The sequence below is a fragment of the Macrococcoides caseolyticum genome, assembly GCF_002902665.1.
GTDB lineage: Bacteria > Bacillota > Bacilli > Staphylococcales > Staphylococcaceae > Macrococcoides > Macrococcoides caseolyticum.
The window spans coordinates 46,220-88,622 of record NZ_PPRM01000048.1; the positions used below are offsets into that span (position 1 = coordinate 46,220).

47 protein-coding genes and 1 riboswitch are annotated in these 42,403 nt (G+C 35.0%); of the genes, 26 read left to right on the plus strand and 21 right to left on the minus strand.

The window, feature by feature from the left end:
- Window positions 1-4 precede the first annotated feature (4 nt).
- The 6 genes from CD152_RS07560 to CD152_RS07585 form a co-directional block, all read right to left on the minus strand.
- Complete coding sequence (locus CD152_RS07560; protein ID WP_157820934.1) at window positions 5-493, minus strand: CHAP domain-containing protein; 489 nt, start codon at window positions 491-493, stop codon at window positions 5-7.
- 33 nt (window positions 494-526) lie between these two features.
- Window positions 527-2,014 carry a catalase gene (locus CD152_RS07565; RefSeq protein ID WP_101141246.1) on the minus strand — a complete coding sequence of 496 codons (1,488 nt, stop codon included), beginning with the start codon at window positions 2,012-2,014 and terminating at the stop codon, window positions 527-529.
- Window positions 2,015-2,230: 216 nt separating this feature from the next.
- The gene (locus CD152_RS07570) at window positions 2,231-3,181 is read right to left on the minus strand and encodes a 2-hydroxyacid dehydrogenase family protein (protein WP_101141244.1); all 951 of its coding nucleotides are present in this window, start codon (window positions 3,179-3,181) and stop codon (window positions 2,231-2,233) included.
- 79 nt (window positions 3,182-3,260) lie between these two features.
- Window positions 3,261-4,034 (minus strand): homoserine O-acetyltransferase/O-succinyltransferase family protein, encoded by a 774-nt coding sequence (locus CD152_RS07575; RefSeq protein ID WP_101141242.1) that lies wholly within the window; start codon window positions 4,032-4,034, stop codon window positions 3,261-3,263.
- A 1-nt stretch (window position 4,035) separates the two neighbouring features.
- Window positions 4,036-5,313 carry an O-acetylhomoserine aminocarboxypropyltransferase/cysteine synthase family protein gene (locus tag CD152_RS07580; protein WP_103214589.1) on the minus strand — a complete coding sequence of 426 codons (1,278 nt, stop codon included), beginning with the start codon at window positions 5,311-5,313 and terminating at the stop codon, window positions 4,036-4,038.
- Window positions 5,314-5,376: 63 nt separating this feature from the next.
- Window positions 5,377-5,472, minus strand: a riboswitch (SAM riboswitch).
- Window positions 5,473-5,546: 74 nt separating this feature from the next.
- Window positions 5,547-6,329, minus strand: coding sequence for a catalase family protein (locus CD152_RS07585; RefSeq protein WP_103214590.1), 783 nt, complete (start codon window positions 6,327-6,329; stop codon window positions 5,547-5,549).
- A gap of 162 nt (window positions 6,330-6,491) precedes the next feature.
- Here CD152_RS07585 and CD152_RS07590 point away from each other — a divergent pair, with 162 nt between their 5' ends.
- Entirely contained in the window at window positions 6,492-6,884 is a 393-nt protein-coding gene (locus tag CD152_RS07590) for a hypothetical protein (RefSeq protein WP_103214591.1), read from the plus strand.
- Window positions 6,885-7,117: 233 nt separating this feature from the next.
- Here the strand turns inward: CD152_RS07590 and CD152_RS07595 are convergent, their stop codons facing one another.
- Window positions 7,118-7,435, minus strand: coding sequence for a thioredoxin family protein (locus CD152_RS07595; RefSeq protein WP_103214592.1), 318 nt, complete (start codon window positions 7,433-7,435; stop codon window positions 7,118-7,120).
- Window positions 7,436-7,461: 26 nt separating this feature from the next.
- On the minus strand, window positions 7,462-7,950 hold the full coding sequence (locus CD152_RS07600; RefSeq protein WP_099483266.1) for a GNAT family N-acetyltransferase: 489 nt from the start codon (window positions 7,948-7,950) through the stop codon (window positions 7,462-7,464).
- Between the two features lie 132 nt (window positions 7,951-8,082).
- On the opposite strand from CD152_RS07600, the gene CD152_RS07605 reads away from it, so the two are divergent.
- Entirely contained in the window at window positions 8,083-8,610 is a 528-nt protein-coding gene (locus CD152_RS07605) for a hypothetical protein (protein WP_101141653.1), read from the plus strand.
- Between the two features lie 33 nt (window positions 8,611-8,643).
- Window positions 8,644-9,816, plus strand: coding sequence for an amidohydrolase (locus CD152_RS07610; protein ID WP_101141655.1), 1,173 nt, complete (start codon window positions 8,644-8,646; stop codon window positions 9,814-9,816).
- 146 nt (window positions 9,817-9,962) lie between these two features.
- Here the strand turns inward: CD152_RS07610 and CD152_RS07615 are convergent, their stop codons facing one another.
- The 3 genes from CD152_RS07615 to CD152_RS07625 form a co-directional block, all read right to left on the minus strand.
- Window positions 9,963-10,340 (minus strand): DUF1722 domain-containing protein, encoded by a 378-nt coding sequence (locus CD152_RS07615; RefSeq protein WP_101141657.1) that lies wholly within the window; start codon window positions 10,338-10,340, stop codon window positions 9,963-9,965.
- On the minus strand, window positions 10,337-11,227 hold the full coding sequence (locus CD152_RS07620; protein WP_012655979.1) for a TIGR01777 family oxidoreductase: 891 nt from the start codon (window positions 11,225-11,227) through the stop codon (window positions 10,337-10,339). The genes CD152_RS07615 and CD152_RS07620 overlap by 4 nt, the downstream gene beginning before the upstream one ends.
- 109 nt (window positions 11,228-11,336) lie before the next feature.
- Window positions 11,337-12,260 carry a VOC family protein gene (locus CD152_RS07625; protein WP_101141659.1) on the minus strand — a complete coding sequence of 308 codons (924 nt, stop codon included), beginning with the start codon at window positions 12,258-12,260 and terminating at the stop codon, window positions 11,337-11,339.
- 304 nt (window positions 12,261-12,564) lie between these two features.
- Between CD152_RS07625 and CD152_RS07630 the strand changes: the two genes are divergently transcribed.
- On the plus strand, window positions 12,565-13,524 hold the full coding sequence (locus CD152_RS07630) for a ring-cleaving dioxygenase (protein ID WP_101141661.1): 960 nt from the start codon (window positions 12,565-12,567) through the stop codon (window positions 13,522-13,524).
- A 305-nt stretch (window positions 13,525-13,829) separates the two neighbouring features.
- Here the strand turns inward: CD152_RS07630 and CD152_RS07640 are convergent, their stop codons facing one another.
- The gene (locus CD152_RS07640) at window positions 13,830-14,822 is read right to left on the minus strand and encodes a D-2-hydroxyacid dehydrogenase (RefSeq protein WP_103214593.1); all 993 of its coding nucleotides are present in this window, start codon (window positions 14,820-14,822) and stop codon (window positions 13,830-13,832) included.
- Window positions 14,823-15,049: 227 nt separating this feature from the next.
- Here CD152_RS07640 and CD152_RS07645 point away from each other — a divergent pair, with 227 nt between their 5' ends.
- The 8 genes from CD152_RS07645 (at window position 15,050) to CD152_RS07670 (ending at window position 18,078) form a co-directional block, all read left to right on the plus strand.
- Complete coding sequence (locus tag CD152_RS07645) at window positions 15,050-15,244, plus strand: hypothetical protein (protein ID WP_101141665.1); 195 nt, start codon at window positions 15,050-15,052, stop codon at window positions 15,242-15,244.
- 64 nt (window positions 15,245-15,308) lie between these two features.
- Window positions 15,309-15,656 (plus strand): DoxX family protein, encoded by a 348-nt coding sequence (locus CD152_RS07650; RefSeq protein ID WP_103214594.1) that lies wholly within the window; start codon window positions 15,309-15,311, stop codon window positions 15,654-15,656.
- A gap of 72 nt (window positions 15,657-15,728) precedes the next feature.
- Window positions 15,729-15,863 (plus strand): hypothetical protein, encoded by a 135-nt coding sequence (locus CD152_RS12185; RefSeq protein ID WP_269669115.1) that lies wholly within the window; start codon window positions 15,729-15,731, stop codon window positions 15,861-15,863.
- A gap of 171 nt (window positions 15,864-16,034) precedes the next feature.
- Complete coding sequence (locus CD152_RS07655; RefSeq protein WP_165980786.1) at window positions 16,035-16,631, plus strand: alpha/beta hydrolase; 597 nt, start codon at window positions 16,035-16,037, stop codon at window positions 16,629-16,631.
- Window positions 16,632-16,644: 13 nt separating this feature from the next.
- The gene (locus CD152_RS11870; protein ID WP_165980783.1) at window positions 16,645-16,794 is read left to right on the plus strand and encodes a hypothetical protein; all 150 of its coding nucleotides are present in this window, start codon (window positions 16,645-16,647) and stop codon (window positions 16,792-16,794) included.
- A gap of 120 nt (window positions 16,795-16,914) precedes the next feature.
- A complete protein-coding gene (locus tag CD152_RS07660) occupies window positions 16,915-17,205 on the plus strand; it encodes a hypothetical protein (protein WP_103214595.1) in 291 nt (96 codons plus the stop codon).
- A 19-nt stretch (window positions 17,206-17,224) separates the two neighbouring features.
- Entirely contained in the window at window positions 17,225-17,518 is a 294-nt protein-coding gene (locus CD152_RS07665; RefSeq protein WP_101141669.1) for a HesB/YadR/YfhF family protein, read from the plus strand.
- Window positions 17,519-17,538: 20 nt separating this feature from the next.
- Entirely contained in the window at window positions 17,539-18,078 is a 540-nt protein-coding gene (locus CD152_RS07670) for a hypothetical protein (protein WP_103214596.1), read from the plus strand.
- Window positions 18,079-18,124: 46 nt separating this feature from the next.
- On the opposite strand, the gene CD152_RS07675 is transcribed toward CD152_RS07670, so the two are convergent.
- Entirely contained in the window at window positions 18,125-18,709 is a 585-nt protein-coding gene (locus CD152_RS07675) for a TetR/AcrR family transcriptional regulator (RefSeq protein ID WP_012655986.1), read from the minus strand.
- A gap of 156 nt (window positions 18,710-18,865) precedes the next feature.
- On the opposite strand from CD152_RS07675, the gene CD152_RS07680 reads away from it, so the two are divergent.
- Together CD152_RS07680 and CD152_RS07685 are read left to right on the plus strand one after the other, a co-directional pair.
- Window positions 18,866-20,635, plus strand: a complete 1,770-nt coding sequence (locus CD152_RS07680; protein ID WP_101141671.1) for an oleate hydratase — start codon at window positions 18,866-18,868, stop codon at window positions 20,633-20,635.
- A gap of 271 nt (window positions 20,636-20,906) precedes the next feature.
- Window positions 20,907-22,244: a sodium-dependent transporter gene (locus CD152_RS07685; RefSeq protein WP_101143185.1), complete on the plus strand. Its 1,338-nt coding sequence runs from the start codon at window positions 20,907-20,909 to the stop codon at window positions 22,242-22,244.
- A 17-nt stretch (window positions 22,245-22,261) separates the two neighbouring features.
- On the opposite strand, the gene CD152_RS07690 is transcribed toward CD152_RS07685, so the two are convergent.
- Complete coding sequence (locus CD152_RS07690) at window positions 22,262-22,981, minus strand: alpha/beta hydrolase (protein ID WP_101141675.1); 720 nt, start codon at window positions 22,979-22,981, stop codon at window positions 22,262-22,264.
- A 453-nt stretch (window positions 22,982-23,434) separates the two neighbouring features.
- Between CD152_RS07690 and CD152_RS07695 the strand changes: the two genes are divergently transcribed.
- A complete protein-coding gene (locus CD152_RS07695; RefSeq protein WP_012655990.1) occupies window positions 23,435-24,829 on the plus strand; it encodes an amino acid permease in 1,395 nt (464 codons plus the stop codon).
- Between the two features lie 136 nt (window positions 24,830-24,965).
- Window positions 24,966-26,966 (plus strand): catalase, encoded by a 2,001-nt coding sequence (locus CD152_RS07700; RefSeq protein WP_101140769.1) that lies wholly within the window; start codon window positions 24,966-24,968, stop codon window positions 26,964-26,966.
- 79 nt (window positions 26,967-27,045) lie between these two features.
- Here CD152_RS07700 and CD152_RS07705 read toward each other — a convergent pair whose 3' ends face one another.
- Window positions 27,046-27,528 carry a pyridoxamine 5'-phosphate oxidase family protein gene (locus CD152_RS07705; RefSeq protein ID WP_157827321.1) on the minus strand — a complete coding sequence of 161 codons (483 nt, stop codon included), beginning with the start codon at window positions 27,526-27,528 and terminating at the stop codon, window positions 27,046-27,048.
- Between the two features lie 75 nt (window positions 27,529-27,603).
- Between CD152_RS07705 and CD152_RS11875 the strand changes: the two genes are divergently transcribed.
- From CD152_RS11875 to CD152_RS07720, 4 genes are all read left to right on the plus strand, one after another.
- Window positions 27,604-27,774: a hypothetical protein gene (locus tag CD152_RS11875; protein WP_157820928.1), complete on the plus strand. Its 171-nt coding sequence runs from the start codon at window positions 27,604-27,606 to the stop codon at window positions 27,772-27,774.
- Between the two features lie 100 nt (window positions 27,775-27,874).
- A complete protein-coding gene (locus CD152_RS07710; RefSeq protein ID WP_012655993.1) occupies window positions 27,875-29,440 on the plus strand; it encodes an alanine/glycine:cation symporter family protein in 1,566 nt (521 codons plus the stop codon).
- A 132-nt stretch (window positions 29,441-29,572) separates the two neighbouring features.
- On the plus strand, window positions 29,573-29,884 hold the full coding sequence (locus CD152_RS07715) for a DUF485 domain-containing protein (RefSeq protein ID WP_101140767.1): 312 nt from the start codon (window positions 29,573-29,575) through the stop codon (window positions 29,882-29,884).
- Window positions 29,881-31,428, plus strand: coding sequence for a solute symporter family protein (locus tag CD152_RS07720; RefSeq protein ID WP_103214597.1), 1,548 nt, complete (start codon window positions 29,881-29,883; stop codon window positions 31,426-31,428). Before CD152_RS07715 ends, CD152_RS07720 begins: the two co-directional genes overlap by 4 nt.
- A 38-nt stretch (window positions 31,429-31,466) precedes the next feature.
- On the opposite strand, the gene CD152_RS07725 is transcribed toward CD152_RS07720, so the two are convergent.
- Complete coding sequence (locus CD152_RS07725; protein WP_407943914.1) at window positions 31,467-32,138, minus strand: ABC transporter ATP-binding protein; 672 nt, start codon at window positions 32,136-32,138, stop codon at window positions 31,467-31,469.
- Window positions 32,139-32,140: 2 nt separating this feature from the next.
- Window positions 32,141-33,163, minus strand: a complete 1,023-nt coding sequence (locus CD152_RS07730) for an ABC transporter permease (protein ID WP_165980781.1) — start codon at window positions 33,161-33,163, stop codon at window positions 32,141-32,143.
- Window positions 33,164-33,241: 78 nt separating this feature from the next.
- On the opposite strand from CD152_RS07730, the gene CD152_RS07735 reads away from it, so the two are divergent.
- The 5 genes from CD152_RS07735 (at window position 33,242) to CD152_RS07755 (ending at window position 38,229) form a co-directional block, all read left to right on the plus strand.
- Window positions 33,242-33,913 (plus strand): response regulator transcription factor, encoded by a 672-nt coding sequence (locus tag CD152_RS07735; RefSeq protein ID WP_103214599.1) that lies wholly within the window; start codon window positions 33,242-33,244, stop codon window positions 33,911-33,913.
- Window positions 33,906-35,243: a sensor histidine kinase gene (locus CD152_RS07740; protein ID WP_103214600.1), complete on the plus strand. Its 1,338-nt coding sequence runs from the start codon at window positions 33,906-33,908 to the stop codon at window positions 35,241-35,243. The genes CD152_RS07735 and CD152_RS07740 overlap by 8 nt, the downstream gene beginning before the upstream one ends.
- A 125-nt stretch (window positions 35,244-35,368) precedes the next feature.
- Window positions 35,369-36,244 (plus strand): SDR family oxidoreductase, encoded by an 876-nt coding sequence (locus tag CD152_RS07745; protein WP_101140762.1) that lies wholly within the window; start codon window positions 35,369-35,371, stop codon window positions 36,242-36,244.
- Window positions 36,245-36,355: 111 nt separating this feature from the next.
- Window positions 36,356-37,465, plus strand: a complete 1,110-nt coding sequence (locus tag CD152_RS07750) for a YibE/F family protein (protein ID WP_103214601.1) — start codon at window positions 36,356-36,358, stop codon at window positions 37,463-37,465.
- On the plus strand, window positions 37,462-38,229 hold the full coding sequence (locus CD152_RS07755) for a YibE/F family protein (protein ID WP_103214602.1): 768 nt from the start codon (window positions 37,462-37,464) through the stop codon (window positions 38,227-38,229). The genes CD152_RS07750 and CD152_RS07755 overlap by 4 nt, the downstream gene beginning before the upstream one ends.
- Window positions 38,230-38,244: 15 nt before the next feature.
- Here the strand turns inward: CD152_RS07755 and CD152_RS07760 are convergent, their stop codons facing one another.
- From CD152_RS07760 to CD152_RS07770, 3 genes are read right to left on the minus strand one after another with little or no spacing between them, the layout of a single operon-like run.
- Complete coding sequence (locus CD152_RS07760) at window positions 38,245-39,168, minus strand: metal ABC transporter solute-binding protein, Zn/Mn family (RefSeq protein WP_101140759.1); 924 nt, start codon at window positions 39,166-39,168, stop codon at window positions 38,245-38,247.
- A gap of 5 nt (window positions 39,169-39,173) precedes the next feature.
- The gene (locus CD152_RS07765) at window positions 39,174-40,001 is read right to left on the minus strand and encodes a metal ABC transporter permease (protein WP_101140758.1); all 828 of its coding nucleotides are present in this window, start codon (window positions 39,999-40,001) and stop codon (window positions 39,174-39,176) included.
- Window positions 40,002-40,703, minus strand: coding sequence for a metal ABC transporter ATP-binding protein (locus CD152_RS07770; RefSeq protein WP_103214603.1), 702 nt, complete (start codon window positions 40,701-40,703; stop codon window positions 40,002-40,004).
- Window positions 40,704-40,831: 128 nt separating this feature from the next.
- On the opposite strand from CD152_RS07770, the gene CD152_RS07775 reads away from it, so the two are divergent.
- Window positions 40,832-41,470, plus strand: a complete 639-nt coding sequence (locus CD152_RS07775) for a metal-dependent transcriptional regulator (RefSeq protein ID WP_101140756.1) — start codon at window positions 40,832-40,834, stop codon at window positions 41,468-41,470.
- A gap of 33 nt (window positions 41,471-41,503) precedes the next feature.
- On the opposite strand, the gene CD152_RS07780 is transcribed toward CD152_RS07775, so the two are convergent.
- Window positions 41,504-42,328, minus strand: a complete 825-nt coding sequence (locus CD152_RS07780; protein ID WP_101140755.1) for a formate/nitrite transporter family protein — start codon at window positions 42,326-42,328, stop codon at window positions 41,504-41,506.
- Window positions 42,329-42,403 lie beyond the last annotated feature (75 nt).

Sequence of the window (42,403 nt, forward strand, 5' to 3'; positions counted from 1 at the left end):
AAATTTAGGAAGCTTCTTTTTGTTTAGGATTAACTTTAGGATGAATAATATTATAACGTGTCACATCTTGTGGAGTTAATATTCTACTCGTAATTTTGAAAGGCTCTGAGTAATTCATTTCTGATATCTTAAAATTACCGTTTTTATATACATGCTCAATATATGCGACATGGCCCAATGACCCTCTTGAAGATTGTAATATGGAACCTTCTTTAGGTGTTTTGTTGACCAGATAACCATCTTTTTGTGCTGCTTTAGCCCAATATTTTGCGTCATGCCAATCACGTTCAATCATTGTTTCATTCTCTTTCACTTTATCGAATGCATAGGCAGTGCATTGTCCATCCGTGTAAGTATTTAAAGCCATTGGATCTGGCAAGAGGGAAAGCGTAATCTCGTCAAATTTATTAGCCAGTGCATGTTTGTTTAACAACGTATATAGACCAGTACTTAAAATTATGATTACGAATATCATTGTTATGAATCTTTTCATTACAAACTCCATTATGTGGATTTAAATTAATGATTATTTATCTTCAGCTTCTAAATCTACATCGTTGATATTAATGCCCATTGCTTGAGCAACACCTTGTCCATATAACGGATCTGCTTTATAACAATGTCTGATGTGACGATGTTTAATATGTTCTGATACTGGTGCCATTTCATTTGCAGTATTTTCGAATAAACGCTGTTGTTCTTCAGGTGATAATAGGTTGAACAGACGTCCTGGTTGTTCAAAATAATTATTATCATCTTCACGGAAGTTCCATTCGTAAGCTGCACCATCAAGTTCTAATGCAGGTTTTTTATAACGTGAATCATCTTGGTGATCACCATACTGATTTGGATAGTAGTTAGTATGACCTCCTAGATTACCATCGACACGCATTTGTCCATCACGAGAGAATGGGCATCCTCCTCCTGTTAGGCCTTTTGGCTGGTTTACTGGTATCTGGAAGTGATTAACCCCTAGACGATAACGTTGTGTATCTCCATATGAGAATAAACGCCCTTGTAACATCTTGTCAGGAGAGAAGTCAAGTCCAGGTATAATATTAGTAGGTGCAAATGCAGCTTGTTCCACTTCAGCAAAATAGTTTTCTGGATTACGATTTAATTCGAATTCTCCTACTGGAATCAATGGATATTCACCTTTGTACCATACTTTCGTTAAATCGAATGGATTATCTTTATGTTTTTTTGCTTGTTCATCTGTCATGACTTGGATGTACATTTTCCATTTTGGGAAATTACCTTCTTCAATTGCATTGAATAAGTCGCGCTGACTTGATTCTCTGTCGCTTGCAATAATCGCATTTGCTTCATCTGAAGTTAAGTTCTCAATGCCTTGTTCCGTTCTAAAGTGGAACTTCACCCATACGCGTTCGCCAGCATCGTTATACATGCTGTATGTATGAGAACCAAATCCATGCATATGTCGGAAGCCATTTGGAATGCCACGATCACTCATTAGAATAGTTACTTGATGTAACGCTTCAGGAAGTGAAGTCCAGAAATCCCAGTTACTTTCAGGGTTATGCATATTAGTCTTTGGATCGCGCTTCACAACGTGATTTAAGCTTGCGAATAATTTAGGGTCACGGAAGAAGAATACAGGTGTATTGTTACCTACTAAATCCCAGTTTCCATCTTCTGTATAAAATTTAAGAGCAAATCCTCTGATATCACGTTCAGCATCAGCTGCGCCACGTTCACCAGCTACAGTAGAAAAACGTGCAAACATTTCAGTTTGTTTACCGATTTCTGAGAAAATCTTGGCATTTGTATATTGTGTAATGTCATGTGTAACCGTAAAAGTCCCGAATGCACCGGAGCCTTTGGCATGCATTCTTCTTTCAGGAATGACTTCACGGTCAAAGTGAGCCATTTGTTCCAAGAAGTAGATATCTTGCATTAGTAATGGACCACGGGGACCTGCAGTCATCGAATTTTCTCTATCTCCAACAGGTGCACCAAATAAACCACGTAATTTTTTGTTGTTATCTTCCATAGTTACCTCCCGAATTATAATAATTATTTCTTGATAATTATTATAATTTACAAAAAAGATAAATGCAACTATAACGATGAATATATTATTAAATAGATAATAACAATTGGTAGAAAGAGTTGCCACTTATAATTACGAAAAATTAAAGAACGTACAGTAAGTAAAGTTTTACAGAACTGCACGTTTTTTGGTGTGATAAGAAATATTACAGATATTTTAATTGACGATATAGTCAGGTGTATCACCATTTAGTTTTTTATATACATTTTGTGTTACGATATCAGCCATCATATCACGAGCTTCAAATGTTGCATTACCAATATGTGGTGTAATTACAACGTTATCTAGTGTTTTGAGCTTATCGTTGATTTCAGGTTCAAATTCAAAGACATCAAGTGCCGCACCTTCAATGACTTTATTTTCTAAAGCATCTGCTAAAGCAACTTCATGTACGACGGGACCACGCGAAGCATTAATTAAATATGCAGTAGGCTTCATTATTTCAAGCTGTTCTTTATCAATCATATGCTCCATAGATGGATTATATGCCGCATTTATAGTTATAAAGTCAGCTTGTTTAAGTAGTTCTTCTAAAGAAACATACGTTGCTTCAAGTCCCTTTTCACGTTCTTCATGGCGATTTGGGCCTGTATATAAAATATTCATATCGAAACCTTTCGCACGTCTTGCTACTGCTTGTCCGATTTCACCTAATCCGATAATTCCTAACGTTTTTCCGGATACTTCTCGTCCACGGAAGAACAAAGGCGCCCAGCCATTAAATCCTGTTGTACGACATAAAGTGTCTCCTTCCACAACACGACGCGCACTTGCTAAGAGTAGAGCCATCGTTAAATCGGCTGTCGCATTTGTTGAAGCTTTTGGTGTATTAGTGACATCGATACCTTTTTCACGTGCGTACTCATATTCAATATTATTAAATCCTGCACCATAGTTAGCGATGATTTGAAGCTTTGGTGCTGCATCAATCACTGCTTTATCAATGTTTGTAGATAATAGGCTTACGAGTGCATCTTTATCTTTAATACGATCAATGAGCTCTTCTTTTGTAATGAGTTGTTCTCCTTCAAACAAATCAACTTCAAAATGCTCTTTTAAAAAGGATAAGCCTTTTTCTGGAATTTCACCTGCTACTAATACTTTCATAAATGATCCCTCCGTTATTGTTAATATATCTATATATTAACAAATTAGAACGGTGCTTCATATTATATGGGGTTCGTTGTCATGAGGAACCTATTTTGTTTGATGCATAATTATAAATATTCTCTGCATCTTGATACCATCTAGGTTGTGAAGGATACGTTGTTCCATCGATAAAATAATTTTCAGGGGCAGGAATATTACTATTTATTTTTAAATCACGTTCATATTCTTTGGCTAAAGTATATTGATCATATTCTAAATGTCCGGCAAAGTAATAATCAGTATGTTTTTTATTCGTTAGTATATCGATATCATTTCCTCTATACGATATTAAGTTCAAATCATTGATTACGTTTATTTCGGGGTTAAATTGCATGTACCTAGACTGAGGTGAATAATAGTATGGTATATCTTTATAAAGGGGATGGGATGCATTGATGTTATAAAGATATACTCCCGACAGCTTAGTCTTATTTTTTATAGGTTTGATACCGTAATTCTTATAGAGGGCGTACTGTGCTGCCCAACAAATGAAAATTCTTTTTTTTATATGTTCTTTCGACCACTCCAGAATTTCATTGAGTTCATCAATATAGGTAATTTCATTAAATTCCAGGTGCTCTAGCGCTGCACCAGTAATGATCATGACATCATAATAAGTATTCTTAATATCACTCAAACACTTATAATGCTGCTTTAAGTAGGAGATGCTCGTATTTTTGTAATGGTGTGAAGCTAGGTAGACATATTCTGTCTTAGTATCAAAACCTAATGCATCTGTTATCCTTTTAAAGTGTTTTTCTGTTGCTTGTTTATCAGGCATGAGATTGACGTTGAGAAGACGTACTGTCATATTATATTGCAGAGAGTCCTTTCTCTAAATCAGCTATAATATCATCAATATGCTCAATGCCAATAGATAAACGGATGGTTTCTGGTCGAACACCGGCTTCAAGTTGCTCGCTGCCAGTTAATTGTGCATGCGTAGTACTTGCAGGGTGTATCACTAGTGATTTAGCATCACCGACATTTGCAAGCAATGAAAATAATTCTAGGGCTTCAATGAACTTCTTACCAGCTTCATAACCCCCAGTAACCCCAAATGTAAAAATAGATCCAGCACCATTAGGTAAATACTTTTGTTTTAAGGCAAAGTATTTACTTGAAGATAATCCGGCATATTTCACCCATGCCACTTTTGGATGTGATTCAAGATACTCTGCTACTTTCTGAGCATTTTTTACATGTCTTTCTACGCGTAAAGAGAGCGTTTCAAGTCCTTGGATTAGTAAGAAAGCATTAAATGGTGAGAGCGCTGCCCCCGTATCTCGTAATAAAGTAGTACGAATCTTAGCAGCATATGCAGCGTCTTTAAAGGCTTCTGTAAATACTAAGTTATGATATGATGCATCAGGTGCAGAAAGCCCTTCGAATTTGCCGTTATCCCAATTAAAGTTCCCACCATCTACTATAATTCCGCCGATAGAATTACCATGTCCACCAATAAATTTAGTGGCTGAATGCACAACGATATGAGCACCGTGTTCAATTGGGCGGAATAAATAAGGAGAGGCAAATGTGTTATCTACAATCAGCGGAATATCTGCTGACTTTGCGATGGCCGACAGTTCTTCAAAGTCTTCGATATTACCTTCAGGATTACCAATCGTTTCAATAAAGATAGCTTTAGTATTACCTTTAATAGCATTTCTAATATTGTCGATATTTGAAGTGTCTACGATATCAACCTCAATACCATATTTCGGTAAAGTGTGACTGAATAATGTATGTGTCCCGCCATATAGTGATGCAGATGAAACGATATGATCTCCACTTGATGCAAGTGCTAAGATTGCATACGTAATTGCGGCCATGCCCGAAGATACTACCACAGCAGCAACGCCTCCTTCAAGCTGGGCAACACGTTCTTCTAAGACTGCGTTTGTAGGATTAGTCAATCTTGAATAAATATTACCTGCTTCTTTCAAACCGAATAAATTAGCAGCATGCTCCGTGTCATCAAACACGAAAGAAGAAGTTTGGTAGATAGGCACAGCACGTGAATGAGATGCACTATCAACTGAATGGCCGGCGTGAACTTGAATGGTTTCAAAATGGAATGAATTTGTCATATGATGACCTCCTTGTAAATTAATATAAAAAAAGAGTCTACCTAAAAGATAGACTCTTGAAATACCTTATCTTTCAGGATATACCTGCTGGAATTAGCACCTAACTGAATAGGTTGCCGGGTTTCATAGGGCCAGTCCCTCCACCACTCTGGATAAGCGTATGAAATTGTTATTTAGTATCATATAATACATAATCAGAATTGTCAAATTATAATTTGAATTTTCTAAATATTTCATTCCAAGGTTATGCCTTCTTCGTTTCTATGTTTATTAGAAATTTTATACATTTCTGAACGTAAATTTAATATTTCGTCATAGACTGCCTCCAGTGACCCTGTTTGCAACGGATCGAACGTAGTATATGTTTCGCTTGTTTCAGATATAAGTTCAATATGGGCAATTTCTTCGATAACAGCATCTTTCCGTAATTCTGAAATCGGTTTAATCTCATCATAAATTTCGGTATATAATGTTATTTGATTGTTCTTCTTACGTGCATGAAATCTTATAAATTGTTCATTGTATTTAAAATAATGTAAGTTATGAAATGTTTGATTCATGGTTGTCTTAATCGGTTGATGAAGAATAAACTTCATAAGATGCTTATTGAAATCTTCAATTTTTAATAAATGTCTTAATAAATTGATTTTTAATAATTTACTTTCACTTTGATGAATGGCATGTATGTATTGAGCGATTTTCACTATAGAGGCCTCTTTCGTCCAGGGGAAGTACGGAAATGTTACCATCACAAGATTAATATGTACCTGTTTAATATGCAACGCAAGTCCTTTAAGTGGTACTAGATTAGAAGGTACATTTCTATTGGGAGGTGCATCTGAAAGTCTAACAATCACATCTAGGTTTGTATCATCTAAATTGAATATACGTTTTCCCATATCATTTAACTGTAGTTTCCCTATATATTGATTTCCTTTAGCATGTGCTCTTTTAGCACCTCGTGTTGTAGTTGCATAGCGTTCAATTGTATCAACAATAAAAGTAGCGTTATCCATAAAGTCACCTGCTTGTTATTTTTAATATGTTTACCCATATTTTAAAATATATAATACTACATACAAAATTTTATTCCTCAAACATATTTGAAAACGCTTACTTTATCTCTTCTTTTTCGATATAATTGTATTAAGAGATGTTAAATGTTAGGGGGAATCTATATGAATAACCATCAAAAAGTATTGGTGTTTGGATGTTTACTAGCAATTATTTTATTTTCACTGATTGTATGGCAGAAATTACCGCATGATCCAGCGCAACACGAAGTGAAGACGAAAGAAATTGAGGCAATAGAAAAAGGCGCTTACAATTCTATGGAAGAAGCGCAAAAGGCATTAGTGAACGATGTGATTAAAAGTGATGATCTTGTATCAGCAATCTATACGCCGAATAAAAAATGGAAGACACCATTTTATGTTATACAAGTTTCATACAAAGAAAATAAGCAGACATACTCAGGGTTTGCTTTTGCTGTACTAGAAAATGGGAAGTATAAACTAGAGCTTGCCGATATTAAAATAAAAACATATGATGGGATGCAACCGATTAATTAAGGACAGTATAAAAATAGGTGAGAATAAAGTGGATATTTATGTAGGCACACCACTTGATAATCCATTTGCCGATAGTATCAGACATTCTTTTGTCGATGATAGTATAGAAGTGGCGTTCCAAGTAGAATAGAGTGCGATTAGAAGAAAGGTATATACGCTATTAAATAACCTGAGCAATGCAGAAAAATATTATTTCTGCATCGCTCATTCTATGATAGATAGGGTGAAGATAATTAATATTCTTGAAGTAGCTGACTGATACGTAGCTTTAACATATCAAAATCAAGAATACGAGCTTGTCGATGATACTCTTTCTCATGATTAAATAGAATTACGACAGGAGAAGAAAATAAGCTGAGCTGGCCCGCAGCTTCAGGGATTTTATCTGCAAGTAGATATATAGAAGGTATATGAGTATTTGCTACGATATCCTTAACTTTTGGATAATCTGCATGACATACTGTACAACCAGTAGTCATGACATATATAAGAGCCTTTTCATTTTTTTGTAAAAAGTTTTGTAATTCATCATATGTATGAATCTGTTTCATGTGAAACCTCCTTGCTATTTTATTATTTATTTCAAGAGTAACTGATAGAAATCAAGATCAAGCCATTTATTAAACTTATAACCAACGTCCTTTAAAGTGCCTGTATATTTAAAATTAAATTTTTTGTGTAGATAAATACTACCTTTATTTTCTGAATCGATACCCGCTACCATTGTTTTGTAACCTTCTTTGCGTGCACTATCGATAATATGACTCAGCAGTTTTTCTCCAATACCCATATGTCTGAAGTAAGGTGAAACATATACGGAATGTTCAACGGTAAATTGGTAGGCTGGAAAGTTTCTGAAAGGACCATATGTTGCAAAGCCAGCTACACGACCATCAATTTCAAAGACAAACACTGGATACCCTTGCTTTTCTTTTCCCATTAACCACTGTTTACGTTCCAGCAAACTCGTTTTTTCATAAGTATATATTGCTGTTGTATTTAAAATGGCATGATTATAAATGTCCAATATTTTCGGTAAGTCATTCTGAGTTGCATGTCTAATCATTATAAACCTCCACAATTTTTTAATATTAAAAGCATAACGTATTTATAATATTACGTATAATAATATGATTTAAAATATATTTCTAAAATAAGGGAATGATAGTGTAAACTAATGTTAAAGGAGTGGATGCATATGAACAACCAAAAAAAGCTAATAAGTTTTATAACCCTAATTGTAATCACAGCAGCGATTATTATTTTGTGGCAATGGAATTATCAATACCCTGAATTGAGTAAAGCAGATATTAAGAAAATTGAAGGTAAGCATTATAAAGATACCGATGAATTGACTCGTCAGATTACCGAATTGGACAACAAACAAATTGCTTCCAGTGCTACTACAAGCATTGTTGTAGAGGAGAAGGAACTCCCACTCGTCATTTTAAGTTCATTTTCTGGTGAAAGAAGTGATGCGACTTATAGAACATTTATTTATTTAATACCAGAGGGTGAAGGGTATAAAGCAGATGTACGAAAAAATGGTATAAGATTTAGTTCAGATATGAAACCTGTACTTGATGAGTTTAAATTTAACAACCATATTATCAAATCATATTTAGGACCAAAGTCGGATAACTTGATTGGAGAAGGTCAGTTAATTATGGATGACGGAAAAGATTTAGAATTTGTCGTTTATCCTGAAAAGGTTATTGGCAAGTAATGGTGTAATGTCGTGAATGAAGGAGAGAGTATCGTGCATACGCGTTTAATCGAAAAGCTCGAACATAAAGAACAAAGAATGATAGAAATCAGAAGATATTTGCACGAAAATCCAGAGCTTTCATATAAAGAATATAATACAGCGGAATATATTACAAATTTTTATGAAGATATGGATGTTTCAGTTGAAACAAATATTGGTGGTTTAGGTATAAAGGTAACGATTGATAGTGGAATTCCGGGACGAACGATTGGTATTCGGGCAGACTTTGATGCACTCGCCATTCAAGAAGAAACTGGGCTGCCTTTCGCTTCGAATAATCCCGGCGTAATGCATGCATGTGGCCACGATGCCCATACGGCATATTTATTAGTACTAGCAGAAACATTATATGAACTTAAAGATACATTGAAAGGCAAGATTGTTATTATTCATCAACCAGCAGAAGAAGTTCCGCCTGGTGGTGCGTTAGCGATGATTAATGACAATATACTTGATGAGATAGACCATATGATTGGCCTACACGTCATTTCAGATTTAGAAGCGGGTAAAGTATATTATCGTCCAGGGTATACACAAACAGGCAGTGCAGCCTTTAAACTCACAATTCAAGGGCGTGGCGGCCATGGCTCTTCGCCACATACAGCGAATGATGCGATTGTTGCTGCAAGTTACTATGTTAATACATTACAAACAATTGTATCAAGAAGATTGAGTCCTTTTGAAACGGGTGTTATAACTATTGGTTCATTTGAAGGTCAAGGACAGTTTAATGTCATCAAAGATCGTGTCATGATAGAAGGTGATGTCAGAGGACTGACAGATAATACGAAGAAAAAAATAGAAGAAGAAATTAAAAGAATTACATATGGACTAGAAGTCATGTACGGAGTGCAGTGTCATTTAGATTACTTGGATGATTACCCTGCATTATACAATGATCCGGAACTTACTGAAGCGGTAGCTAGAAGTATTAGAAAACACTTGAAGAATATCCCTATAGAGTTAACTGAACCACAGCCTTCTAGTGAAGACTTTGCGTATTATGCAAAAGAAAGGCCATCAGCATTTATTTATGTTGGAGCAGCACCAGTAAATGGTGAAGTTTATCCTCATCATCATCCAAAATTTAATATCGATGAAAGCGCACTACTAATAGCTGCAAAAGCGGTCGGTGTAGCTGTCCTTGATTATTTAAGAGCTTAAACTGCAATAAATATTCTGTAGACAAAAGTATTGTCCCTTGAAAAGTCAATTTATTAATATACTCCCTATAAAGTAAACACTTAAAAGTGAGCACCTTATAGGGAGTATATAATTAACTATATAGATTAACGAAGAAATATGAAACGTTAATCCGCTTGCTTAAGAATAGAGCTTTGTAATAAATATATGACATTATACTGAGTTGCGAGTAACAATAAATAATCTTTGATGCGCCTATCGTTACGTGTAACATCAGTGAGAAGGTTGAAAAAATATGTTTTTTCTTCTTCGGCAGCAATCTTTTTGAAATACCCCCACATATGTTCAAAACTATTACGCATTGAACCTTCACTCGGCTGCATAGTGTAAGTCTCAGCAATAATGTCCTCTAATACTTTTGGTTCATCTAATCCATTATTTAGTTCTTGACGAATCAATAGATATTGTCTTTGACTATAATACATTACTTTATATTTCTCTTGCTTCCATAATTGTTCTACTTGTTTGCGTGATTCTTTATTCATGATTGCCTCAACAGATCTGATAGTGCAATTTTGACATTCGGATATGAAAATTTAAAACCGTGAGCTAATAATTTTTCTGGTAATACTTTTTGACCCTTTGTAACCATAATCGACTGTTCGCCTAATAGAAGCTCGATTAATTTGGTTGGGGTAACAAAGTAATGTGGACGATGAATCGTTTCAGCAATCACTTTTCCAAGCTGCTGCTGCGTTACAGGGTAGGGTGCAGTTAGATTATATATACCTGTTAAACGATGTTTATATATATAAAGTATGGCATCGACTAAATCATCCAGATGAATCCATGAATAAGGTTGTGTGCCTTTACCTATAGGTCCTCCTGCAAATAATTGATAAGGCTTAATCATAAGTGGTAGAGCACCTCCTTTATCAGAGAATATAACACCGAAACGTACATAAGCAACATCAGTTCCATTCTGCTCTATTTTTTTGGCCTCTTTTTCCCATAGATGTACGGTTTCAGATAAGAAATCAAAGGGTGAGATCGTATCTTGTTCAGAGTATACCGCTTCATTTGAAGGCGGATAATAACCAACCGCACTTGCAGAAATGAGTAGAGGTACACTTTGCATGTTATCGATTATAGGCAACAATTTCCTAGTAGACTCGATTCTGCTGATTTGTATCGCTTCTTTATGTTCTTTCGTCCATCGTTGATTAAGAGAAGCTCCTGCTAAGTTGATGACGAGATCGACATCAGGAACATATTGCTCATAATTTTCTTTGTCCCAATTGATGTACGTAATATTGTCATGATTTTCTTTATCCGAACGTGTAAGGATATACACTTCATCTTCAGAAGAAAACTTTTGTTGTAAAGCTTTTCCGACAAGGCCGGTTCCACCAGTCATTAATATTTTAGTCATAACAGCACTCCTTTTCAAATTGTAATTATTATACATATACCCACTTTATTGATGCTATAAAGGAGAGACTTAAAATATTACAGTTTAACTATATTGTATTTTCTATAGTTTATTCTATAGGTTTTAAATGTTTCATAATTTCTGCTCTATCTTTTTCCAGGAATTTCGGTAAATTGAGCTTTTTACCTAAATCTTCTTTCTTGGTATCGATCATAACTCCTGGCTCTGAAGTTGCAAACTCGAACATAATACCATTTTGACGATAATATACTGATTTAAAGAACCAGCGATTAATGATGTCAGTATGCTTACCGCGAAGTTGATCTAGCTTTTCAATGAGTGCTTCTAAATCTTTTACCTCTGGCATGTCCACTGCAATATGGTGAACATATCCGCGCCCGGGTATCACTGTATGCCCGTCTTGCTCTACGACGACAAAGTCACTGTATAATCCACTTACATCTAATGTAAAGATATTGCTATCAGTACGTCTCGTATATCCTAGTGTTTCCATTAAAAATTGAGCTGACTTCTCAATGTCTCTCACGCGAATTTCGACAGGCCCCATCCCTAAGACTTGAAAAGCTTCAGGAATATCAGAATAGTGATTTTTCTTCCATATATTTGGGTAATACATATCATTGTTTGGTAACAAGACGATTTCTAAAGCATCACGATCTTCAAACGATATACCATCATGACCAGCATACTGAATTGGGTGCGTCTCTATCCCATTTTGATTCAGGCGTTGTTCAAAATATTCAAGTGCCTCGTAATTCGGAACGAGTAAAGAAAGTCTATGAATACTGTTTGTTCCCTTTTTAGTCACACTGGCATTAGGAATTTCAAAGAAGCTGAGTAATGTCCCAGGTGATCCTTCTTCATCACCGTAGAAGAGATGATACATTGTTGGGTTATCCTGATTGACCGAAATTTCCACGAGTCTAAGGCCAAGAACATTCGTATAAAAATCTTTGTTTTGTTTTATATCTTTTGTGTACATTGAAACATGGTGATGTCCGTTAATTTTCATTATGTTCTTCCTTCTTTCTTTTTAAGTAGATGTTCTATCTTCTGGCATTTATTTTCTAGGCAGTCTGGCAATACGAGTGGTATATCATAAAACTGAAGAACGCACTTTAAATATCAGTCGTTCTATAGCATTCGTTCCAAATTGTTTGTCTGAACAATCTTCAATTTGTAATGCAAGCTTGTATTAATACTATAAGCATATTTATACTCATTTCGTAAATAAACCTTATCACTTTCAAAAAAGTTATTTATAAAATATATTAATTATACTAAATATATTAAATATATCAAAGGTGGTAATAATAATGCAAGAATTAACAGGTATTCATCACGTAACAGCAATTACTAGTAGTGCAGAAAAAATTTATGACTTTTTTAATGACATTCTAGGGATGCATCTCGTTAAAAAGACTGTAAACCAAGACGATATCAGTACCTATCATCTCTTTTTTGCAGATGATGCTGGTAATGCCGGCACTGATATGACGTTCTTTGATTTTGAAGGTATTCAAAAAGGACAGCATGGTACAAATGAAATTGCAAGAACTTCATTTAGAGTGCCAAATGATAAAGCGGTAGAATATTTCTTGGAGCGTTTTGAACAATTTAATGTGACGCATGAAGGTATTCAAGAAATGTTTGGTCGCAAAATCTTGCCATTTGAAGATTTTGATGGGCAGTTATATCAAATTATTTCTGATGAGTATGATAAAGGTGTCGCACCGGGTACACCTTGGAAAAATGGACCAGTGCCTGTAGAATATGCGATTTATGGTTTAGGGCCAGTATTTATTACAGTGAGCCAGTTCACAGCATATAAATCTGCATTCGAAAAAGTATATATGTTCAAAGAAACAGCGTCTGAAGATAATTACCATCTGTTTGAAACTGGTGAAGGAGGTAATGGTGCATCCGTGATCATCGTTGACGACACAACAAATGCTGCAGCTTACCAAGGATTTGGGACAGTGCATCATGTTGCATTCAGAGTACCTGATGAAAAAGGGTTAAATGAATGGATTGATCGTTTACAAGAGTTCGGTCTACCAAACTCTGGTTATGTAGATAGATTTTTCTTTAAATCATTATATGCACGTCTTACAATGCCGATTTTATTTGAAATTGCAACTGATGGTCCTGGATTTATGGGAGATGAACCGTATGAAACTTTAGGTGAAAAACTTTCATTACCGCCATTCTTAGAAGGTAAACGTGAAGAAATTGAAAAACAAGTGAGATATATCGATACTGTGAGAAGTAAGTAGGAGGTAGAACTTCATGAATTATTTTTATCAAAAGAATAATAATGATATTTTGATTGTATTGTTTCATGGTACTGGTGGCAATGAATATCAACTCCTGCATCTAATGGTATTAGAATAATACTTACAGCAGGAGCGAACGATTATATTGTACCTGCCGGACAAGTTAAGCAATTAGAGCAACAGTTTATACCAAAGTTTAAAGACGTTAAGTTTATTTTATTAGATGGTGATCATGAATTAGATGAACAAGAAGCGAGAACAATAAAATCATATGTAAATTAAAAGGAGGCGCACTGCGCCTCCTTTTAATTTACTCGATTATCACAGCTCCCAGTTTCAATGACTTGTTTTGCAGAATCAAGACCACCTTCTACTAAGTTCATTACGGCAGTTTCTGTATAAAAAGCGATATGCTGAGAGATGAGAACATCTTCACGCTGGATGAGTTCTAGCAGTACGTCATCTTCTACTGATTTATCGCTAAAGTCTTTCGGGAAATAAGGTGCTTCATTTTCATAAGTGTCTAAGGCTGCTGCTGCGACTTTTCCTGAATTTAATGCATCCAGCAAGTCTTTCGTGTTTACAATCTTTCCGCGTGCAGTATTTACGATAAATACACCGTCTTTCATTTTGGCGAATAAAGATTTATCAAACATATATGTATTCTCTTTTGTAAGTGGCATATGGATTGAAATTAAATCTGCATTTCCAATCGCTTCTTCAAGTGAGTCTGTATATGTTAAAAATGCTTCTGCTTTTTCATTTGGATATAGATCGTAACCGATAACTTCGGCACCAAAGCCATTAAATATTTGCGCTGCAATTGTACCGATTCGTCCTATCCCGATAATAGCAACGGTCATTGAACGCATTTCTTTACTGATGATGGATTTGTTCCAGGTAAAATCATGTTGCTTTACTTTATTTTGAATCTTTTCAGTATTTCTAATAATGTTCATGGCTGCAGTTACAGCATATTCTGCAATTGCATTTGGAGAATAACTAGGAACGTTCGATATGATTAGGTTGTGTGCAGCTGCTTTCTCAAGATTGAACATGTCGAAGCCAGCAGAACGCTGGGCAACTTGCTTTATACCTTGAGCTGCAATTTGTTCATAAATATCATCTTCAAATGGTGCTGTCTGACTTGTTGATAGTCCGTCGTATTCTGCTAATAAATGTACGTTCTCTAAAGTTAACGGGTCGGGGTTAAAAGTAACTTCTACATTGTTCTTCTCGGCCCAGCTTAATGCCGCCTCTTTTTCATCTTCTCTGGTCCCAAACATGATTAATTTCATTGCGTATCGCTCCTGTTCATATTGATATGTATGTCATATGTGCATGAATAATTATATTGTACCTATATTACTTTCATTACTCACGGCAAATGCTTAAATTGTTTGATTATTTAAATCAATTTTATAATTGATGATATGCAGTAATCTGTGCATTCAAGATAAGTCCGAAACCTGTAAGTGTGAATACTGGTGGTGCAAAGTTCACCAGCATGAGTGCAAGATAGACAATGAGACTGAAAATTAATGGTTTCTTTCTGACTGTTGTAGCGGATGCTATCGGAACTGTAATATTTATTACGATAATGAATGAGTCAGTACAATCTGGATTTCAAATGAATATTACTTATATAAGCATGTTCATATTTTCATTATATGGATTAGTATTATCTTTACGCTATCCTCAAAATGAAAAATCGGTCTAATGGACTATTTATATATTAAATATATTATAGTATATTAATTATATTAAATTTAGGAGGCAATAAAGTGCATAAACATATTGTAAATGGATACGTAGCAAAAGATATTCTTAAAAGTAGTTTACCGAAAGTGAAAAACGATGAGGCGATGGCTCAACAACTTAAAGAAGGGTTCAACCTATCTCCGAGCATGATGAAAATCGCAGGATACTTTGAATTAATTGGTTCCATCTTCTTGATGTTATCAGTATTTAATAAAAAGTTTGCAAGAATAGGTGCAATGTTAATCAATGTTATTATGTTAGGTGCAATGTATAACCACTTAAAAGCAGGTCATGGAGTAAAATCATTAAGCGCTGCAGGTAAATACTTTGGTTTAAACATGATTACATTATTTGATTCATTTAAAAAATAATATTTGTCGTTCATACAGCAATGATGAAATTAACGTTCATTTTGAAGTAGAGAGAAGTATACATGCAACAGAATGTGCCATAGGGCTAAAGCAAGTATTCAATATAAAGAAGCTTATCTAGTCACAGAGATTAGAACAGGGCCAGGTGAAGAAATCTACGTAAAAGAAATATTGAACTTAAGCATCAAGGAAAGTGATGACAAATAATGATAAGTGTGAAGATGTACTCGCAAAATCGTGAGAATAAAGATGCAGAACGAATCAATAGATGAAAATTGATTCGTTCTTTTTATATACAAAATACTTTACAAAGAAGAAGAATGTTTAATTCCGATTCACTCAGTACGCAAATAAAAAGAGAGGTTGATGAATATGACAATGAAACATGTGATTAATAAAGGAAGCGATGATACGACATTATTACTATTGCACGGAACAGGTGGAAATGAACATGATATGTTACCGTTAGCGGGGCTTATCGATAATGAGGCAAATGTATTAAGTGTTAGAGGGAACGTAAGTGAGCATGGGATGCCACGTTTCTTCCGTAGAATTGCAGAAGGTGTGTTCGACGAAGAAGATTTAGTAAACCGTACACACGAACTTAATGATTTTATTACAACTACAGCTTCGGAAAATGGATTAAATCGTGAGAAAATCGTTGCTGTCGGATATTCAAACGGAGCCAATATTGCAGCAAGTTTAATGTATCATGATAAAGATGCATTGTACGCAGCGATTTTATTCCATCCGATGGTACCATTACGAAACATTGAATTACCTGATTTGTCAGGTAAAAAAGTATTTATTGGTGCAGGTGTGAATGATCCAATCTCACCGAAAGAAGAAACAGAAGAACTGGCGAAGGCATTAAGAAATGCAGGCGCGACAGTCGAAATATATTGGCATCAAGCAGGACATTCATTAACACACGATGAAGTACAACAAGCTGCAGCGTGGTATAGAGCACTATAAAGGAAGATTTATTATGCATATAGACCCAACACAGCAACAAGAACGAGATAATTATAAGTTAGTGACTGCATTTCAGAATCCTCAATGGGCATATGTTGTCTTAGACGTGACAGTTCAGGGGCTTTCAACAGGTGTGTTGCATTTTGAAGATAAGCACTACTAAATAGATGTCAATTTGCTTCAGCACAAAATTATAGTTATCATTGAAGATGAAGTGAGAGAAATAGCATTGCAAGTGGAATGACAATTAAATCATATTACTTACACATAGAACAATTCTTGAATGAACATGTGCCTTTTTCTGGATTCGTCGAAAGTAATTGAACGTGCTGCATTTGATGCATCGATGATTGAGTTTAATTTCTGGTTTGGTGTTGATAAATTCAAGGGACCAGCATTCTTCGCTCTGCCATATCCTTTTGCGAATATAGACTCTAAATGTACACATCATTTTCCAGAAGATAGTTATTACGATGAGTCGTTTAAAGATTGTTTTGAATGGGAAAACTGTGAATATTCTCATAAGCCATTAAGCATTGAAGAAAATAAAGCTGTGAAAGATCTGACAGAATAAAAAAGATAGGAGAACAAATATGAATATATATATAACAGATAAAGCTAAGCAATGGTTCAAAGAAGAGGTAGGACTAGAAACAGGAGATAAAGTTAGATTTTACAGTAAGATCTACGGATCCAGTAAAGTTCAAGAGAATCATTCACTCGCTTTTACAATAGATAAAGATGATGATAAGGCTGTGGCAGCTATTACTGAAGATGGAATAACATATTATGTAAATGAGTCAGATTTATGGTTTTTTGATGGTCATGATTTATATATTGAGTACGATGAACAACTTGAAGAAGTTGCATACGATTATAAAAAATAATACATTTGAGGTGAAGCACAGTGTATCTATTAGAAATAACCGAACAAAGTGACAGGCAAATTGTTGGTGTGTTTGACAAGGAATCAGATATTAAGCAATGGATTGCCTCGGTTCCTTTCATAAAAATGGATGAATACGGGGACGCTGTGTTATTATATGACGAAATTCCTGCTTATTACGAAGTTAAGTTTGGTGGAAGTATTTATCCGTTTACTCGCTATGCATTTACAGGAGAGGATACGATCTATGTTGTATGGAACGAAATTGCTCATATCAATACGACTCAAGGGATTGTAAATGGCACATCAAAGGTTGGTGCTTATATTTATGAAAATACAGAAATCAGACAAGCAGTTAATTCACGTGAAGCTTTGAGAAAAGAGTTAGCAGCATATTATGATGCACGAGATACTTCTTATTATTTCGGGGGTATTGGATCAGAAGATGGCGAATATATTAATATCGAAAATGGACCATTTATACATTTTGATCCAATGACAATAGAGCATTATGAAAACTCAGAAAATATAGAATCATTTATCAAAGAGATTACAAATTAATTTATATCGATTGAAGAACTAGGAGAATACTTCCTAGTTCTTTATTTTACTTTTGAAATCTCATTTTGCTCCAGAATTGGTTTAACATTTCTTCTAGTGAACTAGACAGGTAATCAACATTGTTGCCACCAGCTTGTAACCAGTTAAATATAATGCGCATTATACCACCAGCCGAAAACTCTGCAAGCAGATTGATGTCTTGGTTAAAAACATAGCCATTTTCCATTTCACGATTTAAATGAGATTCAATAATTAAATAAAGTTGTTTATAAATAATCATTGAGATGACACCGTAGATTTCACTGCGTATTACAGATTTTGCAAGCGATTTATTTTGGTCTAAAAATAATAATACATCGTGAATCATAGCAGCATAAAATTTTTCAGGATGATGGTAATTATAATGTACATCATTTTTTTCATTATAAATGTTGAGGAGATGAATAATTGTACATTGGTAAAAATCATATTTATCTTCGTAATGACGATAAAAGGTAGAACGTCTGACTAGTGCCTTTTCACAAATTTCGTTAATGGTGATTGAATCAAAATCTTTAGCATTTCCTAGTTCAAGTAGTGCATTCCGTAACGCCTGTTCAGTCTTGACAACTCTTAAGTCTTTTTTATCCATATGTACACCTTCTTTTGAGACATATTTATACAAAATGTCACATAAGTGACAAAATTGTTTATAGAATTCTCTGAATATAAAAAATAATGCGTTAGAGTAATGAATATAAAGCAAGCATGCAACTTTAAATTATATGTCTCGAATGGAGTGGTATTTATGTACTATAGTAATGGAAACTATGAAGCATTTGCAAGACCGAAGAAGCCGGAAGGGGTAGATAATAAGTCTGCATATTTAGTTGGTTCTGGTTTAGCGTCATTAGCAGCGGCAAGTTTTTTAATACGAGATGGTAAAATGAAAGGTGAAAATATTCATATATTAGAAGAACTCGATCTCCCTGGAGGAAGCTTGGATGGAATATTGAATCCTGAACGTGGCTATATAATGCGTGGCGGTCGTGAGATGGAGAATCATTTTGAATGTTTATGGGATTTATTTCGTTCAGTACCATCATTGGAAGTCGAAGATGCTTCTGTTCTGGATGAATTTTACTGGTTAAATAAAGAAGATCCAAACTATTCGAAGTGCCGCGTAATAGAAAATCGTGGACAACGCCTAGAATCAGATGGAAAAATGACTCTAACAAAAAAAGCAAATAAAGAAATTATCCAGCTATGCTTAATGAAAGAAGAACAGCTGAATGATGTGAAGATCTCTGATGTCTTCAGTAAAGACTTCTTAGACTCAAACTTCTGGATCTACTGGAAAACGATGTTTGCATTTGAACCTTGGCATTCTGCTATGGAGATGCGTCGATATTTAATGCGTTTCATCCATCATATTGGCGGACTTGCAGACTTTTCAGCCCTAAAATTTACGAAGTTCAATCAGTTCGAATCACTTGTTATGCCTCTGATTGAGCATCTTAAAGCGAAGAACGTTACATTTGAATATGGTGTAACCGTTAAGAATATACAAGTTGAATGTTCAAAAGAGTCAAAAGTTGCAAAGGCAATAGACATCGTGCGCAGAGGTAACGAGGAATCAATTCCTTTAACTGAAAATGATTTAGTATTTGTAACAAATGGCAGCATCACTGAAAGTACTACTTATGGAGATAATGATACACCTGCACCGCCTACAACAAAACCTGGTGGCGCATGGCAACTATGGGAAAACTTAAGTACGCAATGTGAGGAGTTTGGTAATCCAGCTAAATTCTATAAAGATTTACCAGAAAAAAGCTGGTTCGTGTCTGCTACAGCAACAACAAATAATAAAGAAGTTATAGATTATATTCAAAAAATTTGTAAACGCGATCCATTATCAGGTCGTACAGTAACCGGCGGTATCGTTACTGTAGATGATTCAAATTGGCAGTTAAGCTTTACGCTAAATCGACAACAGCAGTTTAAAAATCAACCTGATGATCAAGTGAGTGTATGGATTTACGCACTTTATTCAGATGAACGTGGAGAACGTACAAATAAAACAATTGTTGAGTGTTCTGGTAAAGAAATTTGTGAAGAATGGCTTTATCATATGGGTGTTCCTGAAGAGAAGATTTCAGCACTAGCAGCAGAATGTAATACAATTCCAAGCTATATGCCGTACATTACCGCTTACTTTATGCCGCGTAAAGAAGGAGACCGTCCTTTAGTAGTACCACATGGTTCAAAGAATATTGCATTTATAGGTAACTTTGCAGAAACAGAAAGAGATACCGTATTTACAACAGAATATTCAGTAAGAACTGCTATGGAAGCGGTGTATAAACTTCTAGAAGTAGACCGTGGAGTGCCTGAAGTATTCGCTTCAGTATACGATGTGAGAATTTTATTACATGCGTTATCTGTACTGAATGATGGCAAGAAACTAGATGAAATTGATATGCCAATCTATGAAAGATTGGTAGAAAAACGCTTATTGAAGAAAGCATCTGGTACATTCATTGAAGAACTATTAGAAGAAGCAAATTTGATATAATATTCAGAAATTTATTGACGTATTAAAATATAATTGTTAATATGAATACAATTCTTGATAAGGGAGCTAGTATTATGAAATACACTACTATGCAATTAAATAATTGGTGGCAGCTGTCCTGATACTTATAACCGTCATAGGTATAAGTATCTATGACGGCTTCCTTAGCATTCGCTTAAGAGGCCGATGTATGAGCGGTCTCTATACTTAAGAGATCGTGTGTACACACGGTCTCTTTTTTATTTTTATATTTATTTTAGGAGGGATTTATATGGAGAGGCAATCAGGTTTCACATCAAAATTAGGTTTTATACTAGCAAGTGCAGGTTCAGCGATAGGTTTGGGGGCGATGTGGAAATTCCCTTATGTGATGGCTGATAATGGAGGAGCAGCATTCCTTATTTTGTTTATCATCTTCACTTTATTTATTGGATTACCAATATTAATGAGTGAATTTGTGATGGGCGTCGCTGGGGAGACTTATAGTACACGAGCATTTAGTAAGTTATCTGGTAAGAAGAAGTATGATTTAATCGGCTATCTTGGTAATATCGGGGTATTTTTATTAATGAGTTTTTACAGCGTTATCGGCGGCTTCATCTTAATATATATTATTCGTACGATAAAAGTGATTTTTACTGGAGATGCGACCAAAGATTATACAGTGTTATTTGGTAGTATCATATCAAATCCATTGAATACAATTGCAGGGGTTATTTTGTTCTTGGCATTAACGGGCATTATTGTTATTAAAGGGGTGCAAAATGGTATTGAGCGTGTCTCTAAGTTTATGATGCCGATGTTATTTGTAATGTTTCTCATTATGATCATTCGGTCCATAACATTACCAAATGCGATGGAAGGTGTATCATTCTTTTTAAATCCAGACTTTAATAAACTAGATCAAGAAGCCGTTTTATTTGCGTTAGGACAATCGTTCTTCTCTTTATCTGTAGGGTTTGGGGGGATGTTGACTTATGCTTCTTATATGAAAAAAGGAACTGATCTTGTGCAAGCAGGAGGATATATTGTATTACTTAACATTTTAGTCACGTTATTAGCGGGATTGGCGATATTTCCAGCCACGGCATCTTTGGGCATAGATAATGCACAAGGCCCTGGTTTACTATTTATCGTGTTGCCTTATGTCTTTAATCAGCTACCATTTGGCTCAATATTCTATTTGATTTTCTTGTTGCTGTTTTTCTTTGCAACAATTACGTCATCCATCAATCTTGTAGAAATCAATGTTTCAAACATGACAAAGAATGATAATACGAAACGTATGAAGTCTGTTCTTGTGATTATTTTAGGTATCTTCATTGTAAGTATTCCGTGTGCACTATCATTTGGACCGATAAGTGACATGAAGTTCCTAAAAGGAACATTCTTTGATAATATGGACTTCCTTGTATCCAATATCATGTTGCCAATTGGTGTATTATGCTATACGTTGTTCTCAGGTTACGTACTAGACAAAAAGATAATGAAAGCACACTTCGTCCAGAAGCCATATCAGAATAAACTATTTAATGTATGGATTATATTACTGCGATATGTTATTCCAATCGTCATATTATTTGTGATGATCAATCAATTGATGCAGTAAAGGTTTTGCACATTTCATTATGTAAGTTGACCAACGATATAACGTATCACTTCTTCTTGAGCTCTACCTCTAGGCATAAGGTGACCAGCTTCGGAAAATTCTAGGATGTCTTTGTTACTGTGAACATTACGATAGATGAATTCAGCGCTTTCTTGGTAAAAAATATCGTCTCTACCACCATAAAGAATCGAAATCGGTGTTTGAATATCAGATAGATGCGTCATAATCTCATCAATCATTTGTATGAACAAAGGAGTGCCATAATAGTTTTTTATTAGATTATTGATATTATTCTCTGAAAGTTCATTTTCAGAGAATATTTTTTGTGTGTTCTCTGCATAATGCTTCAATCTCTCTTCTAAATTCACAGCTTCTTTATGCATCGGGGTACTCATAATGATTGCTTGATGAAAATTGAATTGTTCTGCTAACTTTAAGGTGAATAGCCCACCAAGTGAGACACCAATTACAGATATTTTTTGAAACCCTTGTGCGAGCAGTTGTAAATACGCATCTTCAACTACTTTCCACCAGTCCATTATTGAATGCTGTATAAATGTTTCGATAGGCTGCCCATGTCCTGGATAAGCAGGAATCATATATGAAAAATCTGCTTCTGCTAATGCATCACCAATTAACTTCATATCTCTTGTCGTACCAGTGAATGAATGGAGTAAGAGTACTGCGTGATCGTTTCCTTGGAAATAAACTGTTTGTGGAGCTTTAATTTTGAGCATGAATATTCCTCCTTATCCTTCATTATAAAAGTAAGGGCGGAGGTATAAAAGACTTTTGTTCGACTTAATTTATGAAATGTTGTCTTTGTTAAATAATAAAAATAAATTTTTTTAACAGATAAATGTTTGCTTTAAAATATTTGTTTTTAAAGAAATGTATAGACAAACCCATCATTTACTCTGTATATTATGTTTATATAATTTATTTCGAATGATATCATTATTAAAACTTATGATATCTATATATTCATATTGAATACAAAATTAAAAAATTATTCGATAGTATATATGCGCTTTTACATAAAAATTAGTTAATCGGAAGTTATTTCAGAGAAATTTAACACTTTAATGTGAAAACGTTTTCGTGCAAAATCGATATATATTATAATAGATACTTGGAGAAGACACCATGAATTTGAACAAAAGAATTGAAAATAAAAGGGGTCAAAGATTATGAAAGATCATCATTTAAAAAGAAGTTTAAGTTCAAGACAAGTACAGATGATAGCACTTGGGGGAACAATTGGTGTAGGTTTGTTTATGGGTGCTTCAAGCACGATTAAATGGACTGGCCCATCAGCTATCCTTGCATATTTAGTAGCTGGTTTGTTTTTATTTCTAATTATGCGTGCAATGGGAGAACTTGTTTATTTATACCCGACAACAGGTTCATTTGCTGATTATGCCTCTGAGTATCTTCATCCAGTGGCAGGTTATGTCACTGCATGGGCAAATATATTTCAGTGGATTGTAGTAGGGATGAGTGAAGTGATCGCAGTTGGACAGTATATGCAGTTCTGGTGGCCGGAATTACCAAGCTGGATACCTGGAGTTATTGTAATTATTACATTGGCAGCTGCGAACATGGCTTCAGTTAAAGCGTTTGGAGAGTTTGAATTCTGGTTTGCAATGATTAAGATTGTAACAATTATTTTAATGATTATTGCAGGTTTAGGTATTATTTTATTTGGATTTGGAAATAACGGTAATCCAATTGGATTAAGTAACTTAACCGCACACGGTGGTTTTTTCCCGAACGGTATTACAGGGTTTTTCTTTGCACTATCAATGGTAGTAGGATCTTACCAAGGTGTGGAATTAATCGGTATTACTGCGGGTGAAACGAAAGACCCACAGAAAAATATTACAAAAGCAGTTAACGGGATTATATGGCGTATATTAATTTTCTACATTGGAGCAATCTTTGTTATTGTGACAGTTTATCCATGGGACCAATTAGGTAACGTAGGTAGCCCATTCGTAGCTACTTTTGCTAAAGTTGGGATTACAGTTGCAGCAGGTTTTATTAACTTTGTAGTAATTACTGCAGCAATGTCAGGTTGTAACTCAGGTATATTCAGTTCAAGTCGTATGGTATTTACGCTCGCGCAAGAAGGTAAGATGCCAAAAGCATTTGCACGCGTTATGAAAAATGGTGTGCCAGTATATGCGGTTATGATGATTTCTATCGGCATCTTTGTAGGGGTATTATTAAATATCTTCTTACCGATGTTTATTGATGGTGCAGAAAACATTTTCGTATATGTTTACAGCGCTTCAATTTTACCAGGTATGATTCCTTGGTTTATGATCTTATTCAGTCATTTAGCATTCAGAAAGCGTGAACCAGAACTTGCAGCAAATCATCCATTTAAAATGCCGTTTGCACCAGTATCTGATTATTTAGCGATTGGCTTCTTAGTATTAGTATTGATAGGTATGTTAATTAACGTGGATACGCGTGTATCAGTAATTATCGGAATCATCTTCTTATCAGCGATGGCTGGTGTGTATTTCTTAAGAGGATTCCATAAGTTAGATGATGGACGTAAATTTTTAGAAAAATAACTACACCTTTAGAGGAAGATACAATAATAATGTATCTTCCTCTTTTTTATATTTGAAAAATATTCAATTTATATGCGTTTTGAATACATGTGAACGGGAATACTGAAATGTAAGACTATATATAGGGGGAACGATAATGACTAATAAAAAAGATGAGCAATTAGAAGCATTTCGTAGAGACCACTCAGAAGATACTGCACTTACGACGAATCAAGGTTTAAAAATGGCTGAGGATGAATTTTCTCTTAAAGCTGGAGAACGTGGACCAACCTTATTAGAAGACTTTCATTTCAGAGAAAAAATGACGCATTTTGACCACGAAAGAATTCCTGAAAGAATTGTGCATGCTCGTGGCTATGGTGCACATGGAGAATTTGAACTATATGAAGATTTAAGTGAATATACAAAAGCGAAGTTTTTAACAGATACATCAAAAAAGACACCTGTATTTGTACGTTTCTCTACTGTACAAGGTTCAAAAGGATCAAATGATACAGTACGTGATGCACGTGGATTTGCGACTAAATTCTATACTGAAGAAGGTAATTATGATTTAGTAGGTAACAATATTCCTGTATTCTTTATTCAAGATGCAATTAAATTCCCGGACTTAGTACACGCAATAAAACCAGAACCACATAATGAAATTCCTCAAGGTGGTACTGCTCACGACACGTTCTGGGATTTCTTTGCGCAAAACCCTGAGTCAACTCATATGACGATGTGGACCATGAGTGATCGTGGTTTACCAAAGAGCTTCCGCACAATGGAAGGCTTCGGTGTACATACGTTCCGTTTAATCAACAAAGAGGGAAAGTCACACTTTGTGAAATTTCACTGGAAACCATTACTCGGCACGCATTCACTCGTTTGGGATGAAGCGCAGATCATCGCGGGTAAGAATTCAGATTATAACCGTGAAGACTTATATGAAGCTATCGATAAAGGTGATTATCCTGAGTGGGAACTAGGACTTCAAATTTTACCTGAAGAAGATGAGTTTAAATTTGATTTCGATATATTAGATCCAACGAAATTATGGCCAGAAGAAGAAGTGCCAGTTAAACGTGTGGGTAAAATGACTTTAAATCGCAATGTAGATAATGTCTTCGCAGAAACAGAGCAAGTTGCATTCCATCCAGGACATCTTGTACCGGGAATTGACTTTAGTAACGATCCATTATTACAAGGGCGATTATTCTCATATACTGATACACAGTTATCTCGTCTAGGTGGACCAAACTTCCACCAAATCCCTATTAACAGACCTGTCTGCCCATTTGCGAATAATCAACGTGATGGTATGCACCAATCATTCGTGCATAAAGGACAAACATCTTATCATAACAATGCAATCAATAATAATAATCCACATACAACACCAGTTGAAGAAGGTGGATTTGAATCATATCACGAGAAGATAGATGCGCATAAAGTACGTGCAAGAAGTGATAGTTTTAAAGAACATTATGCACAAGCAAAATTATACTATAATAGCTTAACGCAACCGGAAAAAGAACATCTAAGAGATGGATTTGCTTTTGAATTAGGTAAATGTAAGCATGACTTTGTAAAAGAAAATGCAATTGCTAATATTAATAAAGTAGATAAAGACTTAGCGACTCAAATTGCAGATAAAATTGGAGTTCAAGCTCCTACAACTGATGAAGAAGTGAAATCAGATAAAAAGTCTCCGGCATTAAGTATGGAAAACACAGTTAAGAAACTTGATACGTTATCTGTTGCAATTATGGTTACTGCAAGTTCAAATGAATCAGAGATCAAAGCCCTCGTGCAAAACTTAAGTGATAACAATGTCAACTTCAAGCTTGTTGCTGAGAAGGCAATGACAATCGGAGCATTAAAAGTATCTGAAACATTTGATACTGTGCACTCTACATTCTTTGACGGTATTATCGTACTGGATGCAAAAGTGCCACTCTTACCGAAAGCGAAAGACTATGTTGAAGCAGCAAATAGACACTTTAAGACAATTGGTTTTAGCAAACGATCTGAGGCAGCAATTGATGTAACATCTGTACAAAAAGACGAGCCGGGAATCGTTGAAATTGATGGTTCTGCAAATAATTATCTTGATGAATTATTAAAACAAAGACATTGGGATAGACAACTGTAAAATAAAGACCTCTACGTGAGGTCTTTTTTAATTTTGAATATAAAAAAAACACAGCAGAGCAATCTACTGTGCTTACATACTATTTAAGATTAAGTGATTCATTCAATGAACTGTCTTCTCTGCTACCTTTTTCTTTCGAAAAAAGTGATTTAATACCTTCAACAACAGTTTTAACTGATTCATCTGTTGCCCAGTACTCTGCTGATTCAGGAACGACTTTAATTAGAACAACATTCGGATCTTCAGGATTTGTTTTTAAGAAAGCTTCGATTCCTTTACTCCAGTATTCTTTAATTTTGTCGTTGTCATTTACGATAAAGGCATTCCCTGAAATTGACACGTATCCTTTGTTAGCAAATGATAGATTGACACGATTATCTTTCTCAATCTCTTCAGTTTTTTCTGTGCGAGTAGACATAAACCAAATATCCCCACTTGTATCTACATCCTGATAACTCATTGGTCGTGAAACAAGCTTACTATCTTGGATAGTTGTCATCATTGCAATGTCATTTTTTTTTATTAGTTCAAATAGCTTATTATAGCTTTCCTTTTGATTCATATTATCGCCTCCATATTCTTTATATATTATAATTACCCTACATATTAATGCTTTATGCATAGAAAGAGGTTAAATATGGAAAAAGAATTTGTAACGATTGACGATATCATTGAGATGGGGGTACCTTACCCACTATTTTCAAGCTGGATGACAAATGGTTTAATTACAATTGCCTATCAATCAAAGAAAGAGCGTTTCTTCTGGAAAAAAGATATAGAAAATTTAATAAAAAAATTTATAAACTAAATATTCAGAATCATCTATAAATATCTATTGCCATACGTCTTTAGTGAATATATAATTAATAAGTGTATCGCTTCACTATAATATTTAAGGGGTGGGATGTATGGAAGGGATTGTAAGCTTTTTAAACGAGATTGTATGGAGTAAACCATTAGTGTATGGCTTGTTAATTACAGGGATTTCATTTTCATTATTAATGAAGTTCTTTCAAGTCAGGCATTTAAAAGAGATGATCCGACTAATGTTTCAAGGGGAGAAGTCACCTACAGGAATTTCTAGTTTCCAGGCAATTGCTTTATCGCTTGCTGGTCGTGTAGGAACGGGTAATATTGTCGGTGTTTCAACAGCAATCTATATCGGTGGACCGGGAGCTGTATTCTGGATGTGGATGACTGCATTTTTGGGTGCGAGTTCAGCATTCATCGAATCTACACTGGCTCAAATTTATAAGAGAGAGATTAACGGTGAGTATCGTGGGGGACCCGCATATTATATTGAGGCAGGAATGAAAGGTGGATTTGCGAAAGGTTACGCGATATTATTCGCAGTACTGGCAATAGTATCTACTGCATTATTATTACCTGGTATTCAATCCAATGCCATTGCAAGTTCTATGAAGAATGCTTTTGGAGTCGAAGGATGGATTATCGGTATAGCACTTGCGGTGATTTTAGCATTAATTATTTTTGGAGGAGTTCGCTGGATTGCATCTGTAGCGACTGCAGTAGTCCCTTTTATGGCAATCCTATATATTTTATTAGCGGTTGTTATAATTGTTCTTAATATTGATAAAGTCCCTGGTTTATTTGCATTAATATTCAAGTCAGCTTTCAATATGGAATCAGCATTTGGTGGGATACTTGGTGCGATGATTGAAATCGGTGTTAAACGTGGACTTTATTCTAATGAAGCTGGTCAAGGTACAGGGCCTCACCCTGCCGCAGCAGCAGAAGTATCACACCCTGCTAAACAAGGTTTAGTTCAAGCTTTCTCAGTATATGTTGATACGTTATTTGTATGTACAGCAACTGCTTTAATTATCTTGTTATCCGGTACATTCAATACAACGGACGGCTCGATGAAGGGGGATATGCCGAACTTAATTAACGATGGTGGCATATATGCACTAAATGCTGATGGAGAGAAGGACTATTCTGGAACAGCAATGTATGTTCAAGCGGGTATTGATAAAGCATTCCATGGAAGTGGTTATCAATTTGACCCGGCATATTCGGGTATTGGTTCGTATTTCGTTGCTATTGCACTGTTCTTCTTCGCATTTACGACCATATTAGCGTATGCATATATAGCAGAAACGAATGTCTCATATTTGACGAAAAACGGTAGTGTAACTTTAAATAAGTTTTTAATTAACGTCGCACGTTTAATTATTGTTGGTGCAACATTCTACGGTGCAATAAAAACAGCAGACGTTGCCTGGGCGATGGGGGATTTAGGTGTAGGACTTATGGCATGGTGTAACATTATTGCAATCTGGATTTTACACAAACCAGCAGTACGTGCGCTTAAAGATTTTGAAGCACAGAAGAAAGAGAAAGGATCTGGTAAATATGCGATTTATAGACCGAATCCAAATGAATTACCAAATGCGAAATTCTGGTTAGAAGATTATCCGAAACGTTTAAGAGAAGAGAAAATTGAAGAATAGTTAGAGAAGAGAAGGAGTATTTATATCCCTTCTTTATTATGCACAAAAATATTATCTGAATATTGACAATATTATGACGAATAAATAGAATTAAATAGGGTGCATAACTACACAAAATGAGGAGATGAGTAAATGGAAAAGAATGATTATAATTTGATCGCTCACAGTGATAACTTTAAACAATTGCAGAAAGAACGCAAATCTTTTATCTTTCCGATTTCATTATTTTTTATTATTGCAACAATTTTATTTCCGATTCTTACTGGTTATACGGACTTTTTGAATAAAGAGGCATTTTGGAATATTTCCTGGGCATGGATTTATGCATTTATGCTTTTTATTATGGTGTGGACGCTTGTAACACTCTATATGTCTAAAGCGAAACACTTTGATATTCAATCAGAAGCAATCATCAATGAATATCGAAAGGGGAATGATCAATGAATACAACCATAATTATTATGTTTTTATTTTTTGTGAGTTTAACTCTAATTATTACTTACTTTGCTTCAAAAAGAACAAATTCTGCTGAAGATTTCTATACGGCAGGAGGAGGACTGACAGGATGGCAAAATGGTCTGGCTATTGCAGGAGATTATCTTTCAGCTGCATCATTTTTAGGTATTGCTGGAGCTATTGCATTATGGGGTTTTGATGGGTTTTTTTATAGTATTGGATATTTAACAGCCTATTTAATTGTATTATATATCGTTGCAGAACCATTACGAAACTTAGGGAAGTATACATTAGCAGATATGATTGCTGCTCGATTTGAACTGAAGAAAGTACGTGCAACGGCTGCAATATCATCGATTACGATTGTTATTTTCTATATGCTTGCACAGCTTGTAGGTGCTGGTGCGCTGATTCAGCTCTTATTCAATATACCTTATACATGGGCGGTTATCATCGTTGGAATTATGATGACAATTTATGTATTATTTGGTGGCATGACAGCAACGAGCTGGGTTCAAATGGTCAAAGCAGTGTTATTGATGGTTGGAACGATTATTATTTCTTTTCTCGTATTAAAGCACTTTAACTTTAGTATCGCCAACATGTTTGGTGCGATGAAGTCCATTGATGCACCTGAACTTAAGAGTGACTATATTAATCCGGGGTCACAAGGGAAATCGCCATTAGATAATATCTCTTTAATCGTTGCTTTATTATTTGGTACAGCAGGATTACCGCATATTCTGATGCGTTTCTTCACGGTAAGTGATGCAAAGACTGCACGATCATCCGTGATGTGGGCAACATGGATTATTGGGATTTTTTACATACTTACAATATTTTTAGGATTTGGTGCAGCAAGTTTATTGACACGTGAAGAAATTATTACAGCAAATCCTGCAGGAAATATGGCGGCACCTCTTCTTGCAGATAAACTTGGTGGAGATATCTTGATGTCATTTGTATGTGCTGTTGCGTTTGCTACAATTCTTGCAGTAGTTGCAGGACTTGTATTATCTGGTGCTTCTGCTTTTGCACATGATATTTATGGCGAAATTATTAAGAAAGGTAATATATCAGAACGTGAACAGATGAAAGCAGCAAAAATAGCTTCTTTAGCTGTATCCGTATTATCGATATTACTAGCTTTGTTTGCTCAAAATATGAATGTTGCCTTCCTGGTATCACTTGCTTTTTGTGTGGCAGCAAGTGCAAACTTACCGGTAATTGTATTTACGATTTTCTGGAAGAGGTTTAATACTCAAGGTGCAATCGCTGGACTTTTAACAGGATTAATAACGTCATTAGCGCTTGTAATATTGAGCCCGAATGTAATGAATCCTGATGGAACAGCATTTATTACAGCGAATCCCATATTTCCGTTAGCGAACCCTGCAATCATATCTGTGCCTGCAGGATTTATCGGAGCGTTCTTAGGAACGTATTTAGGTAAAGCAGAATCTGAAGATAAGTTCAGAGAAGTTGAAGTGAAGTCTGTGACAGGTATTGCTCATTCCGAAGTGACACATTAAGCGTAAATTTGGCACCATGCCAATTTCACCCTTATACTTTATCTTTCTTTTACTAATTTTCCGCCTTCTAATCTTAATATATGATCTGCATATTTAAAGATACGTTCGTCATGCGTAATAATAATACATGAACTGTTATTCTCTTTCACACGTTCTCTGATGACTTCAACAACTTGTACAGCACGTTCAAAATCTAAACTTGCTGTCGGTTCATCTGCTAAGATGAGAGAAGGATGGTTCATAAACGCGCGTGCAATCGCGACACGTTGTTTCTCTCCGCCTGATAAGCTCTTAGGGTAAACTTTCGCACGATGTGATAACCCAAATGTTTCGAGCAAATCATCTGCTTTTTTCATCGCTTCTTTTTTATCCATACCATTTTCTAATGCCACATGTAAGAGTTGTTCTTTCACAGTAAGGAAGGGTACAAGATGAGAGGCCTGAAAGATAAATCCAATGTCATCAAGGCGCATCTTTGTAATTTCGGTTTTTGATAAGTGTGATAACGATTTATCATTGATAACTACTTCGCCACTCGTGGGTTGAAGGAGTGCACCGATAATCGTAAGTAGTGTACTTTTACCAGAACCAGAGGGTCCGTACAAGCATACAACCTCCCCGTCATTTACTGTAAAGTTAATATCTTTTAGTACTTCAGTTGTAGTATCTCCTTGTTTAAAGGATTTAGATATATGTTTTACGTCTATCATAATTATTCTCCTCCGATTGCTTGAATTGGATCAATTTTTAGTACTTTATATATTGAAAGCATTACACCGATTAATGCGACTACTAAGAATAGACCGATGAGTAAGAAAATAAGGTTAGGATTCAGGAAAAACGGCATTGTTGCCGGTAAATTCATATTGATGATATAAATAACGCCGATGCTTATGAGCACACTAACCATTACAACAAAGATAACTTCCTGCATAAGTTTGAAGATAAGCTTTCTATTACTTGTGCCAATGGCTTTTAAGATACCGTACTCTGTTGTTTTTTGAATTGTGATGACATAGAAGAATACAGTAATCACGATTGCTGAGATCAAGAATAAGAAGATAACCATTAAGTTTAACGGCATTTGTTCTGCCTCATAACTTGGTATTCCTTTCATCGCTTTATCAGGTGTAATCAGTTTTGCATCTTTTAAGTCATCATTAAGCTGATTCATATCAGATTTTGACATTGATTTGATAATACCGGCATTTACGGGTGCATCTTTGAAGTAGTTGTTATAAGTTTCCTGTGAAACAAGTCCGACAGGCATATGTGCAAACATTTGGTGACGTGTGAATTCTGAAATTTTTAGTTTTTTATCTTGATCTTTAAGTTTTAAAGTATCATTTTCTTTAAATGTCTTTGAAGCATGTGAATCAAGATTAACTTTGTTATCAGCAGGTAGCTTCATATAGTCTTCAGTTACCGTTGCTAATAGAAATTTTTCGTTTTTTTGTACCTTTACTGGTTGCAACTTAAGTAACGGTATATTCTTATCTTCTAATACTTTTTGGTCATGTTTAGACAAAGGTGTGTTCATTAGATTATTATCTGCATCTTTTGAAATGACATAGTGACCTGCATCCATTTGCTCGATGAATGATACGTTATCTTTTCCGAGTCCTTGTGCTAAACTAGATACAAATAATACTAAGAATGAGAGTAAAAATATAATTGCTGCAATGAGTAAGTACTTCACTTTATAATATTTAATTTCTTTTAGTGCTAAGTTCATAATGATCAACCTTTCGCTTTGTTTGTAATACATATATTAAAGGTTGAATATGAACGGAATATGAACGGAGGACATATTGTGCAAAATAATATATTAGTTGTTGATGATGAAGCGGCTATTCGTCGTGAAGTTAAAGAAGGTTTTTTGCGTCACAGTTTTCAAGTGTATGTTGCAAGCAACGGTGACGAAGCGATTAATCTGCTGGATAATGAAAGTATCGATTTATGTATCGTTGATATTATGATGCCAGGCATTGACGGGTTCCAGCTGTGCGAGCAAATTAAACAGGACTATCAACTACCTGTTATAATGCTAACTGCACGAGATGCACTCGGAGATAAGAGGATTGCGTTTCAAGCAGGAAGTGATGATTATGTTACTAAACCATTTGAGATAGAAGAAGTTATCTTTAGAGCACAAGCAATATTAAAGCGTTATGAGAAGGCGGTAGAGAAGGTTGAATTCGGAAAGCTGATAATCGATGCAGATAGTTATGAGGTGACGATGGAAGACGAGTCTTTATATCTTCCCAGAAAAGAATTTGAACTTCTATATTATTTAGTGAGGCATTATCCGAAAGTTGCAACGAGAGAACAGCTTATAGAAGAGATATGGGGATATGACTTTGATGGAGATGAACGAACAGTGGATGTACATGTGAAACGTATTCGTAAAAGGCTAGGTGCATTTGACAGTGGTGTAGAGATTCAGACTGTACGCGGTGTAGGATATAAGGTGCATCATGTTTAAAAGACTATCTACTCGATTTATAATTGGCACCTTTCATGTTATTCTTGTCAGCTCATTACTTTCATTTATCATCGCAAACATTTATTATCACTTAACGCTAAAAGAACAGAACGACACACGTATAACGAACACTTTAATAACACAGAAGAAATATATCGAAGCACACCCAGAAATAAAACCGGAAGCATTTTTCACACAACTTGCAAATTTAAATTTTCAAGTAGTAACAGTTAAGGATGGTAAGAAAGCTTTCTATGGTACATCATTTAGAGTGAAAAATTTACCGAATAATGGCCCGTTAATGGAAACGTATCATGGAATTAAAGAAAGGCCATTTAATGTATTTATTACGGGATTCTTTGATAATGAGACTAGAAATACAGTCGGTATGCCGATAAAAGTTAATAATGAAATGTACGATGTTTACATTAGACCAGATGTCGGAGAGAGTATGCATGAATTTAGAATTTTTCTTGCGATACTGTTTCTATGTATTATTGTCTTTTCAATCTTATTTGTGTTTATTTCATCTAAATATATCGTGCGTCCTGTTGTTCAACTAAAGGAAGCAGCCCGCAAAATTGGAGATCAGAGTGGTTATCAGACACAAGTAAAACGTAAGGATGAAATCGGTGTATTAGCACATGAGATGAACATAATGAGTGCTAAGATACTGCATCACGAAGAAATGAATCAACGTTTTGTTGCTAATGTCAGTCATGAAATTCAGTCTCCTATAACCAATTTACTTGGACAAATTAAACAACTCAGACAAACAAAAGACTTTAGTTTGTTAGATGACATTGAACACCAGTCACAACGGTTAAGTGGACTAACGAAACAGTTGCTGATGCTTGCGTCACTTGAGAAGACAGGTACTGCAATCGACAAAGAACATTTCAATGGAAAAACACTCATTCAGGAAGTTATACGTAATCATATGTATGCTCTTGATCAAAAAGAAATTTTTGTTACAACGAAACTTAAAGATATTGAAATACTTGGTCATCGAGATTTATGTTATCAAATGATAAGCAACCTACTTTCTAATGCGATTAAATATAGCCCTGAAGAAACTCAAATAAAGTTTGAGTTAGGAGAGGACGCACACAAGTATATTAAGATTTCAGATGAAGGTTACGGAATGTCTGATAAAACTAAGGAACTGTTGTTTGAAAGGTTTTATAAAGCTGAAGTACATGAAGATAAAGCACCGTCTAATGGCCTTGGGATGGCAATTGTTAAAGAAATTGCTGATCTGCATGGTTTTGAAATAGAAGTAGAAAGTGAATTAAAAAAAGGAACGATAATTACTATTAAGTTCACATAAGAAGTATCAGATTAATCATTAATCTGGTACTCTCTCTATCTCTTTGATGTATAGTTTTATACCCTAGATAATTAAACAAGCAATGATAGGGTATAGTTAATTATACCAATCAAGGAGGTCATACTATGTCAAATCCATTAAATAAATTTTATAATGCGTCTTATGAAAAGCAACCACAAGTATACCCAGGTATTCAGAGTGAAATGAAGCCGGTACCAGATTGTGGAGAACATTCATATAAAGGGGCAGATAAGCTTACTGACAAGAAAGCATTCGTTACCGGAGGAGATTCAGGTATTGGTAGAGCGGCTGCAATTGCTTATGCTAAAGAAGGTGCAGATGTCGCAATCAACTATCATCCAGATGAACAAAAAGACGCAGAAGATGTAAAGCGTGTCATTGAAGCTGTAGGTAGAAAGTGCGTGTTATTGCCTGGTGACTTACGTGAGTCAACATTTGCGCGTGAAGTAGCAATTAAAGCATATGAAGCATTAGGTGGATTAGATATACTAGTATTAAATGCAGGTATGCAGCAGTTTGAATATGATATTGAGCAATTAGATGAACAGCAAGTACGAGATACGTTTGAAGTGAACGTTTTCTCAAATATATTTACAATTCAAAGTGTATTAAAACATTTAAGACCTGGTGCCAGCATTATCATGACAAGCTCAATTCAAGGTGTAAAACCAAGTGCGCATCTTGTTGATTATGCTATGACGAAAAGCTGTAGCATATCTATGACAAAGAGTTTAGCAGCGCAGCTTGGACCTAAAGGTATTCGAGTGAACAGTGTGGCGCCTGGGCCAGTGTGGACACCACTTCAAATAAGTGGAGGGCAACCACAGGATAATATCCCAGAATTCGGTAAAAAAGAACCGCTTGGTAGAGCAGGACAACCCGTAGAGCTCGCAGATGTTTATGTTTTACTTGCAAGTGACAATGCAAGTTATATTACCGGACAAGTTTATGGTATTACCGGTGGCTCACCAATCAACTAAAATCTCCCGTTAAGGGAGATTTTTTTGTGAAATATACTTATATAGTATCAGTTTTGATTTTTTACGATATACTGTATTCTCAAAACATCATTGATTTGAAAGGAATACTCTATGGTCTTAATGAAAAATATATTGAAACGATCGGAATTACAGTGGTTTTTATACAGTTTGACTTTAATCATATGTATCGGAGTGATTGTATTCACGCTTAATAATGACGCACTTTACAAGCAGACAATTGCAAAGGTGACTCATGTGGAAGTTATATCGAAAGAAAGTACAATTGATGCGAATCACCGCAAAGATATTGTATATAAGCAAGTTGTAGAAATGATAGGTACGAATCATACGCATAAAGGTGAAAGATTCATTGTAACCAATACATATACTAAAAGTGGTGCTTATGATGAGCAATATAAAAGAGGTCAGAAAGTATTTATTAAAGCCGGAGATAAATCGCAAATTATAGGTGAGAAGAGGGATACCGTTTTAGTGAGTGCATTTTCTGTGTTTACGCTACTGCTTATTATTATCGTTGGTGAGAAAGGATTCTATTCACTTATCAGTTTAATTTTAAATTTCTGTATTACGTTATTTGTATTTAATTTCTATTTATCGCATAAACATATTCCCATGATACTAATAGCGAGTGTTGCAGTTGTATTATGTACAATACTCACACTCACATTCGTTAATGGATTTACGAGGAAAACATGGATTGCGATTGTCAGCACACTCGCAGCCACTTTAGTAACATTACTCGTAGTACAAAGTGTTATATATTTAACCTCAGCTGAAGGAATTCGCTATGAAACGATGTCTTACTTGACAATCCCACCAAAGAAAGTGTTTTTGACGACCATCCTTATTGGAACACTTGGAGCTGTTATGGATATAGCAATCACAATTACGTCATCGTTACATGAGATAAAAGTAACGCAGCCTTTTTCGAATACGAAGTCATTACGTACATCGGGATATGAAATTGGAAAGGATATCATTGGTCCGATGACAAATATTTTATTATTTGCATATTTAAGTAGTGCAATACCGATTATTATATTATATTTAGCAAATCATTCACCGATATGGCAGACGTTTAGTTTACATTGGTCTCTAGAACTTGCTCGTGCAGTGTCGGGCAGTATCGGTATCGTACTTTCAATACCAATTACGGTATGGATTGCGAGCACGATGCTTGGAGGTGAGATGAAGCGATGAAGACATTAACATTACTTATTATTATATTATTCGGGCTCATGGCAATTGTCGGACGCAAAAATGGAATAAAAGCTTTTCTTGCAATATTTATGAATATATTTATGCTGGCAGTCGCAATCCTTTGTGTTGTGCTTAATACAAATGTCATATTTGTGGCACTATGTTTCAGCATAATAATGGGATTATTTAATATATTAATCATTAATAAATATGATAATGTGAGTATCTCTGCTTTGATTTCAACATTTATTACGTTTGTTATTTCGCTTATCTTTATATATGGAGCAACAAAATTCGGTATGATTCAGGGGTTCCCGATGGAAGATGGGGAAGAGATTGCAACCTACTCATTACGTATAGGCGTCTCGTTCTTCAATGTCATGCTCTTTGTAATTATGATCAGTGTGTTAGGTGCGATTATTGATTTGTCTGTTTCAATTGCATCAAGTATGGAGTATATTTATCTGAACGAGCCGCATTTAACGCGTAGTGAACTTTATCGTTCAGGATTAAATGTTGCAAAAGACATATTATGCACGACAACCAATACATTATACTTTGCTTATTTAGGTACGGGGATGACATTGATAATCTGGTTTAAAAATGTAGGTTATTCATTTGAAGAAATTATTAATTCTAAAGTATTTTCCCAGGAAATATTAATGATTATTTCTGGAGGAGTTGCGGTTGCAATCGCGATTCCTGTAACGTGTGTAACGGCAAGTTATATCATTTATCATCAATTAGTAGAGCGCAGCATGTAATTATGCTGCGCTCTACTATTTCAATCCGTTATGAATTGTTTTTATGTTATGTTCCATCATTTTATAATAACTATCTCCATCCGTACCCTTTTGACCAATAGAGTCTGTATAAACTTCACCATAAATCGGTGTTTTAGTCATTTCGCTGAGTGACTGCATACTACGTTTGTCGACGCTCGTTTCGACGAATAAAGATTTAACGTCATGATTTTTGACAAAGTTTATCGCTTGCTTCAGCTGTTCTGGTGTACCTTGTTTTTCGGTATTAATCTCCCATATATAAGCATGGCTCAATTCATAATCTCTACTGAAGTACTTGAATGCGCCTTCACTCGTAATGAGATGACGTTTTGACTTTGGAATATCATTGAATTTATCTTTATACTGCGCACTTAATGCAGTTAAGCGTTTCGTGTATTGCTCCATATTATGATGGTACGCTTTTGAATGTTTTTTATCTGCTCGCTCTAGTGCTCTAGTGATATTTTTACTGTAAAGAATCCCGTTATCAATACTTAACCAGGCGTGTGGATCAATCGCATTATCGTCATGACGCTCATTTAAGAAAATTTTCTTAACGCCATCACTCACAGCGATAACATTGTCATCTTCTAATTTCTTATCCCCTTGTTGTAATGCTTTTTGAAACCATCCGCTTGAAGTCTCTAAATTCAGTCCATTAAACAATACGACGTCAGCATCAGTAATGGCTTTAATATCTTTCGGTTTAACTTCATAGTCGTGTGGGTCATGTCCGATAGGTACAATATTAATGACGTCTGCATGATCCCCTGCAATTGATTTGGTCATATCATAAATTATAGAGTTAGATGTTACAATTTTAATTTTTCCTTCATTTTTATCTTGCGAGCATGCACTTAATAAAAGTGCTGCCAGAGCAAAGAAGACAATTATTTTAGAAAAATGTTTTGTGTTCATAAATTTCATCCTTTCGTAATGAATCGTTTTTTTGTTTGATCGAATGTAAATATTACGAGATAGATTATTGTTGCAATAATCACGATACATGCGCCACTTGGAACGTTCAGTATGTAACTGATATATATACCAGTAACTGCACTGAATAATCCGAATGTGGCAGATAAAAGCATCATATTGTGTAAGCTTTTAGAAATTAAATATGCACTTGATGCGGGTGTGATCAACATTGCAACGACGAGTATGATGCCTATTGTTTGTAAACTAACGACTGTAATAAGTGCTAACAGAATCATTACAGTGTAATGCCAGAAAGCGGGATTAATACCGTTCATTCTGCTGAAGTTTGGATCGAACGTCGTTAATTTAAGTTGTCTATAGCAGACAATAATAACGATGAGCACTGCGAGGCTGACAAAGAGCGTTGTGTACATTGCTTCTTTCGTTACCGTAAGTATATCTCCGAATAATATGTGATATAAATTTGTCGTCGTCTCCATCATGCTGATCATTACGACACCGATAGAGAAGAATAGAGTAAATGCAATACCAATTGCGGCATCTTTTTTTGTTTTAGAGCGGTCCGTTATTGCCCCGATAAATAAACTCGTTAACAGACCGGTGAATAATGCTCCAATAAACATTGGTATATGTAATAGAAAACTTAGAGCAACGCCTGGCAATACAGCGTGACTCATCGCGTCACCCATTAAACTTAATCCACGTAATATAATGAGACATCCGACTACTCCTGCTGCGATTCCGACAATCGCTGCTGTAATTAATGCACGTGATAAGAAAGGATAGTTTGAGATTTCAGTGATAAAACTCATTTAAACACCTCCTTGAACAAAATAAGTCTTTTTAATATTATCGTCAGTAAGTATGCTTTTAGTTGGGCCTTCAGCAATAATCCTTTTATTCAGTAGGATACATTCATCAAACAAATCAGAAGCCGATCTTAAATCATGATGAACGATAAATATAAGTTTATGATTTGATTTTAATTTAAAGATGCAATCTTTAATGATTTCATAACTTTTGAAATCAATACCAACAAAAGGCTCGTCCAGAAAGTAAATATCTTTTTCTTGCATAAGACTTCGTGCAATCAATACACGTTGTAATTGTCCACCACTTAAATCGCTGATCAGTTTATGCTGAATATCACTTAATTCCATCAACATCATTAATTCATTGACCTTTTTATTATCAGAACGATGTTTCCTTAAGGATGAAGGGTATAAACCAGATTGTATTGTATCAATAACAGTAATAGGAAATTCGATATCTATAGATGATTTCTGAGGGATATATGCACAACGTGTGAGTTGCTTAATTAATGGCTTATTATTGAGACTTATTGCTCCGGTTGAGCGGATAAATCCAAGCATACCTTTAAAGAATGTAGATTTTCCGGCACCATTCGGGCCTAAAACTCCTATAAGCTTTCCTGTTAATTGTTGTGTATAATTAATGTCATGAAGAATATGACGTCCATCTATAGAAACGTTTAAATTATGAATTGAGAGCATAGATACCATCCCTTTTACAAATTTTAAAAATAAGTTTAGGCAAACCTAAACTATATTTAATATAATACTTAAAAAATAATAAAGCAATGGGAAATTTTTCATAAAATTTAAATTTTGGAGGAAGAAGTATGTTAACTGAAGAAAAAGAAGATTATTTAAAGTGTATTTATCATAACAATGGTTTAAATGACTATGTTTCGAATAAAAAAATTGCGACACATCTTGGAATCAAGCCACCGTCTGTAACTGAGATGACGAATCGATTAGAAAAAGAGGGGTATATTACTACTAAACCTTATAAAGGTGCAATGCTGACAGAAGTCGGAGAAAAAGAAGTAGCCCGAGTTGTAAAACGTCATCGTTTAATTGAATGTTTTCTGATTGAAACATTAGGCTATCGTTGGGATGAAGTACATATTGAAGCAGAAGTTCTTGAACACCGTGTGTCAGACTTATTTATAGAACGTCTCGATAAAATGTTAAGCTATCCTAAATATTGTCCTCATGGGGCATTAATCCCAAGAGGCAGTTTACAGGAAGAGACACTCCATGCTATTACAGAACTGAATACTGGTGATTCATTCACACTGTCAAAAGTTCGCGATGAAGTGAGATTATTATCATACCTATACGAAAATGACATAAAGATCAATGATACATTAGTAATTCAATCTATAGACGAAGCGAATCATATTATGTATTTGAATAAAAATGATCAGCTTGTAAGTTTGAGTATGGAAAATGCGAAAAAATTATACTATAAATAACAAAAACGCCGAACTCTAGTTCGGCGTTCATTATTATCCTTCTATTTCATTTCTACTTCCGTTTAAATATGCATAAACAAGTCCTACAAAGATTCCGCCTCCGATGTAGTTACCGATATAAGCGAAAACAATATTTTTTATAACATCAATCCATGATAATGCATCGATGTTATAGAACATCATCCCTGCAAACAACCCTGCATTGTAAACAACGTGTTCGTATGCCATAAATACAAATATTACAACACCAACACCGATAAAGAATACTTTAGCGAGTGCTTCTTTATATTGAAGTGATATATATATTCCGATATTAATAAAGAAGTTAGCGAAAATACCTTTTATTAAAATTGTAAGCCACGTAGAATCAATTGTTTTTGCATCAACCGTCTTTGTAAGTGCAGCGACCATTTCGGGAGTCATTACTTTAGTCCCTGTCATCATACCGAATAGTATGAAGCCCCCTATGATATTGCCTATAAAACAGTATGTAAAAATCTTCGTCACTTTATGCATTGAAATAACTTTATAATAAAGACCAACAGTCATAAACATAAAGTTACTCGTTAGTAGCTCCGAATTTGTAAGCACAATCATAACAAGTGCGATACTAAAGGAGATTGCACCAAGTAAATTAATTAAACCTGGATTTGCACCTGCGAACTGTGTTTTGACTGCAAGCATTAATACCGTCATAATAGCAAGTAAAAATCCAGACATGACAGACTTCAGTATGTATCTGCCAGGTGTGTGGTCAACCATGATTTCTTTTGTAGCTACTTGACCAACAATATTTTCGATATTGGGTTTTGAAGTATGTGTATCTTCAAGTGTTTTTACGGGTCGTGTCAGTGTCATAATATTCCTCCTTGTATATGTGCATTTATTCACAATAATTTTAACATAATCAATCAAGTATATATATAGCCATAT

Bases quoted from the DNA above. Each gene is read 5' to 3' on its own strand.
- CD152_RS07560 (WP_157820934.1), bottom strand. From the start codon at position 493: ATGAAAAGATTCATAACAATGATATTCGTAATCATAATTTTAAGTACT.
- CD152_RS07565 (WP_101141246.1), bottom strand. From the start codon at position 2,014: ATGGAAGATAACAACAAAAAATTACGTGGTTTATTTGGTGCACCTGTT.
- CD152_RS07570 (WP_101141244.1), bottom strand. From the start codon at position 3,181: ATGAAAGTATTAGTAGCAGGTGAAATTCCAGAAAAAGGCTTATCCTTT.
- CD152_RS07575 (WP_101141242.1), bottom strand. From the start codon at position 4,034: ATGACAGTACGTCTTCTCAACGTCAATCTCATGCCTGATAAACAAGCA.
- CD152_RS07580 (WP_103214589.1), bottom strand. From the start codon at position 5,313: ATGACAAATTCATTCCATTTTGAAACCATTCAAGTTCACGCCGGCCAT.
- CD152_RS07585 (WP_103214590.1), bottom strand. From the start codon at position 6,329: ATGGATAACGCTACTTTTATTGTTGATACAATTGAACGCTATGCAACT.
- CD152_RS07590 (WP_103214591.1), top strand. From the start codon at position 6,492: ATGAATAACCATCAAAAAGTATTGGTGTTTGGATGTTTACTAGCAATT.
- CD152_RS07595 (WP_103214592.1), bottom strand. From the start codon at position 7,435: ATGAAACAGATTCATACATATGATGAATTACAAAACTTTTTACAAAAA.
- CD152_RS07600 (WP_099483266.1), bottom strand. From the start codon at position 7,950: ATGATTAGACATGCAACTCAGAATGACTTACCGAAAATATTGGACATT.
- CD152_RS07605 (WP_101141653.1), top strand. From the start codon at position 8,083: ATGAACAACCAAAAAAAGCTAATAAGTTTTATAACCCTAATTGTAATC.
- CD152_RS07615 (WP_101141657.1), bottom strand. From the start codon at position 10,340: ATGAATAAAGAATCACGCAAACAAGTAGAACAATTATGGAAGCAAGAG.
- CD152_RS07620 (WP_012655979.1), bottom strand. From the start codon at position 11,227: ATGACTAAAATATTAATGACTGGTGGAACCGGCCTTGTCGGAAAAGCT.
- CD152_RS07625 (WP_101141659.1), bottom strand. From the start codon at position 12,260: ATGAAAATTAACGGACATCACCATGTTTCAATGTACACAAAAGATATA.
- CD152_RS07630 (WP_101141661.1), top strand. From the start codon at position 12,565: ATGCAAGAATTAACAGGTATTCATCACGTAACAGCAATTACTAGTAGT.
- CD152_RS07640 (WP_103214593.1), bottom strand. From the start codon at position 14,822: ATGAAATTAATCATGTTTGGGACCAGAGAAGATGAAAAAGAGGCGGCA.
- CD152_RS07645 (WP_101141665.1), top strand. From the start codon at position 15,050: ATGAGACTGAAAATTAATGGTTTCTTTCTGACTGTTGTAGCGGATGCT.
- CD152_RS12185 (WP_269669115.1), top strand. From the start codon at position 15,729: ATGTGCCATAGGGCTAAAGCAAGTATTCAATATAAAGAAGCTTATCTA.
- CD152_RS07655 (WP_165980786.1), top strand. From the start codon at position 16,035: ATGAAACATGTGATTAATAAAGGAAGCGATGATACGACATTATTACTA.
- CD152_RS11870 (WP_165980783.1), top strand. From the start codon at position 16,645: ATGCATATAGACCCAACACAGCAACAAGAACGAGATAATTATAAGTTA.
- CD152_RS07660 (WP_103214595.1), top strand. From the start codon at position 16,915: ATGAACATGTGCCTTTTTCTGGATTCGTCGAAAGTAATTGAACGTGCT.
- CD152_RS07665 (WP_101141669.1), top strand. From the start codon at position 17,225: ATGAATATATATATAACAGATAAAGCTAAGCAATGGTTCAAAGAAGAG.
- CD152_RS07675 (WP_012655986.1), bottom strand. From the start codon at position 18,709: ATGGATAAAAAAGACTTAAGAGTTGTCAAGACTGAACAGGCGTTACGG.
- CD152_RS07680 (WP_101141671.1), top strand. From the start codon at position 18,866: ATGTACTATAGTAATGGAAACTATGAAGCATTTGCAAGACCGAAGAAG.
- CD152_RS07685 (WP_101143185.1), top strand. From the start codon at position 20,907: ATGGAGAGGCAATCAGGTTTCACATCAAAATTAGGTTTTATACTAGCA.
- CD152_RS07690 (WP_101141675.1), bottom strand. From the start codon at position 22,981: ATGCTCAAAATTAAAGCTCCACAAACAGTTTATTTCCAAGGAAACGAT.
- CD152_RS07695 (WP_012655990.1), top strand. From the start codon at position 23,435: ATGAAAGATCATCATTTAAAAAGAAGTTTAAGTTCAAGACAAGTACAG.
- CD152_RS07700 (WP_101140769.1), top strand. From the start codon at position 24,966: ATGACTAATAAAAAAGATGAGCAATTAGAAGCATTTCGTAGAGACCAC.
- CD152_RS07705 (WP_157827321.1), bottom strand. From the start codon at position 27,528: ATGAATCAAAAGGAAAGCTATAATAAGCTATTTGAACTAATAAAAAAA.
- CD152_RS11875 (WP_157820928.1), top strand. From the start codon at position 27,604: ATGGAAAAAGAATTTGTAACGATTGACGATATCATTGAGATGGGGGTA.
- CD152_RS07710 (WP_012655993.1), top strand. From the start codon at position 27,875: ATGGAAGGGATTGTAAGCTTTTTAAACGAGATTGTATGGAGTAAACCA.
- CD152_RS07715 (WP_101140767.1), top strand. From the start codon at position 29,573: ATGGAAAAGAATGATTATAATTTGATCGCTCACAGTGATAACTTTAAA.
- CD152_RS07720 (WP_103214597.1), top strand. From the start codon at position 29,881: ATGAATACAACCATAATTATTATGTTTTTATTTTTTGTGAGTTTAACT.
- CD152_RS07725 (WP_407943914.1), bottom strand. From the start codon at position 32,138: ATGATAGACGTAAAACATATATCTAAATCCTTTAAACAAGGAGATACT.
- CD152_RS07730 (WP_165980781.1), bottom strand. From the start codon at position 33,163: ATGAACTTAGCACTAAAAGAAATTAAATATTATAAAGTGAAGTACTTA.
- CD152_RS07740 (WP_103214600.1), top strand. From the start codon at position 33,906: ATGTTTAAAAGACTATCTACTCGATTTATAATTGGCACCTTTCATGTT.
- CD152_RS07745 (WP_101140762.1), top strand. From the start codon at position 35,369: ATGTCAAATCCATTAAATAAATTTTATAATGCGTCTTATGAAAAGCAA.
- CD152_RS07750 (WP_103214601.1), top strand. From the start codon at position 36,356: ATGGTCTTAATGAAAAATATATTGAAACGATCGGAATTACAGTGGTTT.
- CD152_RS07755 (WP_103214602.1), top strand. From the start codon at position 37,462: ATGAAGACATTAACATTACTTATTATTATATTATTCGGGCTCATGGCA.
- CD152_RS07760 (WP_101140759.1), bottom strand. From the start codon at position 39,168: ATGAACACAAAACATTTTTCTAAAATAATTGTCTTCTTTGCTCTGGCA.
- CD152_RS07765 (WP_101140758.1), bottom strand. From the start codon at position 40,001: ATGAGTTTTATCACTGAAATCTCAAACTATCCTTTCTTATCACGTGCA.
- CD152_RS07770 (WP_103214603.1), bottom strand. From the start codon at position 40,703: ATGCTCTCAATTCATAATTTAAACGTTTCTATAGATGGACGTCATATT.
- CD152_RS07775 (WP_101140756.1), top strand. From the start codon at position 40,832: ATGTTAACTGAAGAAAAAGAAGATTATTTAAAGTGTATTTATCATAAC.
- CD152_RS07780 (WP_101140755.1), bottom strand. From the start codon at position 42,328: ATGACACTGACACGACCCGTAAAAACACTTGAAGATACACATACTTCA.